Annotated in this window: 51 protein-coding genes and 1 tRNA gene (1 of these 52 running past the window's edge); 15 read left to right on the top strand and 37 right to left on the bottom strand. The window is 67.8% G+C overall.

Annotated features, from left to right (window positions below; all coding sequences use genetic code 11):
- From DFO65_RS08335 to DFO65_RS08315, 5 genes are all read right to left on the bottom strand, one after another.
- Positions 1–340, bottom strand: partial view of an alpha/beta fold hydrolase gene (locus DFO65_RS08335; protein ID WP_220151287.1) — the 5' portion only. The gene continues 458 nt to the left of window position 1, outside the view; only the first 340 of its 798 coding nucleotides appear in the window; it begins with the start codon at positions 338–340; its stop codon lies beyond the left edge, outside the window.
- Positions 341–350: 10 nt separating this feature from the next.
- Entirely contained in the window at positions 351–1,160 is an 810-nt protein-coding gene (locus DFO65_RS08330; protein WP_113903972.1) for an ABC transporter ATP-binding protein, read from the bottom strand.
- Positions 1,157–2,275, bottom strand: coding sequence for a FecCD family ABC transporter permease (locus tag DFO65_RS08325; protein WP_245940556.1), 1,119 nt, complete (start codon positions 2,273–2,275; stop codon positions 1,157–1,159). The genes DFO65_RS08330 and DFO65_RS08325 overlap by 4 nt, the downstream gene beginning before the upstream one ends.
- Positions 2,253–3,317 carry an ABC transporter substrate-binding protein gene (locus DFO65_RS08320; RefSeq protein WP_245940555.1) on the bottom strand — a complete coding sequence of 355 codons (1,065 nt, stop codon included), beginning with the start codon at positions 3,315–3,317 and terminating at the stop codon, positions 2,253–2,255. The genes DFO65_RS08325 and DFO65_RS08320 overlap by 23 nt, the downstream gene beginning before the upstream one ends.
- A 108-nt stretch (positions 3,318–3,425) precedes the next feature.
- Complete coding sequence (locus DFO65_RS08315; RefSeq protein WP_113903971.1) at positions 3,426–4,883, bottom strand: FAD-dependent monooxygenase; 1,458 nt, start codon at positions 4,881–4,883, stop codon at positions 3,426–3,428.
- Positions 4,884–5,105: 222 nt separating this feature from the next.
- On the opposite strand from DFO65_RS08315, the gene DFO65_RS08310 reads away from it, so the two are divergent.
- The 5 genes from DFO65_RS08310 (at position 5,106) to DFO65_RS08285 (ending at position 11,870) form a co-directional block, all read left to right on the top strand.
- The gene (locus DFO65_RS08310; protein ID WP_113903970.1) at positions 5,106–5,738 is read left to right on the top strand and encodes a Type 1 glutamine amidotransferase-like domain-containing protein; all 633 of its coding nucleotides are present in this window, start codon (positions 5,106–5,108) and stop codon (positions 5,736–5,738) included.
- A gap of 46 nt (positions 5,739–5,784) precedes the next feature.
- Entirely contained in the window at positions 5,785–6,330 is a 546-nt protein-coding gene (locus tag DFO65_RS08305; RefSeq protein ID WP_113903969.1) for a hypothetical protein, read from the top strand.
- 890 nt (positions 6,331–7,220) lie between these two features.
- Positions 7,221–7,910 carry a hypothetical protein gene (locus DFO65_RS08295; RefSeq protein ID WP_220151288.1) on the top strand — a complete coding sequence of 230 codons (690 nt, stop codon included), beginning with the start codon at positions 7,221–7,223 and terminating at the stop codon, positions 7,908–7,910.
- Positions 7,907–9,886: an ATP synthase subunit B family protein gene (locus DFO65_RS08290; RefSeq protein WP_113903967.1), complete on the top strand. Its 1,980-nt coding sequence runs from the start codon at positions 7,907–7,909 to the stop codon at positions 9,884–9,886. Before DFO65_RS08295 ends, DFO65_RS08290 begins: the two co-directional genes overlap by 4 nt.
- A 34-nt stretch (positions 9,887–9,920) precedes the next feature.
- Positions 9,921–11,870, top strand: a complete 1,950-nt coding sequence (locus DFO65_RS08285) for a hypothetical protein (RefSeq protein WP_113903966.1) — start codon at positions 9,921–9,923, stop codon at positions 11,868–11,870.
- Between the two features lie 49 nt (positions 11,871–11,919).
- Here the strand turns inward: DFO65_RS08285 and DFO65_RS08280 are convergent, their stop codons facing one another.
- Positions 11,920–12,297 (bottom strand): recombinase family protein, encoded by a 378-nt coding sequence (locus tag DFO65_RS08280; RefSeq protein ID WP_113903965.1) that lies wholly within the window; start codon positions 12,295–12,297, stop codon positions 11,920–11,922.
- 179 nt (positions 12,298–12,476) lie between these two features.
- Between DFO65_RS08280 and DFO65_RS08275 the strand changes: the two genes are divergently transcribed.
- Positions 12,477–13,433: an integrase core domain-containing protein gene (locus tag DFO65_RS08275; RefSeq protein ID WP_113903964.1), complete on the top strand. Its 957-nt coding sequence runs from the start codon at positions 12,477–12,479 to the stop codon at positions 13,431–13,433.
- A 186-nt stretch (positions 13,434–13,619) separates the two neighbouring features.
- Here DFO65_RS08275 and DFO65_RS08270 read toward each other — a convergent pair.
- Positions 13,620–13,692: transfer RNA gene (locus tag DFO65_RS08270), tRNA-Ala, on the bottom strand.
- Between the two features lie 222 nt (positions 13,693–13,914).
- Between DFO65_RS08270 and DFO65_RS08265 the strand changes: the two genes are divergently transcribed.
- From DFO65_RS08265 to DFO65_RS08250, 4 genes are all read left to right on the top strand, one after another.
- Complete coding sequence (locus tag DFO65_RS08265; RefSeq protein WP_113904243.1) at positions 13,915–14,484, top strand: dihydrofolate reductase family protein; 570 nt, start codon at positions 13,915–13,917, stop codon at positions 14,482–14,484.
- A gap of 6 nt (positions 14,485–14,490) precedes the next feature.
- On the top strand, positions 14,491–15,096 hold the full coding sequence (locus DFO65_RS08260; RefSeq protein ID WP_113903963.1) for a TetR/AcrR family transcriptional regulator: 606 nt from the start codon (positions 14,491–14,493) through the stop codon (positions 15,094–15,096).
- A 95-nt stretch (positions 15,097–15,191) separates the two neighbouring features.
- Entirely contained in the window at positions 15,192–16,400 is a 1,209-nt protein-coding gene (locus tag DFO65_RS08255; RefSeq protein ID WP_113903962.1) for an NAD(P)/FAD-dependent oxidoreductase, read from the top strand.
- An 11-nt stretch (positions 16,401–16,411) separates the two neighbouring features.
- A complete protein-coding gene (locus DFO65_RS08250; RefSeq protein WP_113903961.1) occupies positions 16,412–17,161 on the top strand; it encodes an alpha-ketoglutarate-dependent dioxygenase AlkB in 750 nt (249 codons plus the stop codon).
- An 88-nt stretch (positions 17,162–17,249) separates the two neighbouring features.
- Here the strand turns inward: DFO65_RS08250 and DFO65_RS08245 are convergent, their stop codons facing one another.
- The 6 genes from DFO65_RS08245 to DFO65_RS08220 are packed head-to-tail and all read right to left on the bottom strand — an operon-like array spanning position 17,250 to position 23,286.
- Complete coding sequence (locus DFO65_RS08245; protein ID WP_113903960.1) at positions 17,250–17,657, bottom strand: cation:proton antiporter; 408 nt, start codon at positions 17,655–17,657, stop codon at positions 17,250–17,252.
- Positions 17,657–17,917 (bottom strand): transporter, encoded by a 261-nt coding sequence (locus tag DFO65_RS08240; RefSeq protein WP_113903959.1) that lies wholly within the window; start codon positions 17,915–17,917, stop codon positions 17,657–17,659. The genes DFO65_RS08245 and DFO65_RS08240 overlap by 1 nt, the downstream gene beginning before the upstream one ends.
- Positions 17,914–18,378 (bottom strand): Na+/H+ antiporter subunit E, encoded by a 465-nt coding sequence (locus DFO65_RS08235; protein ID WP_245940554.1) that lies wholly within the window; start codon positions 18,376–18,378, stop codon positions 17,914–17,916. The genes DFO65_RS08240 and DFO65_RS08235 overlap by 4 nt, the downstream gene beginning before the upstream one ends.
- On the bottom strand, positions 18,375–19,892 hold the full coding sequence (locus DFO65_RS08230; RefSeq protein ID WP_113903958.1) for a monovalent cation/H+ antiporter subunit D family protein: 1,518 nt from the start codon (positions 19,890–19,892) through the stop codon (positions 18,375–18,377). Before DFO65_RS08230 ends, DFO65_RS08235 begins: the two co-directional genes overlap by 4 nt.
- Positions 19,889–20,221 (bottom strand): sodium:proton antiporter, encoded by a 333-nt coding sequence (locus tag DFO65_RS08225; protein ID WP_113903957.1) that lies wholly within the window; start codon positions 20,219–20,221, stop codon positions 19,889–19,891. The genes DFO65_RS08230 and DFO65_RS08225 overlap by 4 nt, the downstream gene beginning before the upstream one ends.
- On the bottom strand, positions 20,218–23,286 hold the full coding sequence (locus tag DFO65_RS08220; protein WP_113903956.1) for a DUF4040 family protein: 3,069 nt from the start codon (positions 23,284–23,286) through the stop codon (positions 20,218–20,220). Before DFO65_RS08220 ends, DFO65_RS08225 begins: the two co-directional genes overlap by 4 nt.
- A gap of 108 nt (positions 23,287–23,394) precedes the next feature.
- On the opposite strand from DFO65_RS08220, the gene DFO65_RS08215 reads away from it, so the two are divergent.
- Positions 23,395–24,537, top strand: a complete 1,143-nt coding sequence (locus DFO65_RS08215; RefSeq protein ID WP_113903955.1) for a glycosyltransferase family 4 protein — start codon at positions 23,395–23,397, stop codon at positions 24,535–24,537.
- A gap of 39 nt (positions 24,538–24,576) precedes the next feature.
- On the opposite strand, the gene DFO65_RS08210 is transcribed toward DFO65_RS08215, so the two are convergent.
- The 12 genes from DFO65_RS08210 to DFO65_RS08160 form a co-directional block, all read right to left on the bottom strand.
- On the bottom strand, positions 24,577–25,176 hold the full coding sequence (locus DFO65_RS08210; RefSeq protein WP_113903954.1) for a histidine phosphatase family protein: 600 nt from the start codon (positions 25,174–25,176) through the stop codon (positions 24,577–24,579).
- Positions 25,173–25,562, bottom strand: coding sequence for a ribosome silencing factor (gene rsfS, locus DFO65_RS08205; protein ID WP_181778675.1), 390 nt, complete (start codon positions 25,560–25,562; stop codon positions 25,173–25,175). Before rsfS ends, DFO65_RS08210 begins: the two co-directional genes overlap by 4 nt.
- Positions 25,563–25,580: 18 nt before the next feature.
- Positions 25,581–26,951 (bottom strand): hypothetical protein, encoded by a 1,371-nt coding sequence (locus DFO65_RS08200; RefSeq protein ID WP_113903953.1) that lies wholly within the window; start codon positions 26,949–26,951, stop codon positions 25,581–25,583.
- Entirely contained in the window at positions 26,944–27,549 is a 606-nt protein-coding gene (gene nadD / locus DFO65_RS08195; RefSeq protein ID WP_113903952.1) for a nicotinate-nucleotide adenylyltransferase, read from the bottom strand. The genes DFO65_RS08200 and nadD overlap by 8 nt, the downstream gene beginning before the upstream one ends.
- Position 27,550: 1 nt before the next feature.
- Positions 27,551–27,712, bottom strand: coding sequence for a hypothetical protein (locus DFO65_RS17090; RefSeq protein ID WP_181778690.1), 162 nt, complete (start codon positions 27,710–27,712; stop codon positions 27,551–27,553).
- A gap of 139 nt (positions 27,713–27,851) precedes the next feature.
- Complete coding sequence (locus DFO65_RS08190; RefSeq protein WP_113903951.1) at positions 27,852–29,144, bottom strand: glutamate-5-semialdehyde dehydrogenase; 1,293 nt, start codon at positions 29,142–29,144, stop codon at positions 27,852–27,854.
- Positions 29,145–29,147: 3 nt separating this feature from the next.
- On the bottom strand, positions 29,148–30,305 hold the full coding sequence (gene proB / locus DFO65_RS08185) for a glutamate 5-kinase (RefSeq protein ID WP_113903950.1): 1,158 nt from the start codon (positions 30,303–30,305) through the stop codon (positions 29,148–29,150).
- Positions 30,302–31,855, bottom strand: a complete 1,554-nt coding sequence (obgE, locus tag DFO65_RS08180) for a GTPase ObgE (protein WP_113903949.1) — start codon at positions 31,853–31,855, stop codon at positions 30,302–30,304. The genes proB and obgE overlap by 4 nt, the downstream gene beginning before the upstream one ends.
- A gap of 84 nt (positions 31,856–31,939) precedes the next feature.
- Positions 31,940–32,191, bottom strand: coding sequence for a 50S ribosomal protein L27 (gene rpmA, locus DFO65_RS08175; RefSeq protein WP_113903948.1), 252 nt, complete (start codon positions 32,189–32,191; stop codon positions 31,940–31,942).
- 15 nt (positions 32,192–32,206) lie between these two features.
- Positions 32,207–32,515, bottom strand: coding sequence for a 50S ribosomal protein L21 (rplU, locus tag DFO65_RS08170; RefSeq protein ID WP_113903947.1), 309 nt, complete (start codon positions 32,513–32,515; stop codon positions 32,207–32,209).
- Positions 32,516–32,682: 167 nt separating this feature from the next.
- Complete coding sequence (locus tag DFO65_RS08165; RefSeq protein ID WP_113904240.1) at positions 32,683–32,994, bottom strand: chorismate mutase; 312 nt, start codon at positions 32,992–32,994, stop codon at positions 32,683–32,685.
- Positions 32,995–33,039: 45 nt separating this feature from the next.
- On the bottom strand, positions 33,040–34,602 hold the full coding sequence (locus DFO65_RS08160) for an alanine/glycine:cation symporter family protein (protein WP_113903946.1): 1,563 nt from the start codon (positions 34,600–34,602) through the stop codon (positions 33,040–33,042).
- Between the two features lie 169 nt (positions 34,603–34,771).
- Here DFO65_RS08160 and DFO65_RS08155 point away from each other — a divergent pair, with 169 nt between their 5' ends.
- Positions 34,772–35,818 (top strand): SPFH domain-containing protein, encoded by a 1,047-nt coding sequence (locus tag DFO65_RS08155; RefSeq protein ID WP_113903945.1) that lies wholly within the window; start codon positions 34,772–34,774, stop codon positions 35,816–35,818.
- Positions 35,819–35,931: 113 nt separating this feature from the next.
- Here DFO65_RS08155 and DFO65_RS08150 read toward each other — a convergent pair whose 3' ends face one another.
- Positions 35,932–39,000 carry an Rne/Rng family ribonuclease gene (locus DFO65_RS08150; RefSeq protein ID WP_245940553.1) on the bottom strand — a complete coding sequence of 1,023 codons (3,069 nt, stop codon included), beginning with the start codon at positions 38,998–39,000 and terminating at the stop codon, positions 35,932–35,934.
- Between the two features lie 279 nt (positions 39,001–39,279).
- Between DFO65_RS08150 and DFO65_RS08145 the strand changes: the two genes are divergently transcribed.
- Positions 39,280–39,930: a vitamin K epoxide reductase family protein gene (locus DFO65_RS08145; protein WP_113903943.1), complete on the top strand. Its 651-nt coding sequence runs from the start codon at positions 39,280–39,282 to the stop codon at positions 39,928–39,930.
- Positions 39,931–40,055: 125 nt separating this feature from the next.
- On the opposite strand, the gene ndk is transcribed toward DFO65_RS08145, so the two are convergent.
- The 6 genes from ndk to DFO65_RS08115 form a co-directional block, all read right to left on the bottom strand.
- The gene (gene ndk / locus DFO65_RS08140) at positions 40,056–40,469 is read right to left on the bottom strand and encodes a nucleoside-diphosphate kinase (protein WP_113903942.1); all 414 of its coding nucleotides are present in this window, start codon (positions 40,467–40,469) and stop codon (positions 40,056–40,058) included.
- A gap of 48 nt (positions 40,470–40,517) precedes the next feature.
- Positions 40,518–40,883 (bottom strand): DUF4233 domain-containing protein, encoded by a 366-nt coding sequence (locus DFO65_RS08135; protein ID WP_113903941.1) that lies wholly within the window; start codon positions 40,881–40,883, stop codon positions 40,518–40,520.
- Entirely contained in the window at positions 40,880–42,289 is a 1,410-nt protein-coding gene (locus DFO65_RS08130) for a bifunctional folylpolyglutamate synthase/dihydrofolate synthase (protein ID WP_113903940.1), read from the bottom strand. The genes DFO65_RS08135 and DFO65_RS08130 overlap by 4 nt, the downstream gene beginning before the upstream one ends.
- The gene (gene ileS / locus DFO65_RS08125) at positions 42,286–45,552 is read right to left on the bottom strand and encodes an isoleucine--tRNA ligase (RefSeq protein WP_181778674.1); all 3,267 of its coding nucleotides are present in this window, start codon (positions 45,550–45,552) and stop codon (positions 42,286–42,288) included. Before ileS ends, DFO65_RS08130 begins: the two co-directional genes overlap by 4 nt.
- Positions 45,553–45,972: 420 nt before the next feature.
- The gene (locus DFO65_RS08120) at positions 45,973–46,725 is read right to left on the bottom strand and encodes an SDR family oxidoreductase (RefSeq protein WP_113903939.1); all 753 of its coding nucleotides are present in this window, start codon (positions 46,723–46,725) and stop codon (positions 45,973–45,975) included.
- A gap of 78 nt (positions 46,726–46,803) precedes the next feature.
- Complete coding sequence (locus DFO65_RS08115) at positions 46,804–47,859, bottom strand: acyltransferase (RefSeq protein WP_245940552.1); 1,056 nt, start codon at positions 47,857–47,859, stop codon at positions 46,804–46,806.
- A gap of 133 nt (positions 47,860–47,992) precedes the next feature.
- Here DFO65_RS08115 and valS point away from each other — a divergent pair, with 133 nt between their 5' ends.
- Positions 47,993–50,632 (top strand): valine--tRNA ligase, encoded by a 2,640-nt coding sequence (gene valS, locus DFO65_RS08110; RefSeq protein WP_113903937.1) that lies wholly within the window; start codon positions 47,993–47,995, stop codon positions 50,630–50,632.
- 214 nt (positions 50,633–50,846) lie between these two features.
- Positions 50,847–51,536, top strand: coding sequence for an AIM24 family protein (locus DFO65_RS08105; RefSeq protein WP_113903936.1), 690 nt, complete (start codon positions 50,847–50,849; stop codon positions 51,534–51,536).
- Between the two features lie 113 nt (positions 51,537–51,649).
- Here DFO65_RS08105 and DFO65_RS08100 read toward each other — a convergent pair whose 3' ends face one another.
- The 5 genes from DFO65_RS08100 to tig all read right to left on the bottom strand — a co-directional run bounded on the left by DFO65_RS08100 (position 51,650) and on the right by tig (position 57,290).
- Positions 51,650–52,909, bottom strand: coding sequence for an MFS transporter (locus DFO65_RS08100; protein WP_113903935.1), 1,260 nt, complete (start codon positions 52,907–52,909; stop codon positions 51,650–51,652).
- A 53-nt stretch (positions 52,910–52,962) separates the two neighbouring features.
- A complete protein-coding gene (gene clpX, locus DFO65_RS08095; protein ID WP_113903934.1) occupies positions 52,963–54,249 on the bottom strand; it encodes an ATP-dependent Clp protease ATP-binding subunit ClpX in 1,287 nt (428 codons plus the stop codon).
- 184 nt (positions 54,250–54,433) lie between these two features.
- Positions 54,434–55,075 (bottom strand): ATP-dependent Clp protease proteolytic subunit, encoded by a 642-nt coding sequence (locus DFO65_RS08090; protein WP_113903933.1) that lies wholly within the window; start codon positions 55,073–55,075, stop codon positions 54,434–54,436.
- Positions 55,076–55,101: 26 nt separating this feature from the next.
- Entirely contained in the window at positions 55,102–55,698 is a 597-nt protein-coding gene (locus tag DFO65_RS08085; protein ID WP_113903932.1) for an ATP-dependent Clp protease proteolytic subunit, read from the bottom strand.
- Positions 55,699–55,901: 203 nt separating this feature from the next.
- Positions 55,902–57,290, bottom strand: a complete 1,389-nt coding sequence (gene tig, locus DFO65_RS08080) for a trigger factor (protein ID WP_113903931.1) — start codon at positions 57,288–57,290, stop codon at positions 55,902–55,904.
- Positions 57,291–57,671: the final 381 nt, after the last annotated feature.

Raw genomic sequence — 57,671 nt, 5'->3', positions numbered from 1 at the left:
GGGGTGAGCAACGGACCAGGGCCTGGGCGATGTTGCCGCCGAGCGAATGGCCGACGAGCACAGGACGCTCGAGCCCGCGGGCGGCGATGAGCGCCGCGACGTCGTCGAGCAGCAGCTCCGCCCGCGGCGGGAGAGTGGTGGAGTGGGATCGGCCGTGCCCGCGCAGATCGGCGAGCACCACCCGATGCCCTGCGCTGCGCAGCGCGGTCGCCTGGTGGAGGAACGTCACATGGTCGGCGCCGGCGCCGTGGAGGAAGACGACCGCCCTGCCTGCCCCGCCGCTGTCGTGGAAGGCGAGGGAGCAGCCGGGCAGGTCGAGCCGCTGTTCGAGGATGCTCACACCGCCGACCCTAGACGATCGCGTCCTTTCGCGTCCGCTCGCCTGCGGGCGCGCGACCGGGGACGATGAAGGTGATCCGGACCCGTCCCGTACTCGGGTCGGGCACCACCTCGGCGTCGACCTCGTAGACCTCGCGGATGAGATCGGAGGTGAGGACCTCGGCGGGTCGTCCCGCGGCCACCGCACGACCGGTATCGAGGACGACGACCCGGTCGCAGAACATCGCGGCGAGGTTGAGATCGTGGAGGGCGATGATGCTCGTGACCTCGAGGCCGGAGATGAGGTCGAGGAGATCGAGCTGATGGCGGATGTCGAGGTGGTTCGTCGGCTCGTCGAGCAGCAGCTCGCGCGGCTGCTGGGCCAGTGCCCGGGCGATGTGGGCGCGCTGCCTCTCGCCGCCCGACAGCGCTGTCCACAGGCGGTCGGCCTTGTCGGTGAGGCCGACCCGGTCGAGGGATTCGGCGATCACCCTCTCGTCATCGCCCGAGGCGAATCCGAACAGCGTCCGGTGCGGCGTGCGACCGAGCCGGACGACGTCGTGGACGGTGATGTCCGTGTCGGTGTCGACGTGTTGGGTCACCGCCGCGATCCGTCTGGCCACCGCCCTCCTGCCGACGGCCGAGATGTCGGCGCCGTCGAGGGAGACGACCCCGGAGTCGGGACGGGAGACGGCTTGGAGCAGCCGCAGCAGCGACGACTTCCCCGACCCGTTGGGGCCGAGCAGCCCGATCGTCTCCCCTTCCTGCGGTTCCAGGCTGACGTCGTCGACGACGAGGGCTCCCCCGCGCCTCCAGGACACCCGCTGCGCGTTGAGCGTCATGGGCGGTTCCTCCTTCGCACGAGCAGGAGCACGAACACGGGCACGCCGACAAGGGCGGTGCCGACCCCCACGGGCAGCGGCGTCGGGGCGAAGGCGACGCGGGAGCCGGCGTCGACCCAGACCATGAACAGGGCGCCGAGGATCGCCGCGGCGGGGATGATGCGGGAGTGACGCTGCCCGAAGAGCAGGCGGGCGGCGTGGGGCAGGACGAGCCCGACGAACCCGATCGCCCCGGCGACGCTGACGAGGGCGGCGGTGACGAGGGCGGTCAGCGTGAGGAGGACGATGCGGGTGCGGGTGACGCTGATGCCCAGAGACGCGGCCACGTCCTCCCCGAAGGCGAAGGCGTCAAGGCTGCGCATGTGGAACAGGGCGATGACGACGCCGACGAGGGCGACGACGACGGTGAGCGAGACATCGTCCCAGCGCATTCCCTCGAGGGACCCGAGGAGCCAGAACATCACACCTCGGGTCTCGTCCGAATCGGCGAATCCGAAGATCACGAGCGATGTCAGGGCCGAGAACAGCTGAGTGCTCGCGACACCCGCGAGGACGATGCTGCCGGTTCCCCCCGAGGAGTACCGGGCGAGGAGGAGCACGAGGCCGAAGGCCAGCAGTGCCCCGACGAACGCTCCGCCGGAGAGCCCGATCGCCGATCCCCCGAGGCCGAGCACGCCGATGAGCACGGCTCCCGTCGAGGCTCCCGAGGAGACGCCGAGGATGAACGGATCGGCGAGCGGATTGCGCAGGAGCGATTGCAGGATCGCCCCGCACACGCCGAGACCGGCTCCGCAGGCGGCGGCGACGAGCGCCCGGGGCAGTCGCTCCTGCCACACGATCGCGTCCTCGGACACCCGCACCGGGATCGCCGTGAGGCCGAGGTGGTTGGTCACGACGTCCCGGACGTTGACGAGCGAGACCTCGGCGGGTCCGAGTGTCACGGCGACCCCCACCGAGATGAGGAACAGGACGGCGCCGGCGCCGGTCAGGGTCAGGCCGAGGACCGCACCGGGCAGTCCCCGCCGCGACGTGCTCGGCTCGGGGCCGGACATCGAGGTGTCGTGTCCGGGCGTCGAGGTGTCGAGTCCGGGCTCAGCTCGCACCGAGGCAGCCATCGGATTCCTTCGCCCACGTCCCGATCTTCTCCAGTCCCTCGACGGAGCGGATGGACGGGTTGAGCTCGGCGCCGTGCAGGGCGATGAAGCACTCGTTCTGCACGGCACCCATCGTCTTCGTCAGCGGATCGGACTTGAGGAATTCGATCTTGTCCTCGAGTCGGTCACCGGGGAATCGGTCCCGCTGCAGGTCTCCGAGGACGATGACCCGGGGGTCCTTCTCCACGACCGTCTCCCATCCGGTCGCCAGCCAGTCGTCGGGGGAATCGGCGAACACGTTCTCCATCCCCGTCATCTCCGCGAGCATCCCCGGAGCGCCGAACTCACCGGCGAAGTAGGGGGTGCGGGTGTCGGCGAACCAGAACGCCACGGTCGTGCCCTGCAGATCCACTCCCTCGAGTGCGGCATCCGTCCGGGACTGCAGATCGCTGATGAGCTTCTCCCCACGATCCTTGACGTCGAAGATCGCGGCCATGTCCCGGATCTCCTGATAGAGGGACTCCATCGTCACAAGCTGAGTCCGGGTCCCGCCGCCGTTGATGCTCGTGCCGCCTTCGCAGTCGGTGGGCGAGAGGTAGGACTCGATGCCGGTCTCGGCGAGGCGGTCACGCGTGACGACTCCGCCCTCCTCGTTGTAGTGCCGCCCGAAGGAGGCGGTGACGAAGTCGGGATCCGCGTCGAGGAGGACCTCGTAGGTCGGCGCGTCGTCGGAGAGCCGCGGAACCTTCTCGTTCGCCTCGGCGAGGGCGTCGAGGATGGGGTCGGTCCACGAGGCGGTGCCGGCGATCTGCTCCTCAAGCCCCAGCGACAGGAGGATCTCGGTCGAATCCTGGTCGAGGGAGACGACCTTCTGCGGCGCCTTGTCGATCGTGATCTCGCGCCCGCAGTTCTCGATCGTCAGCGGGTACTCGGTCGTGCCCTCTCCCTGAGCTGACGCCGAGTCCTCCTCGACGACTTCGGATGCCCCGCACCCTGACAGCGCGAGCGCCACGACGACGCCCATCAGGCCCAGCGACTTCTTCACAGACCGCGCAGTTGACATGCTTCTCCACCTCACCGAGAACGAACGGAACGGACTGAGGTTAGGCTAACCTGGTGCTCAGATCAATTCCTGTCCAGGATCGGAGATCACTACAGAAATCGGTGCAGGTCACCGCTTTCGCCCGCCCTCGCGGCCACCCGGGTGCGGTGCGCCGAACCATCGCCGCAGCCCCTCCTCGAGCTCCTGCTGCTCGCCGCCCGCCCACGCGATGTGGCCGTCGGGGCGCAGCAGCAGAGCCGGGGCGCCGATGTCCGCGGACGTCTCGACGAGGCGGTCGACACGGTCTCCCCAACCCGCACAGGACAGCTGCCCGCTCGAGTCGAGGAGCAGGCCTCGGCCCTCATGCATGTGCGCATAGAGACGTCCTGACGGCAGCGGGAGGTCGCGCAGTCGCGAGCCCCCGAGGGGATGGCCGTCGCCGAGGTCGTAGCGGATGCCGAGTCCACTGACGCTTTCCATGAGGTGCCGGCCCACGTCCTCGAAGCGCATCAGCTCGGTGAGCAGCCGGCGCACCGCCTGCGGCCCTGGCTCGGGTGAGATCAGCTCGGACTGGGCGCGGGTGAGCGTGAGGACGCCCTCCGCGACTGGTCGTCGCTCGGCCTCGTAGGTGTCGAGCAGCCCTTCGGGGGCCCAGCCGTTGACCTCGGCGGCCAGCTTCCACCCGAGATTGAATGCGTCCTGGATGCCGAGGTTGAGCCCTTGACCGCCGAGCGGTGGATGGACGTGCGCGGCATCCCCGGCCAGGAGCACCCCGGCGCCGCGGTAGTGCTCGGCAAGGCGAGTCGCATCAGTGAATCGGGACATCCACTGAGGAGAGTGGGCACCGAAATCGGTGCCCGCGTACGCGCGCAGCTGCGTTCGGAACTCCTCCACGGTCGGCGGAGCGCTGCGGTCCTCGGAGACGCTCGCCGCCGGCACGACTCCCCGGAACAGCCCGTTGCCCGTCGGTCCGATGCCGAAGCCCAGATGAGTCTTGCGCACCTCCATCATGGTCGCCACGACCTCCTCGGCGGGCGCCGTCAGTGCGACCTCGCCGAGGATCCATTCCGTCTGCGCCGCCTCCCCGGGGAATCCGATTCCCAGCTGGCCCCGGATCAGGCTGCGGCCCCCGTCGCAGCCGATGACCCAGTCGGCACTCAGCGTCGTCCCGTCGGCGAGTTCGACCGTGGCCGCCTCGTCGTCCTGGAGTAGCCGCACCGCTTCGTGTCCGCGGCGGATGTCCGCGCCGACTTCGGCCGCCCATTCCTCGAGAAGCCGGTCGGTCACCGTCTGTGGGATCCCGAGCAGATAGTCGTGGGCGGTGTCGAGGTCCACCGGTGCCGGAGAGGCGATTCCTGCGAATCCGTGTGCACCGATCGGGTGCTTCTGTCCGTGCTCGAGGAACCTCTCGAGCAGTCCGCGCTGATCGAGGATCTCGATGCTGCGCGCGTGGAGTCCGAGCGAACGCACGAGCGGGCTCGGCTCCTCCTCCTTCTCGACGACCACCACGTCGACCCCGTGGAGCCGCAGCTCCCCTGCCAGCATCATCCCTGTCGGTCCGCCCCCGACGATGATGACTTCAGCCATGTGTCCTCCTCGTTCCCCGCATGTTCCGGCGCCGTCGGCCGGGCGGTGCCGACCATCATGCCCGAGCCCCAGGGTCTTGCGGCAAGCCCCCTGCCAGGCGATATCCTGGAACTGCGGACAGGGATTCTCCCCTCAGGCGTGTCCGCTGGACCTCGGGGCGGGCCGGTCGACGCCCATCGACGATCCCGTGCACGAGGGAGCCCGGACAGCTAGACTTGTGAGATGCGTCTCCTTCTGCTCTCCCTCGGAGTCGGTGCGGTTCCCGATTTCATCTCCGCACAAGTCGGTCGACCCGCCGCCGAGGTGCGCATCGGCTACCTCGACGATGCCGCGGGGCCGTTCTCTGGGGAATGGTTCGTGGCCGCCGAGCGTGAGCAGCTCGCCGGCCTCGGGTACTCGCTGGTCGACCTCACGGCCGCGGACTTCGAGTCCGCGGACTCCTTCGCCGAGGCGCTCGCCGGCGTCGATGTCCTCTATGTCTGCGGCGGCAACACCTTCGTGCTCCTGGCGGCTCTGCGCAGGTGCGGCTGCGATGCCGTGCTCGTCGACCGTGTGCGCCGCGGACTGCCCTACATCGGGGCGAGTGCGGGCTCGATCATCACGGGGCCGAGCCTCGAGCCGATCTCGCTCATGGACGACCCCGCCGAGGCGCCCCACCTCACCGATCACTCGGGTCTGGGTCTCATCGACACGGTCGTCATCCCCCATGCGGACGGTGCGCTGCCGCCCTACCCGCCGGAGCTCATCACCGCCATCGCCGAGGAGTACGCCGCCGATCACCGGCTGACGTTCCTCGCCGACGACCAGGCGCTGCTCGTCGAGGACTCGTCGCTCCGGACGATCCCGTCGCCGTAGGAGCGGAGGCCGGACGGGTCGGGGGTTCGTGCGAGAGGAGACGACGATGATCACAGACTTCCTCCGGGATCAGGCGTGGGCGGTTGCGTGGCTCGCACTGATGGCCGCCGGATGGTTCGGCTGGGCGCAGGAGGACCCCAAGCCCGGGCTCCGCCGATGGCTGGGAGCAGGATCGGTGCTCGGCCTGCTGGTGACGATCGCGTTCGGACTCCTCGTCGCGCGCAACTGGTCGAGTCCGACCGCGCTCGACGGTCGCTACTGGGTGTTCGGCGTCGTCGTCGCGGCCGAGGTGCTGCTCATCGGCGGCGGGTGCATCGTCCTCGCCCGCCGGGGGCAGAAGCGCTGGTACGGCTGGTGGATCGGGCTGTGCGTCGCAGTGCACTTCGTTCCATTGGTGTGGGTGTTCGCGGACTGGTCCTACCTGGTGCTCGCGCTCGTGCAGGTCGCCGGTCTCCTCCTCATGGTCCCCCTCCTCAGACGCGGCGAGTACCCGACGAGCCGGTGGGCCTGTCCCTGGATCGCCGCGACCTTCCTCCTCTTCGCGATCACCTCCGCGGTCGTCTTGCTGGCCGAGTACGGCTATCCGCTCTGAGAGCTCGTTCGAGCGGCTGTGTGCACTGGTCGCGACGTGACAGTGAATTCGCGACCGCTCTGCCAGGTGCGATCACATCGTCGAGTCCCGGTCGACGATCGCCACCGCGCCGCAGACCGGTCGCCAAACTGAACGCAGAGACGACAGAACCCTGCCCCGGGATGGAACGGGACAGGGTTCGGACGTTCAACGTGACGTGGAGGTAGCGCGACAGTGTTCTAACCTTGCCCCTGCCCTACAGTTGGCGGTCTCGTCTCACCGCGCGATCCGTCGGCGGCGCAGGTCGGCAGCGGCGGAGTCGGCATCCTTGCGGGCGCTCCCGCGTCCGGTTCCGCGGTTAACAGCGGAGATGCTGGATGAGGCGGAACGCCGGTATGCGGGCGACGAGATTCTGCGGATGATCGCTAGAGATCTGGGCGTGAGTCGGCAGCGGCTCGCTGAGCGTCTGCGGGATCGAGAGGTCCGGCTACGTGGTGAGCAACCGTCGGCCGAGCAGGTACTGGAGATGCGACGCCGTTACGAACAGGGCGAGTCACTGGCCAGAGTCGGCGCGCGGATCGGCCTCAATGCAAGCACGGTACGAGCGAGCTTGCTCCGTGCAGGTGTCGCGCTCCGCGACCCTCATGGCCGCCAACGGTAAGTCGTGCCATCCCTCCGCTTCGGGTAGCGAGATGTGTTGTGTGGAGCGGGAGGGCACGATGGGTGACGGCTCGCCTGAGGTTGAGATGACGGCTCAGCACGAGAAGAGCCGTTGTACCAGGTCCCGGGTCGATCGCCGAAGCGCCGTAGGAGAACCGAGGAGCCGGGACCGGCTGGCTGACGCGTCACCTGGTGGCACTACGGCGCGCCGCACAACCGCGATAGTCTGGCACACCGATAAACTCAGTCGTATGGTGAAGTTCGCGGATGTCGCTGATGGGCGCACAACTAGTGTGTTCCAGGACGCCGTCCGTCTTCTCCTCCTCATCGCCGCTGCCGCGGACCCGCTTGCGAGCCCCAGTCCGGCTGACGCCCCTGCCGAAGCGGTCGCAGTGCTGCGCTCGCAAGTGCTCCTACAGAAGTTGGACTTCTGGCTCCGGAACCCGGACTATCTTGCAGACGAACTCCTCACACGTTTCGAGAGCACCGGCAACAATGACGATCTCGAACTCGCGCGCCAGATCCTTGAGAGCGATGAACCCGAAGTCCGCTCCTATCAGATGCTCCGCTACCTGTTCGGTGCCTACGAACCGCTCGATGAGGCCCTCTCGGTGCTCAGTACGCCCGGGCTCATCATTCTTCGCCGGCAAGGCATTCCTGGCCACACCACCCAGCACGACTACTACCTCACGAATGCTGGACGCGACGCAGCACAGCAAATCGTGACTTCTGTACCGGAACTTGCGTATTACGTAGAGCGGTCCAAACTCGTCGCAGACCTCGCGGGCGGTCGGCGGGGTAGCGCGCTACGCGATATTCAATACCTGCAGCCTGAGTACGCCGGCGCCGAACTTGGCACGCGAATCGTCGGAATCGCCGACCGCGCGCGAGCTCGCCTGCAAGGATTGCTCAATACCCAGAAACAAAGGGAAACTCGATGACGGAGAATCCAAACCTGATTCAGCGCATAGCGGAGAGTGCGGAAAGCAGTGAAGACACCGTCTTACAGATCCTGAACGACTATGGCATGACTCTCGCAAGTCCGAGCCGCCAGCACCGCAGCCTGAGAGTCGACCGACTCCGTATCCGTGGGGCGAAGGCCGGCGACGTAGAACCGGGCGATTTTGATCGAACTTTTGTCTTTCCTGTCGGCGTGATCGTGATCTCCGCCGACAACCTGCGCGGCAAGACGACCATCCTGGAGTTGCTGACTCTCTTGATCCGAGGTGAGCCGCGAGACCTACAGTCGGACGTCTTGTCGTGGCTGACCTCCGCATCCCTGGACATGCACCTCAACGGCCAATCCATCGGCTTGCGTCTGCGGTTTGATGACTCGCACATTATCGGTGCAAGAATCCTTGCCGGCACACCGGACAAGCTTGCACTCAGCGACGACGACGTCGCTCATGGTGTCACCGATCTTGCGCGCGCGCAGAGCGACGAAGAATGGGCGGAAGTCGTCGGGACATTCATGATGTCTCAACTGGGCCTTGACGCGATCCAAGTGTTCAACAAGGCGAAAAACGACGATGAAGCCGGCACCATCAAGTCGCACGGCTGGCCCGCCTACTACGGAGCAATCTACCCGCCGTCCGGTGCCGACAAAGTGCTTCTGGGCAGCACCGCCAGCGATTACCTCCCGGTCAGGCTCATGCAGGTGTTCCTTGACATGCCTGACGCGACACGCGCCATGCGGGTTTCTGCATTGGCCAAGCGGCTTGACAGTGAGCACAAGGCCGAGCAACGACGCCACCGTGACGCGCGCGACTCTATCGCCCACCAGCTCGACTTCGCGGAGCAGCGCCAGGCGAAGGCCGAGGAACAGTTAGCCGATCTGCAAGCACAGACTCCCGCGGAGAGCCTCCAAGACCTGATCGAACTCGCGTCGGACGCGTCGAAAAGAGTTATCGACGCGCGGCAAGCGGCTGAAGCCGCAACGTCCGCCTACGTTGAGGCGCAGCAGTCGCGCATCGCCGATGAGAAGGCTCTTAACGGATTGCGTGAGTCCGCCGCAGCCAGCGCTCTCTTCCACGGCCTTGATCCAAAGCATTGCCCGCGATGCGAGGAGCCGATCAAAAGTGAGCGCAAGCAGCGTGAACATGAATACCATCAGTGCGCCGTCTGCGATGCACCGCTTGCTACCGAAGACGACGACTATGCGGAACGTGAACAATGCGCTGTCGATGCACTCGTCGCAACGCGGGCCGCGGAGGGTGCGCTTGCTGCCGCGCGCAGTGCATCTGAGACACAACTCGCTGAAGCGCAGAAAGACCTCAACAGGCTTGACGAGCGGATCGGTCATGCTCAGGCTGCCCGTCAGGCCACCGCACGGCTAGAGGCTGAGCACGAACTCGCGGCCGCGCAGGCTGTCGTGCAGGCATTGGAGCAGCTGCAACCGGAACCAGTTGACCCCCCGGTCGCTCAGGTAGTTCTCGCGGCGGCCGACAGCATCCTGCGCGAAGAGATCAAGCAGTTCAGCACGGAACTGTATAAGGATCTTAGTGCCGCGACTTTAAAATTCGGAGTGGCCTTCGGTATCAGCGAACTCGAAAGCGTACGGATAAAGGCGAACGGCACTATGGATGTCACTAAGGGTGGGGGTGCCACGTCGAGCTTCTCCTCGCAGAGTCCTGGCGAACGACTGCGTCTGCGGTATGCGCTGGTCGTCTCCCTGCTACGTCTCGCTCGGGACCGGGGAATCGCTGGACATCCGGGCCTGCTACTGCTCGACAGCCTGAAGGCCGAGGAAGTCCAAGACGATCATGCCCGAATTCTTCTGGAAGGCCTTGTCACAGCTGCCGCCGAAGAACCCGAACTCCAGATTTTCGTGACCACAGCCGACCGATCACTCGCGGCTCAAGTGTCGGGGGTGACTGCGACAATCGAACCCGATCCGGGCAAGACCGCGATCTTCTAGCCCGAACGGAATCTCACAACAGATCGGAACAGTCATGTCCCTCGCAGAGCGGCTGGGTGAAGTAGTCGCCTCGGATGGCGTTGTAGACCTTCAGACCATCGGGTCCGTTGATGAGATCGCGACCGAGGCCGCGGAACTCGCGGCTGGCCCCTACGCACCACTCGTCGCCGACGCCATCGTCCGCGAACTCAACTCAGATAGTCGCTCGGAGGCGTGGCGAGCAACACTGAGACGCTTTGCAGAGGGGCTTGGTTCCCAGCAGAGCTACCTCGCCCTCCGAGAATCGGCCGATTTCCTCCTGGGCGACGACACGTTGGACATCATCGGTCCCACGTTGCACGACGTGCTGCTCCCAACCCTTAACCTCATCGCGACGCAGCCGCTCCTCGCGGGCCTGAGGCTGAACATAGTGCTCGACGTCGTCGCCACGACGGGCCACGCGCCGTATCGCGTACTGGACATTCTCACTCAGCCTGTCGACGACCTCCCACGAGAATTCGACGATCCGCTCGCCCGCGCGATTGGGGTTGCCGTCGACCTATGGACGACCGAAGCCGAGCAGCGACGGTTCGCGGCCACACTCGATATGCTGACGGCTCGCGGTTCAGACGATGCGGCATACGAGCGTGCACTGCAACAACTTCGACAGGCGCTCGAAGTGCAAGATCAGCAGGAGCTGCTCGAACGGATCCGGCACGCGCACGAACGGTTCGAAGTCCTCGCCTCCAAGACTGAGGACAGAAGCGACGCACAGGCGTTCGCATCTAGCTGCCGTGCGATCGTCGCATTCCACGAGGACGATGAGCAGGGGCTTCGGTCCGCCGCGCTCTCGGCCCGCGAAACGGCCAATCGTCGGGCGATCCTGCTCCACGGCATGCATAGCCGTGACAAGATTCTTGCCGGGCAAGCCGCGGGACTCGCCTGGACATCGCTTGCATGGCACCTTGAGAGCGCTCTGGAGCACTTCTCCGATGACACATTCCTGGATACCTGGGCCGCCGTTGCGGCGATTACCAAGGTCTACGAAGCGGACCGGCAGTTCAGCGACCTGCACACTATTCATGCCGTCATCCAACCTAGAATTGTCAACGATCTTGCCACTCGCCACGCGATGGCACACCAACTACAAAGAGCGGTAGAAGTTGATCGGGCGCGGGACAACCCAATGCTTGCGAACGAAATCTACGAACTCGCGGATCTCGCGCACCAGGCACGGTCGGCTCCACGCGAGTCCGATGATGACTCTGAGGAGGACTCCCAAAGCGAGCCATACTTGCACGCTCTTCTCGGGCCCGCCGCCGGTATGATCAGCGAACTCCCCGACGACAAGCGGGCGGCGCTGGAAGAGTCAGCGCATCAGACGTTCGTCGGTACGTTTGCAGGCGACCGTCCGACAAACGAGCTTGTCTCAGAACTCACCGCGTCCCTGATGGCCGAACTCTCGAACAACCCGACGTTCACAGGATCAGTCAAATCGAGCTTCTCGTTGCTTATTCTGAACACGCTACGTTTTCTCGTCTATGTCGGAGACAATAGACAGCCCTACACGTTGCCGATTGATGCGGACCATCCGGCTCCACTCGAAACCAAAGTGCAGGAACACTTCGCTGAGTACCTGAGCGGTACGGAACTGGCAGGCCGGGTAGGCCTTGAGCACTCCAACGTTGCCATCGGCCGTGCCGACGTGATCGTCACCTTTGATGGTGCGCAGCGCTACGTGACCGAGGTGAAGCGCGAACTTGCCGACGCCAGAAAGGAGAGCATCGAATCTGCCTATCTGGCACAGGCTCTGGAGTACCAATCGACGAACCAGCCGTTCGGACAGCTACTCGTGCTCGACCTTACTGACCACTCGGGCGGCACACCGCACGTCACCGAATCCGTATGGGTCACTCATCGCCGTGATGCTTCGCAGAGAATCACAGCGAGCGCCATCGTTGCTGTTGTACGCGGAAACCGACCCACACCGAGCGCGATGAAATGAAAGTCGAACGGGTTGTGAAGGCAAAGCGAATACTTGTGCGAACTTGCGTTTATCCGTCTTTAGGGTGGTTGACTTTGGCGTATACCTGCATAGCTCCGAGCAAGAGCGAGTCGTAGGTGCCGTTCGTCGCGCATTCCTTCGTGACGTGGATGTCGACGCCCGCGTCGTGAAGGCGCTGCACGACGGCGAATTGGTCGGTGATGCGGCTGCCGAGGCGGGCGAGGTCGGTGACGATCACCACGCCGACATCATCGTGGTCGGCGGCGTCGATCACTGCGTCAAGTCCGACGCCCGTGCGGCCGATGTCGAAGAAGGTGTCGGTGACGGTCAGGTCGTGTTCGGCGGCGTATCGGCGACAGTCGGCTTCCTGGTCGTCCAGCCAGGTGGGGTTTTCCGTCTCGCTACGGCGGAAGAGCACGGTCTTCATGCTGCGCCTCCCACCCTCGCCAGCTCCCGCTCGGCAGGCGCGTGATCTGCCCGAGCGGCGCGGTTTTCTACGCGGCGGAGAACGTGCTCGCGGGTACGGACATGGACCAGGCGGATGAGGCTCAAGGGTCCGAGCCAGAGCATCTTGAGGGCGTTGTACGCGAACAGGAACTCGAGTAGGTGCAGGCCGCCGGAGGCATCCTGCTCGATGGCGTTCGTCAGGTGAATCCCTACTATCAGAGCACCGTCACCTTCCGCGACGTGACCTACCCCGGCACGCACGATTCGCTCGTTACGCCGGAGACGTTCGATCAGGTGCAGACCATCCTGCGGCAGAACCACGTCGTTGGCGACAAGCCCAGAAGTACGACCACTACCTCAAAGGCTCGATCAACTGCCCCTGCGGGAAGCGGCTCATGTTCGAGCGGCCGCGGAACCATCAGGGCGTCGCCTACGACTACTTCACTTGACGATCACTCCCGCAAACTCCTCCACATCAGCCCCCACTCCCGAGTCACCGGGCCCATCGTCGTCGACATGTTCATCACCACCATGGACGAGTACGGGCCACCCGCCGCGACTCTGACCGACAACGGCATGGTCTCTCCCCCGCAAGCGGGAGGTGCCCCCTCGACTCGTCTGGCTAGTGGTAAGGACGGCACCCACGCCCAACCGAACGGGTTCGAACACCTCCTCGCTGACCTGCATATCGAGCAGAAGAACGGCAGACCCAACCACCCCACCACCCAGGAAAAGATCGAACGCTTCCACCAGACACTGAAGAGATGGCTGACCGGTGACGGGCGCGTCGACTCTCTCGAGGAACTCGCAACCCAACTCCTTAAGTTCCGGCACGTCTACAACACGCAACGACCTCACCGAGCGATCGGTCGGCGCACCCCCGACGCCGCCTACGCAGCACTGCCCAAGGCGGGACCCGTCATCGACCTCGACAGCCGGATCTGGCGGATCCGCTACGACAGAGTCGATGGTGATGGGAAAGTCTCGTTGCGGTTCGCCGGATGCATGCGGCATCTAGGGATCGGTCGGGCCTGGGCGCGCAAAGAGGTTCTCGTCCTGGTCCACGGCAACGACACCATGTTCATCGACCGAGCGGCGGGAGAGATCATCGCCTAACACACCATCGATCCCGGGAAGGGGTACCAAGCGAAGAAACGAGAGGGAACGATGTCGTGAGACATCACCGGAACGATGACGCGAGACAGGCGGAAGAAAACCGGAACGATGTCGCGAGACATACCGGTCCGGAAATGAGAAATGTGCCGCGATATCGTAGGAACGATGTCGCGACACATCACAACGTGGAGCTAAGGGGAATCGAACCCCTGACCTCTTCATTGCGAACGAAGCGCTCTACCAACTGAGCTATAGCCCCTGACCGACATCACTCTACGCCGGAGCACGGGGGAATTTCAAAACCGCTGTGTCCCCGGAGAATCCACGGCGCCCCGGGCCTCAGGGGGTTCCCATCCGACCAGTGACACCGGCGGCTTTCCGGTCTATGCTATCTCGTACCACCATGTACGAGATCGGACTGATCGGCCCGACCGCACCATTCCCTCCTCCCGCCCCCACCTCCGCGAAGGACCGAACGACCATGAGACAGCTGCGGTACTCGATCAACGTCACCCTCGATGGCTGCTGCCATCACGAGGCGGGTCTCCCGCCGGACGAGGAGTCGATGCGCCACTGGACAGCCGAGATGGAGCGCGCCGGTGCTCTGCTCTTCGGGCGCGTGACCTACGAGATGATGGAGGCGGCGTGGCGGAGGCCCGCCTCCGGCGTCTGGCCCGACTGGATGAGCGAATGGGAGCAGCCCTTCGCCGAGGCGATCGACCGGGCGGAGAAGCACGTCGTGTCGAGCACGCTGACCAAGGCGGATTGGAACGCCGATCTGGTCACGGGCGACCTCGGCCCCGCGATCGAACGCCTCAAGGCCGAACCCGGCGACGACCTGTGGGTCGGAGGCGTCACGCTCCCCCGGGCGCTGGCCGACCTCGGCCTCATCGACGAGTACGAGTTCGTCGTCCAGCCCGTCCTCGCCGGCTCCGGCCCCACACTCATGGCCGGACTGCGGGAACGCATCGAGCTCGAACTCGTCGACCGCCATGAGCTGCGCTCGGGAGCCCTCGTCCTGCGATTCAGACCGACGTCCAGGGAGCGGTGAGGCAGCTTGGGCGAACCAGGAACGGCCGCCCGCCCAGGGCGCAGGCGGGCTGATGCGCAGCGCAATCGCCTCGCGATCCTCGCGGCGACCCCGATCGCGCTGCGGAGGAACCCCGACGCCTCGATCGCCGACATCGCCGCCGAGGCGGGTGTGGGCCGGATGACGCTGTACGGGCACTTCCCGACCCGGGCCGAGCTCATCGAGGCGGCCGTCGTCGACACTCTCGACCGCGGCGACGAGGTCCTCTCCGCGGTCCCTCTCGACGGTGAGCCCTCGGAGGCCCTCACCCGGCTCATCGCCTCGAGCTGGACGCTCATCGAGCAGGCGCGCGGACTGCTCGCGGCCGCCCAGAAGGAGCTCTCGGCCGGACGCATCCGGGACCTCCATGAGAAGGCCGAGGACCGGATGCGCGCCCTGCTCCAACGCGGGCAGGGCGAAGGCGCGTTCCGCACCGATCTGCCGCTGCACTGGCTGCTCGCCACGGCCCACACCGTGATGAATGCCGCCGCTGAGGAGATCTCGGCGGGCCGCCTCGATCCCTCCCGCGCCGCCCACCACATCGATGCCGTCCTCCAGCCGGCGTTCGCCCCTCCACGCGAGAACCGCCGCTGACCCGCCTCGGCGATGTCACCTGGCGACACTCGTTTGACTCGCCCACGACCGGCGGTCCAGTCTTGGGGGAAACCATCGATATGGAGGCACGTGCAATGGCGCAGGAATTCGGGACAGTGGTCATCGGAGCGGGAATCGGCGGCGGCCACGTCGTCAAGGAGCTCCGAGAGCAGGGCTATGACAAGCCGATCGCCCTCGTCGGCTCCGAATCGCTGCCGCCCTACCACCGCCCGGACCTGTCGAAGAAGGTGCTCGTCGAGGGCGCCGACACCACCGAACTCGGCCTCGAGGAAGAGGGCTGGTACGCCGAACACGACATCACCACGTACTTCGGTACCGACGCCACCGGAATCGACGCGGCGGCCCACACGGTCGAGCTCGGCAGCGGGGAGACGCTGCGCTACGAGAAGCTCGTCCTCGCCACCGGCTCGGTCCCCCACGCCCTCGACCTGCCCGGCGCCGCCCTCGACAACGTCATCACCCTTCGCGACGCCGACGACGCCGAGGCCATCCGCGCCCGCTTCGCCGAGGGGGCGAACGTCGTCATCATCGGCGGCGGCTGGATCGGGCTCGAGGTCGCTGCGGCCGCCAAGGTCAACGGCTGCACCGTCACCGTTCTGCTCCGGTCCACTCCCCCGCTGCGGGCCGCCCTCGGTGAGGAGATCGGCCAGTACTTCGCCGACCTCCACGCGAGGAACGGCGTCGTCTTCCGCACCGACGCGACGACCACCGGGTTTTCCGGAGCCGGAACCGTGTCCGGGGTCGAGACGGACAACGGGTCGATCCCCGCCGATCTCGTCGTCATCGGCATCGGCGCCGCCCCCGCGACGTCCCTCGCCGAGGCGGCCGGACTGACCGTCGACGACGGCGTCGTCGTCGACGAGCACCTCGTCACCAGCGACCCGGACATCCTCGCCATCGGCGACATCGCCGATGCCCCCAACACCCTCCTCGGCCGGCGGTTGCGGGTCGAGCACTGGGACAACGCGGTGCGACAGGCGGCGGTCGCCGCGGCGACCATCCGCGGTCACCAGCGCAGCTATGACTGGCAGCCATACTTCTACACCGACCAGTTCGACCTCGGCATGGAGTACGTCGGCACGTCCGCACCCGACGACGACGTCGTCATCCGCGGCGAGAAGTCGAGCGGCGAGTTCATCGTGTTCTGGACGAGGGACGACACCGTCACCGCGGCGATGAACGTCAACATCTGGGACAGCTCGGACGAACTGCGGGCGCTCGTCGGGAAGTCCGTCCCCGCCTCACGACTGCAGGACACCTCGATCCCGGTCGGAGAGCTCTGAGGCCGGAGTGCATGGACGCGCTGTTCGCCGATGACGCCTTCGACCGTCGGCCCCGGGTGATCGCGCCCGGGGCCGTCTGGCTGCCCGGGTTCCTCGACGCGCAGGCCCAGTCCTGGCTCCTGCGCCGGGTCGAGGAGTGGCGGTCCGGGCCGGTCCCGCCCCACTCGACGCTCATCGCCGGGCACCCCATGAGCGTGCGGACGATCGGGCTGGGCTGGCACTGGCGACCCGGACGCTACGAGCGCCGTGCCGCCGACGTCAACGACGAACAGGTCCTGCCGTTCCCCGAATGGATGATGCGGCTGGGACGGAAGGTCGTCGCCTCCGCCGCCGAGGTTGTCGCCGGCAGTGCAGACGCCGCCGGCAGCCCAACCAGCGCCGTGGCAGGGCCGGCCGATCCTGCCGCATGGGGTCTCGACCCCACGGTCTACTCCCCCGATGTCGCGCTCGTCAACCACTACGACGCGCACGCGCGGATGGGCATGCACCAGGACCGGGACGAGGTCGATCCGGCCCCGGTCGTCTCCCTCTCACTCGGCGACACCGGGCTCTTCCGGTTCGGGAACACGAGGAGCCGCAACCGTCCCTTCGAGGACATCCGGCTCGCCTCCGGGGACGCCTTCGTCTTCGGCGGACCGGCCCGCTTCGCCTACCACGGGGTGAGGGGGATCGTCCCCGACACCGCACCGGAGGCGATCCGGGACCACCTCCTCGGCGGGGGCAGGATCAACATCACGATGCGCACGACCGGGCTGCGCTGAGCACCCCGCCCGCTCTGAGACCGAGCCCGACCTGAGACCCGGCTCGCCCTGAGCACCGAGCCTGCGCGGACGACCCTGCGGCGGACCGTCAGCCCTCGGCGACCCGCTGCGCGGGGTCGGCGTCGGGATCCTCGTCGATGACTCCGGCCGGCGGCGTGGCCAGCCGGTTGGGCGAGGTCTTGCGGTGGATGGGCTGACCGGAGAGCACGCTCGAGCGGGAGAGGGTGTTGCTCGCCACCGAGGACACGATGATCAGGCAGAGCACCGCGAGGACGGCGACGAACAGCGACGACCAGTCGAAGCCGCTGTCGTCGAGCGTCCACACATACGCCGCGACGACGATGAGCGGCATCCCCAGCCCCGTCGCGGGCGAGAACACATTGATGCGCGAGAGCGCGTCCCTGACCTTGAACATCGCCAGGGCGGAGCCGAGGACGAGCAGGGAGCCGGTGATCCCGAAGATCCCGACGAGCGTCGTGGCGAGGACGTCATTCATCAGCGGTACCCCCTCGTGAGGATCCGGGACAGGGCGATGGTGGCGAGGATGCCGACCATCGAGGACAGGAAGATCCCGTCGAGGACGATCGACGAGGAGACGTGCATGCCGATGAACGTGAGGATCCCGATCGACGAGAAGTAGATGAGGTCGCCGACGATCGCCCGCGATCCCATGTCCTTGGCCGTGAGCACGCGGACGAGGCCGACGACGATGGCGACGGCGAGGATGACAATGCAGATGGAGATGACGATGCTCATAACTGGTCCTCCTGGTCAACTGCGGCCCTCGTCCGCGCCGCCCGCTCCGTCTCGACGGCGTTCTCCGACTGCACGGAGCGCTCGACGCTGACGGCGGTGGGCGCCGCCGTCGCCGGCCCCCGGCCCCGGGTCATCGCGAGCAGTCGCGATTCCATGTCGTAGAGGCCCTCCAGTGCCGTCTCCTCCGACTCCTCGAACAGGGCGTGGACGAAGAGGACGGGAGGAGTCGTCGAGGTGCCCGCGGCGATCGCGGTCACCAAGGTGCCCGGGGTGATCGTGATCGACGAGGCGAAGAGGGTGACCTCGAGATCGGTGGCGCAGCGCAGGGGCACCTCGACGATCATCGGCTGGGCGTAGGGACGGCCAACCCGGAAGAGCCGGGTGATGATCGTCATCGACCCGGTGATGATCGCCCAGGTGATGTAGAGGACGTAGGAGATTCCGTGGAGGATCCGCATCATGGCTGGGTCACCGCCTCGACGTAGGCCCGGTGATCGAGGAGGCCGTCCGCGGCACGACCGGTGATCTCGAGCAGGATCTCGGGCTGGAGGAAGATCGCCACGGACAGCCCGATGAGGATCGTGCCAGGCACGAGCAGCTTCGCGGGCACCCGGACGTCCGGGGTGACCGGCACGGCCGGGGCACGCCCGGTCTCGGCCGAGTCGGGCCGGTAGGTCTGCATCGGATGGCCCCAGAAGGTGTTCCGCCACGTGCGCTGCAGGGCGAGCAGACTGACGAGCGAGCCGAGGACGATCGCGGCGACCAGCCACCAGCCGGCGGCCGACTGATCAGCGGTCGCGGCGGTGATCAGCCCGACCTTCCCCCACAGCCCCGAGGTCGGCGGCAGCCCGATGAGCGAGAACAGGCCGAGGATCATCAGCACCGTCGCCCACCTCTCCCGTCCGGCGAGCCCCGAGAGCTTCCGGAAGGACCCGGTGCCGTAGGTCTGCTCGACGGCGCCGATGACGAGGAGGAGCCCGCACATCGTGATCATGTGATGGATGAGGTAGAACGCTCCCGCGCTCAGCGCGGCCGAGGTCACGAGGGCGACGCCGAGGAGGATGTGGCCGACGCCCGCCGTCATCTGGAAGGCGAAGACGTTGCGGACCCGGTTCTGGCCGAACCCGGACAGCGAACCGAGGAGGATGCTGACCACGGCGAGGATGACGATGACCGCCGCCCAGGGGGCCGGCTCACCGTAGACGGTCGTGTAGACGCGGTAGATCGCGTAGAGGGCGACCTTGGAGTGCAGCCCGGTGAACAGGGCCATCATCCCCGCCGAGGTGTTCGGATAGCTGCGCACGAGCCAGCCGTGGAAGGGAGCGCCTCCGGCCTTGATGACGAGCGAGAGGAGGACGACGCCGATGGCCAACGCCCCCTGCCCGGTCGGAGTGCCCATCTGAGCGAGGAACGCGAGGTTGACCGTGCCGGTGGCCCCGTAGACGAAACCGACGCCGACGAGCAGGAACGTCGAGGTGAGCAGGTTGACGATGACGTACATGCGACCCACGCCGAGGCGGCGCCAGGTGCCGGTGACCGCGATGAGCGCGTAGGCGGGCAGGACCATGACCTCGATGAAGACGAAGTAGTTGAACAGGTCTCCCGTGAGCAGCGCCCCATAGACGCCGGTGAGCATCATGAGGATGAGGGCGGGCACGAAGCGGTACTGGTCCTCGCCGGTGCTGATGAGGAAGAGGCAGCTGACGAGCGCCGTCAGCGAGGTGAGCACCAGCATCAGGGCGGTGAAGGTGTCGGAGACGAACGGGATCGCCAGCCCCGGCACGAAGCCTCCCACGGAGTGGGCGATGACGGGGACGTCACGGTGGATGACGAGCAGCCACACTCCGCCGGCGCCGACGATCGCGGGGGCCGCGAGGAGCAGGACCCTGTCGACGGTCCGGGAGGTGATGAGCACGCTGAGCGCGGACGCCAGCAGCGGGATGCCGATGAGGAGGAGCAGGAACGCGGGATTCACGATTCGCGGACCTCCCCTGTCTCCGGTGCGCGCTTCTGGTCGTCGTCGTGGCCGAGCACGGCCAGGGCGAGCATGAAGATCGTCACCGCCAGCGTGATGACGATCGCGGTGAGGACGAACGCCTGCGGCAGCGGGTCGGCGGCCAGGGACTGGTCGCCGCGGTCGGACAGCGGCTCGACGCGCCAGGCGCTGACGCCGGCGGTGAGCAGGATGAAGTTCGCGGCGTGCGAGACCAGCGTGAGTCCGAAGACCGCGCGGACCATCGACCGCTGGAGCATGAGGTACACCCCACCCGCGGTGAGGACGCCGATCGTCAGGGCGAGGATCATCGCATCTCCTCCTGCTTCTCGGTCGGCTGGTCTCGGGCGGTTCGTGACGGCTCCGGCGGCGCATCCCCGTGGAGGATGTGCGAGGAGCGCCAGGTCACCTTCTCGTCCTTGACCCGCTCGCGCCTCGATGCACTCTGCGCGGGCCGCTCTCCGCGGATGGAGTCGAGGGGGCCCGAGAGCTCCCCGTAGAGCACCTCGTCGGCGCGTTCGCGGGTGAGCTCGACGTCCCGGTGGATGATCCCGTTGGTGAGGACGTCGTCGCCGGCCGGCGTCGCCGCGGAGTCGGAGACGCCGAGGAGGTTGAAGGAGAGCAGGATGAGGCCGAGTACCGCGAGATAGACGCCGACATCGAAGAGCATCGACGTGGTGAAGTGCTGGCCGAAGAGGTAGCCGTGGAGTGGTTCGAGGAACGACCCGGCGAGGACGAGGCCGATGAAGCCGGTGACGACGGCGATGGCCACTCCGCACCCGATGAGGTAGAGGGGGGCCCGGGGCCGTCCGATCGCCCGGTCCTTGGCCGTGGACATGTAGAGCAGTCCGATGACCGCCGAGCCGACGAGAGCGGCGATGAAGCCGCCCCCGGGCTCGTTGTGCCCACGCCAGAAGATCAGGGCCGAGGAGACGGCCAGCAGAGGGCCGAGCACCTTGATCGTCAGCTGCTGCGGGATGACGTTGGGCCAGGACTCGTGGACCGCGCGGTAGGCGGTGGTCCCCTTGGGGCGGATCGCGACCCACGCGCGCCTCGGCGGTTCCGGGATGTTCTCCGCCGGCGGATCGAGGAACTTGTCCTTGACCGTCGACATCACGGCGACGATCGCGATCCCCGCCATGCCGAGCACGGTGAGCTCGCCGAGGGTGTCCAGGGCGCGGAACTCGACGAGGATCGTGTTGACGATGTTGCTGCCCCCGCTGATGACCGGGGCCTCGTCGATGTAGTACATGGCGAGGTCGGAGCGCTCTCGGCGTCCGTTGAGGACGAAGGTGAGCAGGGTGACCGCCGCGCCGACGCAGACCGCGAAGATGATCCGCGTGCTCTGCACCCGCTTGGGATAGCGCCAGAACGAGCGTGGCAGCTTCTGGAGCACGAGCATGATGACGATGATCGTCATCGCCTCGACGAGCAGCTGCGTGAGCGTGACGTCGGGGGCGCCGAGCGCGAGTATCTGGACGGTCGCGAGGATCCCCACGGCCGACAGCGCCACGACCGTCGTCAGCCGCGAATGGGAGACGCAGACGACGAGCACGGCGATGGTGACGAGCACGAGCAGCACCGCGTCGATGGGCCGCGAGAGGTTCGACTGCTCGGGCGGCAGGTCGGCGGCGATCGCCGGCACCGAGGCGAAGGCGAGGACCGCCAGACCGCCGAGGGAGACCGCGACGTAGGGTCCTGCGTTGACGGGCCGGACGAACACCGACAGCCCCGTGCCGATGCGGCGCAGCCCGGCGTCGATGCCCGAGATGACGTCCGCGCCGTCGAACTTCGGCCTCGCCCGGTGGAAGAACGCGAACACCTTCGAGCGGTTGAGGATGATGACGACGCCGACGCCGATGATGAGCAGCGAGGCGATGAGCTCGGCGGTGAAGCCGTGCCACAGGGAGAGATGGACGTGGGAGGTCGGGTCCGGCACCGCCGCGGCGACCGCGCGGTCGAGCGGATGGTCGAAGACGCCGAGCAGGAAGCTCAGGGGCACCGAGGCGACGATGGGCAGTCCCGCGAAGATGAGCATGACCGCCGATCCGTGACCGAGATCGGCGCGCTCGACCGGCTTGCCGTCGATGAACGCTCCCCACACGCTCTTCGCGCAGTAGGCGAAGGTGAGCACCGAGGCGCCCGCCGCGACCGCCAGTGCCAGCCACCCGACCCACGGCGCTCCCGGCGCCGACAGCAGACCCGTGAAGATCGACTCCTTCGACACGAATCCGAACAGCGGCGGGATCCCAGCCATCGACGCGCAGCCGATGATCATCACCGCGAACGCCGCAGGGGCGACGCCGGCCAGCCGCGGGATGCGGGTGAGCTCCCGGGTGCCGGCGAGGTGGTCGACGACGCCGACCATCATGAACAGCCCGGACTTGAACAGGGCGTGGGCCATGACATGCAGCACCGCCGCGGCCAGGGCCGCTTCCGTTCCCACGCCGATCGCCGCCGTGATGAGCCCCAGCTGCGAGACCGTGGAGAAGGCCATGAGCTTCTTGAGGTCGAACTGGTTGAGGGCGAACCATCCGCCGAGGCAGGCGGTGACGAGGCCGGCGACGATGAGGATCGTGTTCCAGATCGCGACCTCGTGGAAGGCGGGTGAGAACCGGAGCATGAGGAAGATGCCGGCCTTGACCACCGCGGCGGCGTGGAGGTAGGCCGAGACCGGGGTCGCGGCGGCCATCGCATCCGGCAGCCAGGAGTGGAACGGGAACTGGGCCGACTTCGTCATCCCGGAGACGGCGACGAGGACCGCGACGAGTGTCGTGACCGTCGGCGACTGCGCCCAGACCGGCGACGCCAGGGCCTCCTGGAGGTTGGTCGTCCCGGTCGCGGCGATCGTCACGCCGGTGGCCACGAGGAGGGTGAGTCCGCCGATGAACGTCATGAGCATCGTCCGCAGTGCCGGGGCCTGTCCCGGTGAGCCCGAGCGGGCGATGAGGAAGAACGAGGCGAGCGAGGTCAGCTCCCAGCACACGAAGAGCACGAGCAGGTCATTGGTGAGCACGAGACCGACCATCGAGAACGTGAAGATCACCATCAGCCAGTAGAAGCTCGTGTTCGTCCCCTTCGGCAGATAGCCTGTCGAGTAGAAGAAGACGACGGCGCCGATGATCAGCGCGATGAAGGTGAAGACGACGCCGAGGCCGTCGGCGCGGAGCGCGAGGTCGACGCCGAGGGAAGGGATCCACTCGTAGGTCTGCTCGGGGGTGCCCCCGGCCATCACCTCGGCGGCGGTGGGAGTGAAGAGGCCGGCGACGGCGAGATAGGCGATTCCGAGCACCCAGCCGCTGGCGCGGCCCATGAGCATGGTGAGGAAGGGGGTGAGAGCGACGAGAGCGCCAAGTGCGATAATCGTTGCGATCACGACCGAAGCTCCCCGGCTTCAGACGCAGGTGCTGGTTGTCTCACTCACTGGCCCTTCGTCGCGACGTGCGCTGTCCATCGGATGTTCAGACTATCGATTCGGAGTTCCATGAGCAAAACCTCAGCCGCCTCACAGCACACGGGCCGGATCTCGGTCTTCTTCGACGCCCGGTTCACCCGCACGACCCATCATGACGGGATCTCCCGGTACGGATCGTGCCTGCTCGCGGCCCTGCTCGAGGCGACCCGGGAGGGTGGTCCGGATGCCGACATCGACGTCACCGCGATCATCTCCGACGAGGCGCAGCTCGACCTGCTGCCCGACTGCCGGTGGGTGAAGCTGACCGACCCGACTTCGCCGGCGGAGGTGGCGATCGCCGGGAAGCTCAACGCCCTCGGCGCCGACGTCGTGTTCTCGACGATGCAGGTGATGGGATCGACCGGCCGGAGGTACGGGCTCATCCTCACCGTCCACGACCTCATCTACTACTCGCACCCCACCCCTCCGGGCGACCTGCCCTGGATCCTGCGCCTGCTCTGGCGCCTCTACCATCTCAGCTTCGTCCCGCAGCGCCTCCTCCTCGACCGCGCCGACGCCGTCGCCGCGGTGAGCGCGACGACGCGGGATCTCATCGGCGACAATGCCCTCACCGTCAAGCCGGTGACCGTCGTGTCCAATGCCGCCGAGGTGGGGGTGGCCGGACCGCGCAGCGTCGACCGGCACGACGCGAGGTCGTTGGTCTACATGGGGGCGTTCCTGCCGTACAAGAACGTCGAGACGCTCATCCGCTCCCTCGAGCACCTGCCCGGCTGGACCCTGCATGTGGCCAGCCGGATCGAGGGCCGCCGGGAGGCGCAGCTGCGCGCGCTCATCCCCGACCGGGCCCGGGTCGTGTTCCACCGTGGTGTCAGCGAGGAGGAGTACGCGCGGCTGCTCGACGAGGCGACGGCCCTGGTCACGGCGTCGAAGGAGGAGGGCTTCGGCCTGCCCGTCATCGAGGCGATGGCCCAGGGCGTGCCGGTGGCCGTCTCCGACATCCCGATCTTCCACGAGATCGCCGGCGACGCGGCGGTCTACTTCGATCCCGACGATCCCGCCGCCGTCGCGCGGGCGATCACCGAGCTCACCGACCCCGAGACCTGGATGACGAGGTCGCGGGCGGGTCTCGAGCAGGCGCGGCGCTTCGACTGGGCGCAGTCCGCTCAGGCGCTCATCGGTCTCATCCGGTCCGTGCACGCCGGCCGTCGCTGAGGACGCCGTCGACCGGCACGGTTCACGCCGTCCGGCGCCTCACCGGTCGGGGCGGGTGCCCCAGCTGCGGAGCACCCAGTTGGTGCCGGTGAATCCGAACTCGCCATGACCGCAGTTGCCGAGCACGGCGAGCCGACCCGCCCCGCTCATGTCGAGGAGGATCTCGGCGGCCGCGCGGAGCACCGCCCCGTGGGCGACGATCGCGATCGTCGCCGCCTCGGTGCCGGTGACGATGTCGGCGATGGCGTCGGCCACCCGCCGCCCCGATTCGCTGCGGGACTCTCCCCCTGGCGGCCTCATGTCCGCCCCGGCGACCCAGTCCTCGAGCTCATCGGGCCAGGTGGCGACGATCTCGTCGCGGGTCAGGCCCTCCCAGTCGCCGAAGGCGCTCTCGCGAAGCCGGGCGTCGCGGTCGGGCGTGATGCCGAGGAGCTCTCCGAGGTGGTCGGCGGTGACGGCGGCACGGGACAGGTCCGAGGACACGATGACCTCGGGGGCGAGTTCGCTGAGGTAGGCCGCGGCGGACCGGGCCTGCCGGTGGCCGAGGTCGTTGAGCGGGATGTCCGTCTGCCCCTGGAACCGCCTCTCGACGTTGTAGTCGGTCTGACCATGGCGCCAGAAGATGACGGTCTGGGTCATCGCCGGTCGTCGGTCGCGGTGCTCGCGGGGAGGTCGAGGTCGATGACGGGGCAGTCCTTCCACAGGCGTTCGAGCGCGTAGTACTCACGCTGCTCGGCCGAGAAGACATGGACGACGATGTCGCCGAAGTCGAGCAGCACCCAGTCACCGCCCCCGCGCCCCTCACGTCGCAGCGGTGTGCGTCCGTGGGCCTTCTGGAGGGCCTTTTCGACGGCGTCGACGATCGCGGAGATCTGCCGCTCGTTCTCCGCGGAGATGATGAGGAACGCATCCGTGATGTAGAGGGTGGCGCTGACGTCGAGTGCGACGAGGTCGGTGCCGAGCTTCTCGTCCGCGGCCGCAGCCGCGGTCCTGAGCAGTTGCGTGGATTCTTCGATCTCGCTCACAAGATCCTTTCGTGGGTTCTAGAGCAGCATCACGAGTGCTACGACGATGAGGCCGATCGCCACCAGGGCGGCGACGCCGAGCACTATGTAGGGTACTTTGGACGGTTCCTCGCCGACAAGGATCCGGCCGTCGTTGCCGGTGACGGCGGCGGCGCGGACGCGGGTTCCCGGGGGGTTCTCCGTCTCCTCGTCCTCGTAGTCGGGGTTCGGCAGGGCCCAGGCCTCGGGAACGGCGTCCATCGGCCGGGTCTCGGGGTTGGCCGCCATCGCGCGGGCCGCCTCATCGCCCGACAGCGCGTCCGCAGTGGTCCCGGAGCTGTCGTCCGCCCCTGACTCCGGTGCGGCTGCGGCGCCTGTCGCGGTTCCCGGGGCGGTGCCGGTGCCGGACGTCCGCGGACCTCCGGCGGCGGCGGTCGAGCGGCCGGTCGCCTCCGGATCGGGCACCTTCGCCGAGGCGGCAGTGACGACCCTCACGCCCGCGGTCGTCGGCGGTGCCACGATGGGCATCCGCCGCGGCCGCGGGGCCGGACCGGAGTCGGCGGCCGCGGCTGCGTCGGGCGCGGCTGCGTCGGGCGCGGCTGCGTGGGGCGCGGCGGTCTCGGCCGGGGCGGTCTCGGCCGCGGCTGGCGAATCCGCGGCGGCGGGCGCCTCGGAAGCAGCAGGAACGGCGGGCTTCTCGGGCGTCGATCCGGCGTCTCCGGCTGCGGCCGGCCGGGATTCGACGGGGCTCGGGCGGGGGGCGGAGTCCGGGGTCACCGGGGCCTCGAAGTCCCGGGCGGCGACCTCGTCGCTCGCTCCCCCGAAACCGGCGGTGTCGAAGGATTCGGGGGTGGTCCCCTCCCCTCCCTGACCGGTCTCCTCAGGGGCGGACTCGGCGCTGTGCTCTTCGGGGCCGGCGATGACGGGGATCGCACCCGTGGACAGGTCGCCCTGCATCGACAGGCCGTGCTCGCGCAGGTAGCGCTTGCGCTCGGCGCGGGTCTCGAAGTGCGGGAGCGGAGCCCTGCGGGGGTCGAGACGGTCCTCGGCACTGACCGGTGGGCGGGTCTCCTGCGGATGGTCGGAGGCGAGTGGCCCGCGCGGGTGGACGGTGTGCTCGGCCGGGGACGGGTCGATGCGCGAGGTGGGATCGGCCCAGTCCTCCGCGGACTGGGACCCGTCCGTCTCAGGAGTCGTCTCGCGGCCGGCGGGTTCGCCCGAATCGTCGCCGGCCGGGACCGGGGTCTCCGGCGGAGCGGCCGGCGGCTCGGCGGGGGTGAGCAGCTCGCCGCGGGAGACGCCGGAGTCGTTCGGCTGGTCAGGGGTCGAACGTGCTTCGAACGCCTGCTCGGCCGCCAGCCGCTCGGCTTCCCGCCGTGCACGACGTGACGTGAAGTGCTCCTCAGCCATTCTCACTCCTGTACAGCTCGTATTTCGCGATGTACTGGACGACTCCGTCCGGTACCAGGTACCAGACCGGTGCGCCCTCCATCACCCGTTGCCTGCAGTCCGTTGACGAGATCGACAGCGCCGGAATCTGCACCAGGCTCAGCCTGTCCACCGGGAGGCCGTCACCATGCAGTTCGTGCCCCGGGCGGCTCACTCCGACGAAGTGCGCCAAGGAAAACAGCTCATCGACATTCTTCCACGTGAGGATCTGAGCCAAAGCGTCCGCGCCGGTGATGAAGTACATCTCTGTGTCGGATCCGTAGATTCTCGACAGATCGCGCAGGGTGTCGATGGTGTAGGTGGGGCCCGGCCTGTCGACGTCGACCCGGGAGACGGTGAACCTCGGGTTCGAGGCCGTCGCGATCACCGTCATGAGATAGCGGTTCTCCGCGTCCGTGACCTCGCGGGCGTCCTTCTGATAGGGGCGTCCGGTCGGGACGAACACCACCTCGTCGAGGTCGAAGGTCGCCTGGACCTCCGACGCGGCGACCAGGTGGCCGTTGTGGATGGGGTCGAAGGTGCCGCCCATGACACCGACCCGGCGGGGTTGACTTGCCATATCAGTGGCGGTGCGAGATGCCCTTCCACGACCGCAGCACGACCGCCATCGAGAGGAAGATCGCCAGGGTCACGAGACCGTAGCCGATCGGGGCCATCGGCAGTTCGACGTGGGCTGCCTGTTCGGCGCCTTCGGCTGCTGCTGCGAGAAGAGCGGCGTTCACTTGTGTTCTCCTTTTCCTTGCGTCCGGCGTCTGCCGGTCATGCTGGTCTAAGTTTCTCACGAACTCGCCGACATCCGGGCATCGACGTGCCCGGTCGCCAGGGCGAGGGTGCGGTGGCTCGGCGGTTCCGTCGTGCGGTTCAGAGCCGCACCTGGCCGTTGCCGACCATCACCCATTTGGTCGTCGTCAACTGCTCGACGCCCATCGGGCCGCGCGCGTGGAGCTTCTGGGTCGAGATCCCCACCTCGGCGCCGAATCCCAGTTCGCCGCCGTCGGTGAACCGAGTGGACACGTTGACGCCGACGGCTGCCGCGTCGATGCCGGCGACGAACGTCTCGGCGTTGTCGATGTCCTTCGTCACGATCACCTCGGTGTGGCCGGAGGTGTAGGCGCGGATGTGGTCGATGGCCTCGTCGATGCCGGTGACGATCTTCACCGCGAGCTCGAGGTCGAGGTACTCCTTGGCCCAGTCCCGCCGTGAGACCTTGCGGATCTTCATCGACTCCGGGGCGAGCTGGGCGACGTCGGAGTCGGCGTGGACGACGACTCCCGCCGCCTCGAGGCGCTCGAGGATCTTCGGCAGCACCCGCTTGGCCGCCTTCTCGTGGACGAGCAGGGTCTCGAGCGAATTGCACACGCTGGGCCGGTGGGTCTTCGAGTTGAGCACGAGGTCGACGGCGGTCTTCACGGTCGCGGAGGAGTCGATGAACATGTGGACGTTGCCGATCCCGGTCTCGATGACGGGAACGATCGACTCCTGGACGACGGTGTTGATGAGCTCGGCTCCCCCGCGCGGGATGAGGAGGTCGACGTAGTCCCGGGCGTTCATGAGCACGCTGGCGCCCTCACGGCCGTACTGGTCGATCCCGTTGACCGTGTCCGCGGGCAGCCCCGCGGATTCGACGGCCCGGCGCAGGACCGCGATGATCTCGGAGTTCGACTTCTCCGCCGCCGATCCCCCGCGCAGGACGGTGGCGTTGCCCGCCTTGAGGGAGAGGATCGCGATGTCGACGGTGACATTGGGACGGGCCTCGTAGATCGCGCCGATCACGCCCATCGGCACCCGGGTCTGGGTCAGCCGGATGCCGTTGGGCAGGGTCCGGCCGACGACGATGTTGCCGATCGGGTCGTCGAGGTCGATGACCTTCTCGACCGAGGCGGCGATGGCCTCGATGCGCTCCTCGCTCAGGCTGAGCCGGTCGAGCAGTGCCGCGCTCAGCCCGTTCGCCTCACCGGCGGCGAGGTCGGCCTCGTTCGCGGTGAGGATCTTCGCAGAGTTCGCCCGCAGGCCATCGGCGATGGCCTGGAGGGCGGCGTTCTTCTCCGCGGTCGAGGCGGTCGCCAGCTGGGCGGCGGCGCTCTTGGCGTTCCGGGCCACCCGGGTGACACCACGCACGGTCTTCGGATGGATCTCGGATGCAGCAGCGCTCATGGACTATCCCCTCCCGCTCACGTGGGTGAGCACGAGATCGTTGCGATGGATGACTTCTTTACGGTAGTCACTTCCGAGCCGGGTTCCAAGTTCGTCGGTCGAGAACCCGAGCATCGACGGCAGCTCCGACGAGGAGAAGTTCGTCATCCCGCGGGCGATGACCACTCCGTCGAGGTTCCTGATCTCCACGGGGTCCCCGGCCTCGAACTCGCCGTCGACGGCGGTGACCCCGGCCGCGAGCAGCGAGGTCCCGCGCGAGAGCACGGCCGCCTCGGCGCCCCGGTCGATCGTCACGGCGCCGTGCGTCTTCGCCAGATGCCGCAGCCACAGCAGCCGGGTGCCGCGGCGCCGGTGGGTGACGGAGAACCATGTGCCGACGTCCTCACCGGTCAGCGCCGCCGTGATGCGGTCGGCCGAGGTGAGCACGGCGGGGATGCCGGAGTCGGCGACCATGAGGGCCGCCTCGACCTTCGTGGCCATCCCTCCGGTGCCGGTGCCCGCCGTGCCGACCCCGCCGATCGCGACAGCGTCGAGGGCCCCGGGCCCGGTGACATGGGCGATCCGCTCGGAGTCGTCCAGCTGCGGGGGCCCGGTGTAGAGGGCGTCGACGTCGGAGAGGAGGACCAGGGCGTCGGCGTGGGTGAGGTGGGCGACGAGAGCGGCGAGCCGGTCGTTGTCGCCAAAGCGGATCTCCTCGGTCGCCACGGCGTCGTTCTCGTTGACGATGGGCAGGGTGCCGAGGCTGAGCAGCCGGTCGATGGCCCGCTGGGCGTTGCGGTAGTGGGTGCGGCGGATGAGGTCGTCGGCCGAGAGCAGGACCTGTCCCGGAACGAGGCCGTGGTAGCTCAGGGCGCGGGCGTAGGCGGCCATGAGCAGGCCCTGCCCGACTCCGGCTGCCGCCTGCTGGGTCGCGAGGTCCTTGGGCCGGCGGCGCAGGCCCATCGGCTCGAGCCCCGCGGCGATCGCTCCCGAGGACACGAGGATGATCTCGCGGCCGCGGCCGCGGTGGGCGGCGAGCACGTCGGTGAGGGCGACGAGACGGGATTCGTCGAGCCCGCCGTCGAGGGTCGTCAGCGACGAGGAGCCGACCTTGACGACGATCCGCCGGGCGCCGGCGATGTGCTCCCGGATCGCCTCGGCGCTGCGCGGTGTCTCCTTCACGACCGCTCGGACTCCTCTCCCGCACCGGATGCTCCCGCACCGCGGGCGGCCCGTTCGGCGAGGCGCTCGGCCTCGAGCTCCGCGCGGACCGCGGCCTTCGCATCCATCCGTTCGTGGTAGGAGGCCTTGCGTTCGCGGCGGGTGGAGCGGGCGTCGTCCTCGAGGCGCAGGTCGGTGCCCCTCGAGCCGAGCAGCTCGGCGCCGCCGACGCTCGTGGGGTCCCAGTCGAAGACCACGCCGTCCTCACCGCCGATGACGACGGTGTCCCCGGGCTTCGCCCCGGCCTTGAACAGGGAGTCCTCGACACCGAGGCGCTCGAGGCGGTCCGCGAGGTAGCCGACGGCCTCGTCGTTGCCGAAGTCGGTCTGGGTCACCCAGCGTTCGGGCTTCTCTCCGCGGATGCGGAAGAGCGGGCCCTCCACGCTGTCCTCACGGGTGACCTCGTAGCCGCGGTCGTCGACTGCCTTCGGCCGGATCACCACGCGCTTCGGCGTCGCCTCGACCTCGGCGCGGCGCTCCCGCTCGGCGACGACGAGCTCGGCCATCGCGAAGGAGATCTCCCGCAGCCCGGCGTGGCTGACCGCCGAGACCTCGAACACCCGGTAGCCGGCGGCCTCGAGGTCGGGGGTGACGATGTCGGCGAGGTCGCGTCCGTCGGGAATGTCGGTCTTGTTGAGCGCGACGAGCTTCGGCCGCTCGGACAGCGGCAGCAGGCCGCTGCCCTGGTCGAGGTCGACGGCATAGGCGTCGAGCTCGGCCTCGATCACCTCGAGGTCGGAGACCGGATCGCGTCCCGGCTCCCATGTGGCCATGTCGATGACGTGGACGAGCGCGGCGCACCGTTCGACGTGGCGGAGGAACTCGAGTCCCAGCCCCTTGCCCTCGGAGGCGCCGGGGATGAGCCCGGGGACGTCGGCGACGGTGAAGCGCACGTCGCCGGCCTCGACGACGCCGAGGTTGGGCACGAGGGTCGTGAACGGGTAGTCGGCGATCTTCGGCTTCGCCGAGGACAGGGCGGCGATGAGGCTCGACTTGCCCGCCGAGGGGTAGCCGACGAGGGCGATGTCGGCGATCGTCTTGAGCTCGAGGACGAGGGTCGCGGTCTCACCGGGTTCGCCGAGGAGGGCGAAGCCGGGCGCCTTGCGCTTGTTCGAGGCCAGCGCGGCGTTGCCGAGTCCGCCCCGGCCCCCGGCCGCGGCGACGTATTCGGTGCCGGCTCCCACGAGGTCGGCGATGATGTCGCCGGACTGGTTCTTGACGACGGTGCCCTCGGGCACGGGCACGATGAGGTCGGCGCCGTCGGCGCCGTGGCGCAGATCGCCCTTGCCGATGCCGCCGTCGGCCGCCCGCAGGTGCGGGCGGTGGTGGAGAGGGAGCAGGGTCGTGGTCTGGCTGTCGACGACGAACCGGATGTCGCCGCCCGCTCCGCCGTTCGCCCCGTCGGGGCCGCCGAGGGGTTTGAACTTCTCGCGCCTGATCGAGGCGCAGCCGTTGCCGCCGTCGCCGGCGCGCAGGTGAACCGTGACTCGATCGATGAACTCGGTGGCCATAATGTCCTTACATCAGATGAAGGGTGAGTCGCTGGACTCACCCTTCATGGACCCCTGACGGGGAGAAAACAGTTGCTCAGACGCTCAGGCGCCGACGATGCTCACGATCTTGCGACCGTTGCGCTTGCCGAACTCCACAGCTCCCGCCGAGAGGGCGAAGAGGGTGTCGTCACCGCCGCGTCCGACGTTCGCACCGGGGTGGAACTTGGTTCCGCGCTGGCGCACGATGATCTCGCCGGCCTTGACGACCTGACCGCCGAAGCGCTTGACACCGAGGTACTGGGGGTTCGAGTCGCGACCGTTGCGAGTCGAGCTGACTCCCTTTTTGCTTGCCATTTCGTGAGACTCCTCTTACTTGATGTTCGTGATCTTCAGACGGGTGAGGTCCTGGCGGTGGCCCTGACGCTTCTTGTACCCGGTCTTGTTCTTGTACTTCTGAATCACGATCTTGGGACCGCGGAGTTCACCGACGACCTCGGCGCTGACGGACACCTTCGACAGGGCGTCGGCGTCAGTCGTGACGGATTCGCCGTCGACAAGAAGCACGGCATCGAGTTCGACGCTTTCTCCGGCCTTCGCCTTCATACGGTTGACGGTGATGATGTCGCCGACGCTGACCTTCTCCTGATGGCCACCGGCACGGACAATGGCATAGACCATGGTCGAACCCTTTCTGCATAAACACAAACGAACGGCGGTTGATCCCTTGGCTCCCGTGGACCGATGCCCGCGGGCGTCCCATTGAGAGGAAACACCTGCCGTGGTGCTTCAAGCGCACCGACCCTCAATTCTAGTCGAGAAGCGGGCCCGCGGGCAAACCGGAGCGCTCAGCGGCTCTCGGCGATGCGTTCATGGCGGTGGATCACCTCGGCGACGATGAAGGCGAGGAACTTCTCCGCGAACTCCGGGTCGAGCTGAGCGTCCTCCGCGAGCCGTCGCAGCCGGGCGACCTGCCGGTTCTCCCGATCGAGGTCGGCGGGCGGAAGACCGTGGTCGGCCTTGAGCTCGCCGACCGACTGGGTCAGCTTGAACCGCTCGGCCAGGAGATGGACGAGCGCTGCGTCGATGTTGTCTATGCTGCCGCGCAGCTCGAGCAGTCGCTTCTGGGCCCGGGCGGCGTCGTTGTCGTTGTGATCCACGCCCACCAGTCTAACGATGGGCGCGAACCGCACCGGGCGCCACGCTCAGACGCGGTCGCGATCGTCGACGGGAACGGCGTCGACGGTGTCCGGGTCGTTGAGGGTTCCGGCCCTGCGATCGGCGAGGTACTTCTTCATCTCCTTCTTGACGACCGGCATGAGCAGGTAGAGGCCGAGGATGTTGATGAAGGCGCACATGAACAGGGCCGCATCGGCGAACTCGACGACCTTGGAGAAGGTCGCGACGCAGCCGATGACGACGAAGACGCAGACGAGGGTGCGGAAGACCTTGATCGTCGCCTTCGACCGGCCGAAGAGGTAACTCCACGCCCGCTCTCCGTAGTAGGCCCAGGTGATGAGCGTCGAGAACGCGAAGAGGGCGACCGCGATCGCCAGCAGGACCGGATACCAGTCGGCGACGGTCGCGAAGGCGTCGGAGGCCAGGGCCACGCCGCCGATCTCCCCTTCGCCGAGGTCCTCGCGGTAGGAGGGCTGGTTCGCGACGATGATGGTCAGGGCGGTCATGGTGCAGATGATGACCGTGTCGATGAAGGGTTCGAGCAGGGCGACGAATCCCTCGGAGATCGGCCGCCGGGTCTTCACCGCCGAGTGGGCGATCGCCGCCGAGCCGATTCCCGCCTCGTTGGAGAACGCCGAGCGCTGGAAGCCGATGATCATCACGCCGACGATGCCGCCGGCGATGCCCTGGGGATCGAAGGCGCCGGTGAAGATCTCGCCGATGGCGGCCGGGATCCGGCCCGCGTTGAGTCCGAGGACGAGCAGGCACGAGGCGACGTAGAAGATCGCCATGCCGGGGACGAGCTTGTCGGTGACCTTGGCGATGGACCGGATGCCGCCGAGGATGACGAGGCCGACGAGGATCGCGAAGACGATGCCGAAGATCAGTCCGGCGAAGGGCCCGCCGAGGAGGCCGTCGGCGCCGCCGGTCGCGGTGCGGGCCTGGACGAACGTCTGGTTCGACTGGAACATGCCACCGCCGACGACGCCGAAGACGAGGATCGCCACGGCGAAGAGGCCGGTGAGCACCGACGCCACGGGGCGGGAGAAGCGGCGGAAGGCCACCGGCAGGTACTTGAAGGGGCCGCCGTGGACGACGCCGTCCTCGTCGATCTCCCGGTACTTCACGCCGAGTGTGCACTCGACGAACTTCGTGCACATGCCGAGCAGGCCGGCGATGATCATCCAGAACGTCGCGCCCGGACCGCCGAGGGCCACCGCGACGCCGACGCCGGCGATGTTGCCGAGCCCGACCGTGCCCGACAGCGCCGAGGACAGCGCCTGGAAGTGCGTGACCTCACCCGGGTCGGTCTTCGTCGAGTACTTGCCGCGCACCACCTCGAGGGAGACGCGGATGGCCCGGAACTGGACGAATCCGAAGTAGATGGTGAAGATAAGGGCCGCTGCGACCAGCCAGAGGACGACGAACGGGAACGTCGCCCCGGCGATGGTGATCTCGAAGAAGATGATGGAGCCGAAAGTCGTGGCGATCGGGTCGAACCAGGAGTTGATGGCATCATCGACCGGCGACGAGGGGGCGTTGGCCGCCAGCGGCGACGCCGCCGCCAGCGCGGAGTGATGGATGTCCATGTGAGTCGCCTTCCGTAGGGCCTGCATGAGCGCAGGTGATCTGGTCAGAACGGGTGCTGCTCTCCCAGCAGTGTAACCTGTCTCACAGTTCGGGGCGGGGACGGCGACGACACGACCCGGACACGACTGGACCCGGGCGCCCGTCCCGGCGGTGTCCTAGACTGACCGCATGACGCAGAATCCCCACCCGCCTCCATTCCCCGATTCCACCCCCGACCAGCCCGGACACGCCACCGGCCCGGTCCCCGGGCGCCGGGCCCGGCCCGCCCCGCCGTCGGGTCCCGGGGCTCCCCCGGTGCTCCGCTCCCCCGAGGGCGAACGCGTCCGGGAGCGTCCCGCCGGCGCCGTGTCGGGCTACTTCGCGATCGTGGCGGCGGTCGTCCTCCTCATCATCGCCCTGCTGCTCGCGGCATTCGGCTTCTTCGTCACGTTCGCCCAGGCCGGCCTCGGCATCGGCCTCATCGTCGTCGCGGTCGTCGTGTTCATCGCCTCGATGTTCCTCTTCAAGGGGTGCATCTCGGTGGCGCCGGGCCATGCCGTCGTCCTCCAGCTCTACGGCAAGTACGTCGGCACCGTGCGGCAGTCGGGCCTGCGGTTCGTCAATCCGCTGTACACGAAGGACCTCGTCTCGACCCGCATCCGCAACCACGAGACGTCGACGCTCAAGGTCAACGACCTCGACGGCAATCCCATCGAGATCGGCGCGGTCGTCGTCTGGCAGGTCCGCGACACCGCCCAGGCGACCTTCGAGGTCGACGACTTCGAGGAGTTCGTCGCGATCCAGGCCGAGACCGCCGTACGGCACATCGCGAACTCCTATGCCTACGACTCCTCGGATTCGAGCCGGATGTCGCTCAAGGACAACGCCGATGAGATCACCTCGAAGCTCTCCGCCGAGGTAGCCGCCCGGGTCACCGCCGCCGGAGTGACGGTCATCGAGTCCCGCATCACCCAACTCGCCTACGCTCCGGAGATCGCCCGGGCGATGCTCCAGCGCCAGCAGGCCACCGCCGTGGTCGCCGCCCGCCAGCTCATCGTCGAAGGGGCGGTGGGCATGGTCGAGACCGCGATCGAGGAGATCGAGAGCCGCGGAATCGTCACCCTCGGTCACGCCGAGCGCAGCGATCTCGTCTCGAACCTCATGATCGTCCTCTGCGGCGATCAGGCCGCGCAGCCGACGATCAGCACGACCCGCAACCAGAAGGCGGCAGGCTGAGTCCCCCTCCTCCGGAAACGACCAGCGGCCCGGCACCCTCAGGGTGCCGGGCCGCTGGTCAGCCGGTGGCATGTGTCAGCCGGTGGGGGCCGTCAGTCGCTGCGGGCTGAGTCTCAGTCCTCGCCGATGATGACGAAGGACGAGGGCAGAGTCTGCTTGGCCGGTTCCGGCTGCGGGCTCGACTCGGACTTCCGGCGCCGCGGCCTGCTGACGGGTTCGGCGACCGCGACCTTCGTCGTGGCGTCGGCGCCGATCATCAGGGGCATGTCCGCGGCCGGTTCCGCCGCCGGCTGAGCCGGCTTCTGGGCGGGCGCGGACTCCTTGGCCGCGGGCTGGGCGGACGCCTGCTCGGGAGTGCGAGAGGTCTCGGTCGTGGACTCGCCCTCGGACGGCTGTGCCGAGGATCCGGCGCCCGAGTCCTCGGACCCGGACTTCGCGCGGTTCGAGCGCCTCCGGCCCTTCGAGCGCTTCGACTGCTCCTTGGGGGCGGAGTCGTCCTTGTCGCCGGAGCCGCTCTTGCCGTCGGAGTCTCCACGCCCCGCGGAGTCCCCGCGGCCGCCTGCCGTCGCTTCGCCGGCCTGCGGCTGCTCGACGTCCTCGTCCTTCTTCAGCGTCGCCTTGGCGATCGCCGCCACGGCCGAACGGGAGGCGTCGACGGTGACGACGTCGGAGTCGGAGTCCGACTTCTTCGCCGAGGACGAGTCGTTCCGGCGCTTGCGATCGCGACGTCCGCCACCACCGCCGTTGCCCGAGCCGCTGCCGAACCCGGCCTTCGAGCCGTCCTCCTCGGATCCCGGCAGCAGCAGTCCGCGACCGGAGAGGTCGTGACCGGCGGCGACGAGCGACTCGGCCAGCCCCGTGCCGATGCGCTTGCGCGTCATCTGCACGAGACCCAGCGAGGTCACCTCGGCGACCTGATGCTTGGTCCGGTCCCGGCCGAGGCATTCGACGAGACGGCGCACGACGAGGTCGCGGTTCGACTCGAGCACCATGTCGATGAAGTCGACGACGATGATGCCGCCGATGTCGCGCAGGCGCAGCTGCCGGATGACCTCCTCGGCGGCCTCGAGGTTGTTGCGGGTGACCGTCTCCTCGAGGTTGCCGCCGGCTCCGGTGAACTTCCCGGTGTTGACGTCGATGACGGTCATCGCCTCGGTGCGGTCGATGACGAGGGACCCGCCCGAGGGCAGGTTGACGGTCCGGCTCAGGGCCTTCTGGATCTGCTCCTCGACCCGGTAGTGGTCGAAGATGTCCTCGTCCTCGGAGTACCGGTGGACGCGGTCGAGAAGGTCGGGGGCCACCGCCTCGACGTATTCGTGGATCGTGGTCCATGCGCCGTCGCCGTCGATGACGAGGGAGGTGAAGTCCTCGTTGAAGACGTCGCGGATGATCCGCACGATCATGTCGGGCTCGCTGTAGAGCAGCTGCGGGGCGAGCACCTTCGTCGACTTCGACTTCTTCTCGATGGTCTCCCAGCGCTTGGCGAGCCGCTCGACGTCGCGGCCGAGCTCCTTGTCGGAGGCGCCTTCCGCGGCGGTGCGGACGATGACCCCGGCGGAGTCGCCGACGAGGTCCTTGAGCAGCTTCTTCAGGCGATTGCGCTCGACGTCGGGCAGCTTGCGCGAGATCCCGGTCATCGAGTTGCCGGGGACGTAGACGAGGAATCGCCCGGGCAGGGAGATCTGGCTGGTCAGCCGCGCACCCTTGTGTCCGACCGGGTCCTTCGTCACCTGGACGAGGACGGCGTCGCCCGGGCTCAGCGCGAGCTCGATGCGGCGGGCCTTGCCCTCCATGCCAAGGGCGTCCCAGTTGACCTCACCGGCGTAGAGGACGGCGTTGCGGCCCTTGCCGATGTCGATGAAGGCGGCCTCCATGCTCGGCAGCACGTTCTGGACCTTGCCGAGGTACACGTTGCCGATGAGGGAGGACTGCTGGCGGTTCTCCTTGAGGTAGTGCTCGACGGCGATGCCGTCCTCGACGACGACGAGCTGAGTCTGGTTCCCCGATTCGCGGACGAGCATCGTGCGCTCGACGGATTCGCGGCGGGCGAGGAACTCGGCTTCGGTGATGACCGGGCGGCGACGACCGGCCTCCCGGCCCTCCTTGCGCCTCTGGCGCTTGGCCTCGAGACGGGTCGATCCCTTGAGCGAGGTGACCTCGTCGGTCTCGGAGGTGCGGGTGCGCGAACGCCGACGCCTGCGCCGGCGTGATCCGTTCTCGTCCTCATCGCCGTCGTCGGTGTCGGGATCGGCCCCCTCGGCGGAGTCGTCCGACTCCGGCGTGGCGCCGCGATCGGCCTTGTCGGTTCCCTCTCGGTCGCCCTTGTCCCGGCCTCCGCCGTCGCGGTCGGCTCCGGACTTCCGGTCCGAGCGTCTGCGGCCGCGGCCGCCCCGCTCGGACTCCTCGGCAGGCGAGTCCGCCGCGTCGCTCGACTCGGCGTCCCCGGTGTCCTCGTCACGGCCGTTCTCGTCGCCGCCGTTCTCGTCGCGACCGCGGGAGCGTCGGCCCCGTCCGCCGCGGCGACGGCGGCGACCGCCGTCACCCGTCTCGGAGTCCTCGGAGTCGCGGTCGTCGGCGCGGTCGGAGGATTCCCGGTCCTCGGCACCGGAGTCGCGGCGCGAGTCGGGCTCATCGTCGTCGTAGTCGTCGTCCTCGACCTCGACGACCTCGGCGAGTTCGGCCTTGGGGACCTGGAAGATCAGACCGCCTGCCGGCGGGACCGCGGCGGCAGGCCGCGGGGCGGGCGGCTGGACCGGCTGCACGGTGAAGGGGTTGCGCGGGTCGAAGGCCACGGTCGGGGTCTCGTCCGCATCGTCGGAGTCGTCGTTCTCGACATCGTCATCGTCGACGTCCTCCGGATCGTCGTCCTCGAGGTCGTCGTCCGCGGTGTCGCGGACGAACTGCTCGAAGACGAGCCCGCGGTTGGCGACCGCGCTGCTCGCCTTCCGCGGGGCGGGACGATTCCCGCTCGGAGTGGACCGGTCCTCGGAATCGTCCTCGGTGCCCCGCTCGGGTTCGCGGAGGGACTCCGCCGCCTCGGCGATGCGCTCGAGGCGCTCCTGGATGCTCTCGACATCACGGTCCTGGGATCTGTCGGAGGCCGCCGCTGCTTCCTGCAGGTTGGCCAGATCGGCGAGAATGCCCTCTGTCGGGTCGGTGCCGTCGTTCGGCGAATCGTTCATCATCACTCCTGGCCGAAGTCTCCGTTCACACCGTACGGATCTTCGGTTCCTTGCATGGTCCCTCAGGGACCGAAACTCGTGGATGGCATGTCCAGCTCGCGCTCGGCGCGTAGGCCTTCATGCTGCCTCGACTTCGTGTCGACCTGCGAGGTCATACCCTCGGCTCGGTGGAGGCACTTATCCCGTCCGGTGTGAGGGCGGGTATCCGTCACAGCATTATGTCACAGATTCGCCCTCGGGCGTTTGCCGCGGGCCGTGTGCGGGGGGCATTCTTGGAGGGTGAATCCTGCAGAAGCGCTTGTCGAGGACGACCTCGGCCTCTCCCCCTCCCGTCGTCCCTGGGTGCTGCGTGCGGTGCCCTTCGGCATCGTCCTCATCGTGATGTCGACGGTCGGGTTCCTCGCCTCCTTCACCCTGTCGGTGGAGAAGTACGAGAAGCTGGAGAACCCCTCCGCCGTTCTCTCGTGCGATCTCAATCCGTTCTTCTCGTGCGGTTCGGTGATGGAGGCGGCGCAGAGTCAGATCTTCGGGTTCCCCAATCAGCTGCTGGGGATCGGCGCCTTCGTCGTCCCCCTCCTCATCGGCGTGCTCCTGCTGGCCGGGGTGAGGCTGCCGCGGTGGATCATGATCGGTCTCAACATCGGCCTCGGACTGGGCGTGGTGCTCGTCATGTACCTCTTCCACGCCTCGATCTACGTCATCGGCGTCGGCTGCCCCTGGTGCATCGTCGTGTGGTTCATGACGATTCCGCTGTTCTGCGCGGTCACGGCGCACAATGCGCTCACCGGCGGGTTCGGCCGGTCCGTCGCCGAGAGCACGGCAGTCCGTGTCATAGCGAAGGAGAACGTCGCGATCGCGGTGCTGTGGCTGCTCATCATCGCCGCCTGCATCGTCGTCCAGTTCTGGAACTACTTCTCCACCCTCTTCTGAGCCGCCCGCGGCAGCAGTTCAGCCGCCCCCGGCAGCAGGCCGAGCGGCGCCCCCCTGCCGCGAACACGACAGGCGCCGCAGCACGGTCGCTGCGGCGCCTGGTCGCCGGGTTCTCCCGGTTCAGCTCAGTTCGGGAACCAGATCGCGATCTCCCGTTCGGCGGATTCGGCCGAGTCGGATCCGTGCACGAGGTTCTTCTGGACCTTCTCGCCCCAGTCCCGGCCGAGGTCCCCGCGGATCGTGCCCGGCGCCGCGGCCGTCGGGTCGGTCGCTCCGGCCAGGGACCGGAAGCCCGGGATCACTCCCTGGCCCGAGGCGATGAGGGAGACGATGGGTCCTTCGGACATGAAGTCGACGAGCGGCTGGTAGAAGGGCTTGCCCTCGTGCTCGGCGTAGTGGGCGGCGAGCTCCTCGGGCGTCGCGGTGCGCAGCCGCAGCTCGTCGATCGAATATCCCTTCGCCTCGATGCGGGCGAGGATCTGTCCGACGAGTCCTCGTGCGACACCATCGGGCTTGATGAGGATGAGAGTGCGTTCCATTCCGGGTCCTTTCGGTTGCGGTTGTGATTTCGGTGGGGCTCTGGCGCCTCAGGAGCGCTGCGCGACCTCCCGGTCGATGCGTGCCGACCAGTAGACGGCCACGGCCCACAGGGCGATGAACATCGCCGCGACGAAGAACATCGCGCTGACGACGAAGCCCGACGCCAGGAGCAGGACCTGGACGATCCACCCGAGGACGACCCCGGGTCGTCGCTGTCCGATCCGTCGCGGCAGCAGGACCACCGCGGCGATGGCGAGAACGGCGACCGCCGAGGCGCCGATGAGCAGCTGCCCCAGGCCGAGGGTCTCGGCGGCCTTGACCTCGAGCCCGTAGGCCGTGAGCACGGCGAAGTAGACGACGACGAGCTCGCAGATGAGGATCGAGCCGCAGAGGACGGGGTACTTCGACTTCATTCGGCGCTCTCCCTGCCCAGGAGCACCCGGGCCTCGGCGACGGTGTACAGCGAACCGGTGACGACGATCCCCGGCCGCGACGACCCCGACTCGTTCGCCAGGTCGATGGCCTTCATCAGGGCGGCGTTGAGGTCGGGGGTCTCGATGACGTCGTCCTCGTCGACCCATTCGCGGGCCGCCTCGGCGAGGTCGTGTGCGCTCAGCGCACGGTCGGAGATGACCTCGCTGACGACGAGGACGTCGGCGCTGCGGTGGAGCGCCTCGAGGACGCCGTGGGCATCCTTGTCGGCGAGCATCGCGAGGACGAGCACCGTGTAGTCGAAGTCGAAGGCCTCGGCGATGGTCTCGGCGAGCACGTGCGCGGCGTCGGGGTTGTGGGCTCCGTCGACGAGCACCGCCGGGCCGGTGCGGACCAGCTCCGCGCGTCCCGGCGAGGTGACATGGCTGAACCCCTCGGCGACGGTGTCACGGTCCAACGGCTTGTCGTCATCGGACAGGAACGCCTCGGCGGCCACGAGGGCCACCGCCGCATTGTGCGCCTGATGGACCCCGTGCAGGGGCAGGAACAGATCCGAGTAGACGTCGCGGATGCCCTGGACGCTGATGAGCTGACCGTCGACGGCCTGCTGCCGATCGAGGAGCCTGAACGCCCGGTCCTCGACGAGCGCGGGCACGCCGCGGCGAGCCGTCTCGGCGTCGAGGACCTCGAGCGCCTCATCGTCCTGAGCGCCGATGACGGCGACCGGGTGGGGGGCCGGGGTGTCGGCGATGCTGCGGTTGAGGATCCCCGCCTTGGTCGCGGCGATCTCGGCGAGGGTGTCGCCGAGGAACTTCTGATGATCGAGGCCGACCCTGGTGAAGACGCAGACCTCGGCGTCGGCGACGTTCGTCGAGTCCCATTCCCCGCCCATCCCCACCTCGGCGACGACGACGTCGACGGGGGCGTCGGCGAACACCGCGAAGGCGAGGACGGTCAGCGCCTCGAAGAAGGTCAGCCGGTTCCGGCCCGCGGCGCTGAGCTCGGCGTCGACGATCTCGAGGTAGGGCCGGATCTCGTCGTGGATGCGCACGAAGTCCGCGGCGGCGATCGGCGCCGCGTCGACCCGCACCCGCTCGGTGACCGAATGGAGGTGCGGGCTCGTGAAGAGGCCCACCCGCAGGTCATGGGCGGAGACGATCGCCTCGATCATCCGCCCCGTCGACGTCTTCCCGTTCGTCCCCGTCACCATGATCACGGGGGCGGCCCGGTGGATGTCGCCGAGGAGCTCGCAGGCCCGGCGGGTCGCGTCGAGGCGGACCTCGACCTGGGTCTCCCCCGCCCGCGCCAGCAGTTCGGCCCACACCCGCGCGAGGTCGGCCGCGGAGCCCTCGTCGGTCGGGCCGGCCGTGTCCCTGTCGGCGCTCATGCCCGGCTCACCGCGATCCGGGTCCCGCCCGGCAGCTCCTCGGGGGCGAAGACGCCCTCGCGGCCGTCGAGCGGCGCGAAGCCGAGCTCCGTCGTCAGGGTCTCGGCGGCGATGAGGTCGCGGTGCGCCTCGAGCGCCGAGGTGACTGCCGCGTCCGCCTCGATGACGACGGTGATGCGGTCGGAGATGTGCAGGTCGAGCTGCTTGCGGATGCCCTGGATGGCGCGCACGGTGTCACGCGCCACGCCCTCGGCCTCGAGTTCGGGAGTCACGCGGGTGTCGAGCGCGAGGAAGCCCGAGTCGAGGGGGGCGAGCTCCATCCCCTCGGTGCCGGACTCGGCGACCGACTCCAGGGTGTACTCGCCGGCGACGAGGGCGATCCCGCCGCTGGTCACGGTGCCGTCGGCGGCGATCGACCAGTCGCCGGACTTCGCCGCCCGGATCACCTGCTGCACCTGCTTGCCCAGTCGGGGTCCGGCGGCCCGGGCGTTGACGACGAGGTTCTGCGAGAGCGAGAACCCGGCGGTCTCCGCCTCGGCGGTGTCGAGGACCTCGACCGCGCGGACGTTGAGCTCGTCGGCGATGATGTCGGTGAACTCGGCGGGAAGCGGCGTGTCGCCGGCGACGATGAGCCTGTTCAGCGGCAGGCGCACGCGCAGCCGGTTGGCCTTGCGCACCGACGAGGCGGTCGAGCAGATGTCGCGGGTGAGGTCCATCGCCTCGACGAGCTCGGCGTCGGCCGGGAACAGGTCGGCGTCGGGGTAGTCGGCGAGGTGGACGGAGCGCTCCCCGGTCAGGCCGCGGTAGATCTCCTCGGTCGTGAAGGGCAGCAGCGGCGCCGCGACGCGGCAGAACGCCTCGAGGCACGTGTGGAACACGTCGAAGGACTCGTGGGTCTCGGGGGTGCCGTCCCAGAAGCGGCGACGCGAGCGGCGCACGTACCAGTTGGTGAGCATGTCGAGGTGGGAGCGGACGAGGTCGCAGGCGGCCCAGATGTCGAGGCCCTCCATCGCCTCGGCGAAGCTGCTGATGAGATCGTGCGTCTTCGCGAGCAGGTAGCGGTCGAGCACCTGGGTCGAGTCGTAGCGCGCCTGTGCCCGGTATCCCGGGTTCCCGCCCTCGCCGCCGTCCGCGGCGTTGGCGTAGGTCGCGAAGAACTGCCACGTGTTCCACAGGGGCAGCACGACCTGGCGGACGCCGTCGCGGATGCCCTGCTCGGTGACGACGAGGTTGCCTCCGCGCAGGATCGACGAGGCCATGAGGAACCAGCGCATCGCGTCGGAGCCGTCGCGGTGGAAGACCTCGTTGACGTCGGGGTAGTTGCGCAGCGACTTCGACATCTTCTGCCCGTCGGAGCCGAGCACGATGCCGTGGGAGATGCAGTTCGTGAACGCAGGGCGGTCGAAGATCGCGGTGGCCAGGACGTGGAGCAGGTAGAACCAGCCGCGGGTCTGTCCGACGTACTCGACGATGAAGTCGGCGGGGAAGTGGTTGTCGAACCACTCCGAGTTCTCGAACGGATAGTGGACCTGGGCGTAGCTCATCGACCCGGAGTCGAACCACACGTCGAAGATCTCCGGGATCCGGCGCATCGTCGACTTCCCCGTGGGATCGTCCGGGTTGGGGCGGGTGAGGTCGTCGACCCAGGGACGGTGGAGGTCGACCTCTCCCCTGTCGTTGACCGGGAGCCGTCCGAAGTCGGCCTCGATCTCGGCGAGCGAGCCGTAGACGTCGGTGCGCGGGTAGGTGGGATCGTCGGAGACCCACACGGGGATCGGTGAGCCCCAGAATCGGTTGCGCGAGATCGACCAGTCCCGGGCGTTCTCGAGCCATTTGCCGAACTGGCCGTGCTTGACGTTCTCGGGCACCCAGTTGATCTGCTCGTTGAGCTCGATCATCCGGTCCTTGAACTCGGTGACGCGGACGAACCAGGAGGACACGGCGCGGTAGATCAGCGGGTTGCGGCAGCGCCAGCAGTGCGGGTAGGAGTGCTCGTAGGATTCGTGGCGGACGAGCAGGGCGCTGCGGCCGGCCAGCGGACCGGTGTGGTCGCGCAGGTCCCTGATGATCGCCTTGTTGGCGTCGAAGACCTGCTGGCCCTGGTAGTCGGGAACGCCTCCGTCGAAGCAGCCGGCGTCGTCGACGGGACGGGCCGCGGTGATGCCGTAGGCGTCGGTGAGCTCCTTGTCCTCCTCACCGAAGGCCGGCGACTGGTGGACGATGCCGGTGCCTTCCTCGGTGGTGACGAACCGGGCCTCGAGGATCGTGTGCATGGCGTCGCCGAACTCGTCCTGCCGGCCCTCGTAGTAGGGGAACGGCGGTTCGTAGGCGCGGCCGAGCAGCTCGGAGGACGGGAAGGTGCGCAGCACCTCGGGATTCTCCCCCAGCTCACGGGCGTAGGCGGACAGGCGTGCCTCGGCGAGGATGAGGGTCTTGCCCTGCAGCTGGGCGGATCCGTCGGGACCCGGGACGACGGCGGCCAGGGTGATGTCGGGGTTGACGGCGACGGCCTGGTTCGAGGGCACGGTCCACGGCGTCGTGGTCCAGATGAGGACCCATTCGTCGGAGTCCCTCAGCTTGTACCCGATGGTCACGGCCGGGTCCTGACGGGACTTGTAGACGTCGTCGTCCATGCGCAGCTCATGGCTCGACAGCGGGGTCTGGTCCTTCCAGCAGTAGGGCAGGACGCGGTAGCCCTCGTAGACGAGGCCCTTGTCCCACAGCTGTTTGAACGCCCAGATGACGCTCTCCATGTACTCGACGTTGAGCGTCTTGTAGTCGTTGTCGAAGTCGACCCAGCGGCCCTGCCTGGTGACGTACTCCTCCCACTCCTTCGTGTACTTGAGCACCGAGGAGCGGCAGGCGTCGTTGAAGGCGGCGAGCCCCATGCGCCCGATCTCGGACTTGTCCGTGATCCCCAGCTGGCGTTCGGCCTCGAGCTCGGCGGGCAGGCCGTGGGTGTCCCAGCCGAAACGACGGTCGACCTTCTTCCCGCGCATGGTCTGGAAGCGGGGGACGACGTCCTTGACGTAGCCGGTGAGCAGATGGCCGTAGTGGGGCAGGCCGTTGGCGAAGGGAGGGCCGTCGTAGAAGACGAACTCGTTGGCGCCGTTCTCGCCCGCATCGCGCTGATCGACCGAGGCCTGGAAGGTGCCGTCCTGCTTCCAGTACTCGAGCACGGCCTCCTCGATCGCCGGGAAGTTCGGCGAGGCACTGAGGCCGAAGGCTGAGGTCGAGGCCTTGGGGTACATCGGTTGCGTCATGAGCGTCCTTCGGGTTCGCAGCGGTCACTGTCGCGAGGACGACTGACGCCGCGGTACCACCTCGCTTATCCGCACCGGCCTCCCGGTGGGGAGGGTCGGCGAGCGGATCGCTCATTGACGGACGATGACGGGTCCACCCGTCCGGTTCTACTGAGTGCCCGCTGCTCGTCCCCATCGTCCCACCTCGCCGAGGTGGGGGTTCCTTGTCGCCGAGGTGGAGGAGGGAATGTGGGCACTGTTCTTCCGGATGCTCCCCGGTGATGGCCGGATCATCGCATGCTCGATTCTACCGCCTTCGCCGAGAGTGCACCAATGCGCCGAGGGTGCAGCTCGGGCGCGAGGTGTGCCCTCGGCGGATCGGTGTGCCGTCGTCCGGTCAGTGCGCTCTCGGCGGACCGGCGCACTCGCGGCGCGGGCGGCTCACAGCCCCTGGTGGCGGGCCACCTTGTGCTGGGCGGCCTGGGCGATGGGCCTGATGACCATGAAGTCGACGTTGAAGTGGTGCGGGCGGGTCAGGGTGTAGACGACGGCATCGGCGACGTCGTCGGCCGTCAGCGGGTTCTCCACCCCTTCGTAGACCTTGTCGGCGAGCTCCTGGCTGCCCACCCGCTTGCGTGTGAACTCCTCGGTGGCGACCATGCCGGGAGCGATCTCGATGACGCGGACCGGTTCGCCGCAGAGCTCGAGGCGCAGGGTCGCCGCGATCGAGTGGGTGCCGTGCTTGGCGGCGACGTACCCGCCTCCGCCCTCATAGGCCTGGTGGCCGGCGGTCGAGGACATGACGACGATGTCACCTCGACCAGACTCGATGAGCGCCGGCAGGAACGCCTTGACGACCCGCAGGACCCCGAGGACGTTGATGTCGTACATGTCGCGCCACCCCTCGACGGACGCCTCGGCGACGGAATCGGTGCCGAAGGCCGCGCCCGCGTTCGCGACGAGCGAGTGGACGGGTCCGGAGGCGAGCACCTCGGCGGCCAGCGCCGCCACGGCGTCGTCATCGGTGAGGTCGGCGGCGAACCAGCTCGCCCCCGTCTCCTCGGCGAGCGCCTTCAGCTTGTCCTCGCGGCGGGCCACCGCCACGACATCCCATCCGAGTTCGCGCAGCCGGCGCACGGTGGCCGCGCCGATTCCCGAGCTGGCTCCGGTGACAACTGCTCTCAGTGCTTCCATCATCGTCCCCCTTGAGAGTGCGGATCGTTCCTGATCACGGTCAGTGTACGTTTTCCCTCCGCCGCCTGCAGACCGGGCTCAGCCGGTGGGCCGGCGCGGCGCGGGCCGCGGCTCGCCGCGGGTGTGGGGATTGCGCGGGCCGCCCTCGCCGAACACCGCCCGCACCCCGGGGATCTTCACCGCCAGCCACGTGATCGCGACGCAGATGACGGTGTAGACGAACGGCATGACGAATGCGTGCATGAGGACTCCGGGCACCGTATCCGGCAGCCCGATGGCGTTGCGCAGGGGGTAGAGGATGAGCGGGTGGAGGAGGAACACCCCGAAGGAGAACGGGTAGAGGATGTGGAGCAGCGTGAAGCCGTGGCGCATGTGGTGGTGGAGGAGCAGGTAGGCCGACAGCGACATGACGACCACTCCCGGCGCCAGGTACTCGTAGGGGAACAGCCACGGCTTCTCCCCCGGCCCGAAGCCGGCCCACAGCGCCGTCAGGACGATGGACCCGATGAGGGCGCACCAGGCGAGCGCCGCACCGCGGGTGGAGATGACGACGTCGCGGAGCACCCAGCCGAGGATGTAGAACCCGGCCATCGGCAGGAAGCGGGTGGCGATGTTGGCCTCCCCCACCTCGGCGACCATGCTCACCCACTGGTCGAGCATGCCGATGCCGAGGAAGATCAGCCCTGTCCCCCACTGCAGGCGGCGGGAGCCGTGGACGCTGAGGAGCCGGAAGAACGGGGTGAGCAGGGTGAGACCGGCGAGGACGTAGAGGAAGTAGAGCTGGACGAACGGGGACCCGGTGAGGATCGCGGCGAAGGGGTCCCAGTCGCTGTCGGGAGGCAGCAGGTAGTACCGGCGGAAGGCGACGTAGACGACCGTCCAGAACACGAGCGGGATGCCGATGCGCCACACGCGCTTGCTGAGGAACTTCCGTGGCACGTTGCCGCGCTCGGGGTCCATGGCCAGGGCGCCGGAGATCATGATGAACACCGGCACCGACCACCGGCATGCCGAATCGACGGCGTTGGCGACCCACCAGTCGGGTCCCATCGAGGCGAACCTCTGCTCGACGACCGTGCCGAGGGAATGGATGGCGACGACTGCGATGATCGCGAAGGACCGTGCCGGATTCATCCAGGCGGTCGACGTGGGCGGCAAGTTCTCCGATCGGATCCTGTCCAGTGGCGACATGCTCCGATCTTCTCACGCGACCAGGAGCCCCGGCACGGTTTGGCGACAGCCAGACGGGGTGAGAAGATCAACAGTTATGAACTCACCTGCCTATTCGGACTCGCCGCACGAGTCAGTGAACCTGCCGGACAGACCGGCTCTGGAAGGCCTTCGGGACAAGTGGGATGCCGCCTGGTCCGAATCCGGGGTCTACTCCTTCGACGTCGACACCGATCGCGAGCAGGTCTATTCGATCGACACGCCTCCGCCGACCGCCTCGGGGTCCCTGCACGTCGGTCACGTCTTCTCCTACACGCAGACCGACATCATCGCCCGTTACCAGCGGATGCTCGGCAAGAACGTGTTCTACCCGCTGGGCTGGGACGACAACGGCCTGCCCACCGAACGGCGGGTGCAGAACTACTACGGCGTGACCTGTGACCCCTCACAGGCCTACGATCCCGACTTCGAGCCCCCGGCGAAACCGGCGAAGAACTCCCGCGATTTCGTCAAGGTCTCCCGCCAGAACTTCATCGAACTGTGCGAGCGCCTCTCCGCCGAGGACGAGCAGGTGTTCGAGGACCTGTTCCGCTCGACCGGCCTCTCCGTCGACTGGTCCTACACCTACCGCACGATCGACGAGACGTCGCGGGCCGTGAGCCAGCGGGCGTTCCTCACCGACCTCGCCGGCGGCCACGCCTACTCCCAGGACGCTCCGACGATGTGGGACGTGACCTTCGGCACCGCCGTCGCGCAGGCCGAGCTCGAGGACCGGGAGAAGGAGGGCGCCTATCATCGGGTGAAGTTCCACCCGGAGGGCGCCGACGGCCTCGCCGATCCCGATGCCGAGCCGATCGTCATCGTCACCTCCCGGCCCGAGCTCATCCCGGCCGTCGTGGCGCTGGTCGCCCATCCCGACGACGAGCGCTACCAGCCCTACTTCGGCACCCGCGTCGTGTCCCCCCTGTTCGGCGTCGCCGTCGAGGTCCGGGCCCACGAGCTGGCGAAATCGGACAAGGGCACCGGCATCGCCATGGTCTGCACCTTCGGCGACCTCACCGACGTCACATGGTGGCGCGAGCTCGAGCTGCCGACCCGCGCCGTCGTCAACCGGGCGGGTCGGCTGAGCCTCGAGGTCCCCGACTGGATCGCGGACTCGCCGAAGCCCGATGCCCGGGCCAACTACGAGAAGCTCGCCGGGAAGACGACGTTCACCGCGCGCAAGGACATCGCCGAGATGCTCAAGGAGTCGGGCGACCTCGTCGGGGAGATCGAGACGATCACCCACCCGGTGCCCTTCTACGAGAAGGGCGACAAGCCGCTCGAGGTCGTCACCTCCCGACAGTGGTACATCCGCAACGGCGGACGGTCGGCCGAGCTGCGCGACGAGCTCATCGCCCGCGGCCGTGAGATCGACTGGCACCCGGCGTTCATGCGCTCCCGCTACGAGAACTGGGTCGAGAACCTCAACGGCGACTGGCTCGTCTCCCGCCAGCGCTACTTCGGCGTGCCGATCCCCCTGTGGTACCGCCTCGACGAGGAGGGCCGGCCGGACTACGAGAACCCGATCGTTCCCGAGTCCCTGCCCGTCGATCCCGTCGCCGAGGTGCCGGCCGGCTACACCGCCGACCAGCGTGACGTCCCCGGCGGGTTCACCGCCGACCCCGACGTCCTCGACACGTGGGCGACGTCGTCGCTGACCCCCCAGCTGCTCGGCGGGTGGAGCCGTGACGAGGACTTCTTCTCGAAGGTGTTCCCCTTCGACCTGCGACCGCAGGGCCACGACATCATCCGCACCTGGCTCTTCTCCACCGTCGTGCGGGCCAACTCGCTGAATCAGGCCGCTCCGTGGAAGCACGCCGGGCTCTCCGGCTGGATCCTCGACCCCGACCGGAAGAAGATGTCGAAGTCGAAGGGCAACGTCGTCGTGCCCTCCGACATCCTCGCCGAGGCGAAGCCCGGGTACGGCCCCGACGCCGTGCGATACTGGGCGGCCAGCGCCAAGCTCGGCGCGGACACCGCCTACGACGTCACGCAGATGCAGATCGGGCGCCGCCTGGCGATGAAGCTGCTCAACGCCTCGAAGTTCGCACTCGCCCAGGGCGTGCACGCGGGGCTCGTCGGTCACGTGGGATCGGTCACCCACGAGCTCGACAAGGCGCTGCTCGTCAAGCTCGCCGAGGTCGTCTCCAGCGCCTCCGACCACATGGCCGTGTACGACTACGCGCATGCGCTGCGCGAGGCCGAGAGCTTCTTCTGGGAGTTCACCGACGACTACGTCGAGCTCGTCAAGGACAGGTCCTACGGCGGCGCCGGCGACGAGGACCGGATCTCGGCCCACGTCACCCTCGCCACCGCACTCGACGTGCTGCTGCGTCTGTTCGCACCGTTCATGCCCTTCGTCACCGAGGAGGTGTGGTCGTGGTGGAGGACCGGCTCGGTCCACCGCAGCCAGTGGCCCGGCCGCGAGCAGATCGTCAACCCGGACACCGCGGTGTCCGGTCAGCTGCTCTCCGACGTCGCCTCGGTGCTCAGTGAGATCCGGCGGGCGAAGTCCGAGGCCAAGGTCTCGCAGAAGACGCCCGTGCGCAGTGTGACGGTCGCGGCCCCCGCCCGGGTCATCTCGGCCCTCGACTCGGCCAAGGGCGACCTCGTCGCCGCAGGCCGGGTGCAGACTCTCCTCACCGAGGAGTCCGACGGGGAGATCTCGGTCTCCGGTATCGCCTTCGCCGACTGAGCGCCGACGGCGATTCGCTGATCACGACACGGGCCCGGGAGCTTCCCGGGCCCGTGTCGTGTCGGTGGGGCATCCGGTTCTCCGGGCACTCGGCCCGGACATGTTTCAGGTTCAGCACAGGTTTCTGCGCTGCTCGCCCGCCGATCCGTGGTTACATGGGTTCGGTGAGGATGAGGCAGAGGGCCCGTCCTCCACGTCAGAAAGGCTTTGAGTCATGAGAAGTGAGCTCTTTTCGCAGCGCAACGCAGAGGTCCAGAACCAGGAGCGCTGGACGCTGCAGTCGAAGAAGATGCTGCGGACGGTGATCACCCCCAACGCACCGATGATCGCCACCAAGGGCGCCATGGTCGCCTATCAGGGCGACGTGCGCTTCTCCCATCAGGGGTCGAAGTCGGTCGGGCAGTTCATGAAGAAGGCGGCGACGGGTGAGGGCGGCAACGTCATGCGCGTCGAGGGCCACGGCGAGGTCTTCTTCGCCCGCGAGGCCTCGGACATCTTCATGATGGCCATGGAGGGGCCCCAGGACGCCCTGACCGTGAACACCGCGAACCTCCTCGCCTTCGACGACGCCCTGGCGTGGGAGATCAAGCGCATCAAGGGCGGTGTCGGTGCCATGGTCAGCGGCTCGGGACTGTTCAACCTCGAGCTCAGCGGGGTCGGCACCGCGGCCATCTGCTGCAAGGGCGAGCCGATGGTCCTCGACTGCTCGCAGCAGCCGACGTTCGTCGATCCCCAGTCGGCCGTGTGCTGGTCGTCGGCGCTGGCGCCGCAGATCAAGACCGATGTCAGCGTGGGAACGTTCTTCGGTCGCGGTTCCGGCGAATCGGTGCAGCTGGCGTTCCACGGCCCCGGCTTCGTCGTCGTCCAGCCCGCGGAGAACACGGTCGTCACCGCCCCGGCCTGAAGGACGGACGCCGCGGACTCGTCATCGGGCGGCGGGTCCGACGGCGGTCTGCTCGACCTCTTCGACGTCTGAGGCGTGCGACCGGCGACTCTCCTCAGCCGGCGCGTCCCTCCTCACCCGCGATTGACGCGGTATCGCCGGAACGCGGGGAAGGCCAGCGCACAGGCGAGGACGAGCACGATGACGAGGAGGCCGCCGCCCGCGGTGGCGACGGTCGTCGAAGTCACCTCAGCGGCGGCTCCATGGAGGACGTCGGCGATGCGCGGACCGCCGGCCACGACGACGATGAAGACGCCCTGCATCCGCCCCCGCATGTCGTCGGTCGCCGCCTCCTGGAGCATCGTCGAGCGGAACGCCGCCGAGATGATGTCGGCTCCCCCGCCGAGTGCGAGTCCGAACAGCGCGGTGCACAGCGCCAGCGTCCAGAAGCCCGCGGCGAATTCGAGCGAGAGACCGAACAGCGTCATCGCACCACCCCACACGATGATCGCGACGATGACGGCAAGTCCCTGGCGCTCGACCCGGGAGACCCAGCCGGAGAAGACCCCTGCGATCGCGCTGCCGGCGGCGAGGGCGGCGAAGAGCAGGGAGAACACGAGGCCTCCCTCGGGCGGGCCCCCGAACGTCTCCGTGGCGATCTGGGGGAACAGCGCCCGCGGCATCCCGAACACCATGGCGATGACGTCGACGAGGAGAGAGACCATGACGACGACGTTCGTTCCCAGGTAGCGGAACCCGTCGACGACTCCGCGCAGGCCCGACCGCGTGTGCGGCTGCTTCTCGGGCTCGAGGGAGGGAAGCCTGAGCACGGCGTAGAGCGTGGTCCCGAGGAACAGCGCGTCGAGGCAGTAGAGCAGCTGGTAGCCGAAGACGGGAATAAGTGCCCCGCCGATGACCGGTCCCGCGACCGCGCCGAGGGTCGCGACCGTCATGTTGAGCGAGTTCGCGGCCGGCAGCAGGCTCAGCGGCACGATAGTCGGCAGCAGGGCACCGCGCGCCGGCTGGTTGAGGCCGAAGAACGCCTGCTGCACGGCGAAGACGGAGAGCAGGAGCCAGACGTTGTCCGTGCCGACGAGAGCGAGGACGGCAAGGGCCACACTGGAGAGGATGAGCCCGAGCGTCGAGGCGATGAGCAGCTTCCGACGATCGATGACGTCGGCGAGAGAACCGCCCCAGAGGCCGAAGACGATGAGAGGCACCAGGCCGAAGATGCCGCTGAGTCCGACGTACCCCGAGGACCCGGTGATGTGGAAGATCTGGGCGGGAATCGCGACCACGGTCATCTGCGCTCCGAGCACAGTGACGATGTTGGCCGTCCACAGCCTCCGGTAGTCGGGGTATCTCAGGGGCCTGGTGTCGGCGAAGAGCCTCACAGACGCAGGGATTGACGGGTCACGGCGACGCTCACCTCATGCGGTTCGAGGCCTCACGCCGACTTCTTGGTCGTCCGGGCCTGGGTGCGGGGAATGAGGGTGGGGGCGACATTGCTCTCGACGACGTCCTTGGTCACGACCACCTCGGCGACGTCCTCGCGGGAGGGCACGTCGAACATGACGGGCTGGAGGACCTCCTCCATGATGGAGCGCAGTCCGCGGGCACCGGTTCCGCGCAGCAGGGCGAGGTCGGCGATCGCCTCGAGGGCGTCGGTCTCGAACCGCAGCTCGACGTTGTCGAACTCGAACATCCGCTGGTACTGCTTGACCAGCGCGTTCTTGGGCTCGGTGAGGATCGACATGAGCGCGGCCCGGTCGAGGTTCGAGACGGTCGCGAGCACGGGGAGCCGGCCGATGAATTCGGGGATCAGCCCGAACTTGAGCAGGTCCTCGGGCAGGATGTCGGCGTAGAGGTCCTCGTCGTCGTTCTTCGACTGGAGGAGCGCGCCGAAGCCGATGCCGTGCTTGCCCTTGCGTCCGGCGACGATCTCCTCCATCCCGGCGAACGCCCCGGCGACGATGAAGAGCACGTTCGTCGTGTCGATCTGGAGGAAGTCCTGGTGCGGGTGCTTGCGTCCGCCCTGCGGCGGCACCGAGGCCTGGGTTCCCTCGAGGATCTTCAGCAGCGCCTGCTGCACTCCCTCACCGGAGACGTCGCGGGTGATCGACGGGTTCTCGGACTTGCGGGCGATCTTGTCGATCTCGTCGATGTAGATGATCCCGTGCTCGGCCCGGGCGATGTCGAAGTCCGCGGCCTGGATGAGCTTGAGGAGGATGTTCTCGACGTCTTCGCCGACGTAGCCGGCCTCCGTCAGGGCCGTGGCGTCGGCGACCGCGAACGGCACATTCAGCCTCTTGGCCAGGGTCTGGGCGAGGTAGGTCTTCCCCGAGCCGGTGGGTCCGACGAGGAGGATGTTCGACTTGGAGATCTCGACGTCGCCCTCGACCGCGCCCAGCGTCTTCGTGTCCTCGGCGCCGGTCAGGGCGCGAATGCGCTTGTAGTGGTTGTAGACCGCGACCGACAGGGCCCTCTTCGCGGGCTCCTGCCCGACGACGTACTCCTGGAGGAAGTCGAAGATCTCTCTGGGCTTGGGGAGCTCGAGCTCGGCGTGATCGCTCGTGGACTCGGTGAGCTCCTCTTCGATGATCTCGTTGCACAGCCCGATGCACTCATCGCAGATGTACACTCCGGGACCGGCGATGAGCTTCCGCACCTGCTTCTGGGACTTCCCACAGAAGTTGCATTTGAGCAGGTCTGCTCCGTCCGAACTGCGAGCCACTGTCACAACCTTTCGCCAGGGCGATCATCCCCAACTCTACCGCTCGTTTTTCCTCTACCTCAATAGCTTCCCACACGACCCTGACACTGCCGCAGCGGAAGGTCATACGGTGTGTCGCCGGCCGCGGGCGAGCGACACAGAGCGGGTCCGGACAGCCACCGGCCGTCCGGACCCGCTCGGGGACTCAGACTCCCTTGCGGGAGGTGAGCACCTGGTCGACGAGTCCGTAGTCCTTCGCCTGCTCGGCGGTGAGGAACAGATCCCGTTCGATGTCGTTGTTGACCTGCTCGGGAGACTTGTTCGAGTGCTTCGACAGGGTGTTCTCCAGCCACTGTCGCATGCGCAGGACCTCGGCGGCCTGGATCTCGATGTCCGAGGCCTGCCCCTGGCCCTGACCCTGCATCGCGGGCTGGTGGATGAGCACTCGCGCGTTCGGCAGGGCCAGGCGCTTGCCCGGGGCGCCGGCGGCGAGCAGGACCGCTGCCGCGGATGCGGCCTGGCCCAGGCACACGGTCTGGATCTCGGGCTTGATGTACTGCATCGTGTCGTAGATCGCGGTCAGCGCCGTGAAGGAGCCGCCGGGCGAGTTGATGTAGAGCGTGATGTCACGGTCGGGGTCCTGCGACTCGAGCACGAGCAGCTGGGCCATGACGTCGTCGGCACTCGTGTCGTCGACCTGCACGCCGAGGAAGATCACGCGATCCTCGAACAGCTTCGTGTAGGGGTCCTGGCGCTTGAAGCCGTACGGGGTGCGCTCTTCGAACTGCGGCATCACGTAGCGAGACTGCGGCATCTGACCGGCGGTCGACCCTGGCATAAAGTTCATACTGTTCATTCTTCCTTCGCTCGCACTCAGTTGTCGTTGACGTCGGACGAACGGGTCACCATCTTGTCGATGAAGCCGTACTCGAGCGCTTCCTCGGCGGTGAACCAGTGGTCGCGGTCGTTGTCCTTGAGGATCTGTTCGAGGGACTTGCCCGTCTGCTCGGCCGTGAGCTCGGCCATCTGCTTCTTCATGTGCAGGATGAGCTCGGCCTGGATCTTGATGTCCGTGGCGGTGCCGCCGATCCCGCCGAGGGGCTGGTGCATGAGGATGCGAGCATGCGGAGTCGCGTAGCGCTTGCCCTTGGCCCCGGAGGAGAGCAGGAACTGGCCCATCGACGCGGCCATGCCCATCGCCACGGTGGCGACATCGGGCTTGATGTACTGCATCGTGTCGTAGATCGCCATTCCGGCCGTGACCGATCCACCCGGCGAGTTGATGTAGAGCCAGATGTCCTTGTCCGGGTCCTCTGCCGCCAGCAGCATCATCTGGGCGCAGATCGCGTTGGCGTTGGAGTCACGCACTTCCGAGCCCAGCCAGATGATGCGCTCTTTGAGCAGGCGGTTGAAGATGTGGTCGTCAAGACCCATTCCCGCACCGGAATCGAGGCCGACTGGGGCTGTCATTTCATGTGCGCTCACGTTTCACTCCTGTTGGTTGGGTGGCTTGATATGGACTCTAACCGCTCGCCTGGGGGTTTTAGTCCGCGACAGCGCCCGTGTTCGCCGTCAGCGTGATCGGCGTCGGAGAGTGGGAGGCCGGGTGCGCGAACGGTGGGCACGGAATGATTCCGTACCCACCGTTCGTCGGTCGCCGAGGCGACGGGGAGTCACTTCTTCTCGTCGACCTCGACGGTGTCGTCGGAGTCGGCGTCGGCCTCGGCAGTGTCGGCAGCCTCGGCGGCGTCGGCCTGCTCGGCGTCGGCCTGCTCGGCGGCGTCACCGGGAGAGGTGAACTCCTCCATGTCGATGACGTTGCCCTCGGTGTCCTTGACGACGGCCTGGGCGAGGACGGCGGCCAGGGCCTTGCGGCGCGAGACCTCGCCGACCAGGGCGTTGACCTGACCCGAGCTGTCGAGCATCTGGGCGAACTCGTTGGGGTTCATCCCGTACTGCTGCGAGGCGGAGATGAGGTACTCGATGAGCTCGGGCTGGGTCACCTCGACCTGCTCGGCCTCGGCGATCGCATCGAGGATGAACTGCGTGCGCAGATTGCGCTCGGTCTCCTCGGTGACCTCCTGGCGGTGCTCGTCGTCGTCCGTGCGGTTTTCGGACTCGAGGTGACGCTCGACCTCGTCGGAGACGATCTTGGCCGGGACCGGCACGTCGAGGGTCTCGAGGAGGACCTCGAGGACCTTGTCGCGCGCCTCGGCGCCCTGAGCGAACTCCTTCTGCTTGGCGGCCTGCTCGCGCAGATCAGCGCGCAGCTCGTCGATCGTGTCGAACTCGCTGGCCAGCTGGGCGAAATCGTCGTCGGCGGCAGGAAGCTCGCGCTCCTTGACCGCCTTGACGGTGATCGTCACGGTGCCGGACTCGCCGGCGTGCTCGCCGCCGGCGAAGGTGGTCTCGAAGGTCGTGGTCTCCCCGGCGGAGAGGCCGTCGAGGGCCTCGTCCATGCCCTCGAGCATCGTGCCGGCGCCCACCTGGTAGGAGATGTCGGAGGCCGTGTCGATCTCCTCCTCGCCGATGTGGGCGACGAGATCGAGGGTGACGAAGTCGTCCTTCGCGGCAGGACGGTCCACCGCGGTGAGGGTGCCGAAGCGCGAGCGCAGCTGCTCGAGCTCGTTCTCGACGTCCTCGTCGGTGACCTCGATGGGGTCGACCTCGACGGAGATGGTGTCGTAGGCGGGCAGTTCGACGGTCGGGCGGACGTCAACCTCGACGGTGAAGCCCAGGTCACCGTCCTCGGTGCCGTCGAGACCGGGAACCTCGGAGATCTCGACCTCGGGCTGGCCCAGCGGGTTGATCTCGTTCTCCTCGACCGCCTGGCGGTAGAAGCCGTCGAGGCCGTTGTTGACGGCCTCCTGGATCACGGCGGGGCGGCCGATGCGCTGATCGATGATGCGGGCCGGGACCTTGCCCTTGCGGAATCCAGGAACAGTGACCTGTCCGCCGATGGTCCTGTACGCCTCGTCGACACTCGGCTTGAGTTCGGCGTAAGGGACTTCCACGCTGATCTTGACCCGGGTCGGGTCGAGGTGCTCGACGGAGCTCTTCACAGTGTGACCTTTCAATTTCGACAGTCATGCTTGGGCGGCCACGACGTGACCTGCAGGAAGGGAGGCGGCGTTGCCGGATCAGGCATCGTGCCACCGAACGCAGTCTCCAATCCTACGCGAACGCACGGCGAAAATACGAAATCGGCCCGCACTCGGGAGGATTGGGCGCGTGCGCGGGTGAGTCGATCAGCGGGCAGCCGGCGGCCGCCGACCCGCAGGACGACAGCGAAAAGCTCCAGCTCTCGCGAGGAGAACTGGAGCCGATCGGTCACGTGGAGGGGATGACGGTGTCCAGAGTCAGTACATCGTTGACAGCCCCGACAAGGACTTTTCTCCGTGATCATTGACCGATGAGTCGCGACATCATTGACAGACCCGGCA

Origin of the sequence: Brevibacterium sanguinis, assembly GCF_003315415.1 — a bacterium.
GTDB classification, from domain to species: Bacteria; Actinomycetota; Actinomycetes; order Actinomycetales; family Brevibacteriaceae; genus Brevibacterium; species Brevibacterium celere_A.
Note: the sequence above shows the minus strand (reverse complement) of the source record. Positions and strands in the feature narration are given on the sequence as shown.

Coding starts and splice junctions, on each gene's coding strand:
- DFO65_RS08215 (WP_113903955.1), top strand. CDS start 23,395: ATGAGCAAAACCTCAGCCGCCTCACAGCACACGGGCCGGATCTCGGTC.
- DFO65_RS08245 (WP_113903960.1), bottom strand. CDS start 17,657: ATGAATGACGTCCTCGCCACGACGCTCGTCGGGATCTTCGGGATCACC.
- DFO65_RS08290 (WP_113903967.1), top strand. CDS start 7,907: ATGACGGAGAATCCAAACCTGATTCAGCGCATAGCGGAGAGTGCGGAA.
- ndk (WP_113903942.1), bottom strand. CDS start 40,469: ATGGAACGCACTCTCATCCTCATCAAGCCCGATGGTGTCGCACGAGGA.
- DFO65_RS08325 (WP_245940556.1), bottom strand. CDS start 2,275: ATGGCTGCCTCGGTGCGAGCTGAGCCCGGACTCGACACCTCGACGCCC.
- DFO65_RS08265 (WP_113904243.1), top strand. CDS start 13,915: ATGAGACAGCTGCGGTACTCGATCAACGTCACCCTCGATGGCTGCTGC.
- DFO65_RS08200 (WP_113903953.1), bottom strand. CDS start 26,951: ATGGCTGAGGAGCACTTCACGTCACGTCGTGCACGGCGGGAAGCCGAG.
- DFO65_RS08210 (WP_113903954.1), bottom strand. CDS start 25,176: ATGACCCAGACCGTCATCTTCTGGCGCCATGGTCAGACCGACTACAAC.
- DFO65_RS08085 (WP_113903932.1), bottom strand. CDS start 55,698: ATGACAGCCCCAGTCGGCCTCGATTCCGGTGCGGGAATGGGTCTTGAC.
- DFO65_RS08330 (WP_113903972.1), bottom strand. CDS start 1,160: ATGACGCTCAACGCGCAGCGGGTGTCCTGGAGGCGCGGGGGAGCCCTC.
- DFO65_RS08225 (WP_113903957.1), bottom strand. CDS start 20,221: ATGATCCTCGCCCTGACGATCGGCGTCCTCACCGCGGGTGGGGTGTAC.
- DFO65_RS08295 (WP_220151288.1), top strand. CDS start 7,221: ATGGTGAAGTTCGCGGATGTCGCTGATGGGCGCACAACTAGTGTGTTC.
- DFO65_RS08115 (WP_245940552.1), bottom strand. CDS start 47,859: ATGAATCCGGCACGGTCCTTCGCGATCATCGCAGTCGTCGCCATCCAT.
- DFO65_RS08090 (WP_113903933.1), bottom strand. CDS start 55,075: ATGAACTTTATGCCAGGGTCGACCGCCGGTCAGATGCCGCAGTCTCGC.
- DFO65_RS08160 (WP_113903946.1), bottom strand. CDS start 34,602: ATGGACATCCATCACTCCGCGCTGGCGGCGGCGTCGCCGCTGGCGGCC.
- DFO65_RS08190 (WP_113903951.1), bottom strand. CDS start 29,144: ATGAGCGCTGCTGCATCCGAGATCCATCCGAAGACCGTGCGTGGTGTC.
- nadD (WP_113903952.1), bottom strand. CDS start 27,549: ATGGCAAGTCAACCCCGCCGGGTCGGTGTCATGGGCGGCACCTTCGAC.
- DFO65_RS08130 (WP_113903940.1), bottom strand. CDS start 42,289: ATGAGCGCCGACAGGGACACGGCCGGCCCGACCGACGAGGGCTCCGCG.
- DFO65_RS08305 (WP_113903969.1), top strand. CDS start 5,785: ATGATCACAGACTTCCTCCGGGATCAGGCGTGGGCGGTTGCGTGGCTC.
- DFO65_RS08255 (WP_113903962.1), top strand. CDS start 15,192: ATGGCGCAGGAATTCGGGACAGTGGTCATCGGAGCGGGAATCGGCGGC.
- DFO65_RS08250 (WP_113903961.1), top strand. CDS start 16,412: ATGGACGCGCTGTTCGCCGATGACGCCTTCGACCGTCGGCCCCGGGTG.
- rplU (WP_113903947.1), bottom strand. CDS start 32,515: ATGGTCTATGCCATTGTCCGTGCCGGTGGCCATCAGGAGAAGGTCAGC.
- DFO65_RS08320 (WP_245940555.1), bottom strand. CDS start 3,317: ATGTCAACTGCGCGGTCTGTGAAGAAGTCGCTGGGCCTGATGGGCGTC.
- DFO65_RS08315 (WP_113903971.1), bottom strand. CDS start 4,883: ATGGCTGAAGTCATCATCGTCGGGGGCGGACCGACAGGGATGATGCTG.
- DFO65_RS08150 (WP_245940553.1), bottom strand. CDS start 39,000: ATGAACGATTCGCCGAACGACGGCACCGACCCGACAGAGGGCATTCTC.
- DFO65_RS08280 (WP_113903965.1), bottom strand. CDS start 12,297: ATGAAGACCGTGCTCTTCCGCCGTAGCGAGACGGAAAACCCCACCTGG.
- DFO65_RS08155 (WP_113903945.1), top strand. CDS start 34,772: ATGACGCAGAATCCCCACCCGCCTCCATTCCCCGATTCCACCCCCGAC.
- DFO65_RS08240 (WP_113903959.1), bottom strand. CDS start 17,917: ATGAGCATCGTCATCTCCATCTGCATTGTCATCCTCGCCGTCGCCATC.
- valS (WP_113903937.1), top strand. CDS start 47,993: ATGAACTCACCTGCCTATTCGGACTCGCCGCACGAGTCAGTGAACCTG.
- DFO65_RS08135 (WP_113903941.1), bottom strand. CDS start 40,883: ATGAAGTCGAAGTACCCCGTCCTCTGCGGCTCGATCCTCATCTGCGAG.
- DFO65_RS08105 (WP_113903936.1), top strand. CDS start 50,847: ATGAGAAGTGAGCTCTTTTCGCAGCGCAACGCAGAGGTCCAGAACCAG.
- rpmA (WP_113903948.1), bottom strand. CDS start 32,191: ATGGCAAGCAAAAAGGGAGTCAGCTCGACTCGCAACGGTCGCGACTCG.
- DFO65_RS08120 (WP_113903939.1), bottom strand. CDS start 46,725: ATGGAAGCACTGAGAGCAGTTGTCACCGGAGCCAGCTCGGGAATCGGC.
- DFO65_RS08285 (WP_113903966.1), top strand. CDS start 9,921: ATGTCCCTCGCAGAGCGGCTGGGTGAAGTAGTCGCCTCGGATGGCGTT.
- DFO65_RS08235 (WP_245940554.1), bottom strand. CDS start 18,378: ATGATGCGGATCCTCCACGGAATCTCCTACGTCCTCTACATCACCTGG.
- obgE (WP_113903949.1), bottom strand. CDS start 31,855: ATGGCCACCGAGTTCATCGATCGAGTCACGGTTCACCTGCGCGCCGGC.
- ileS (WP_181778674.1), bottom strand. CDS start 45,552: ATGACGCAACCGATGTACCCCAAGGCCTCGACCTCAGCCTTCGGCCTC.
- DFO65_RS08310 (WP_113903970.1), top strand. CDS start 5,106: ATGCGTCTCCTTCTGCTCTCCCTCGGAGTCGGTGCGGTTCCCGATTTC.